At 74.5% G+C, this 56103-nt stretch carries 54 protein-coding genes (2 of these 54 only partly in view); 26 read left to right on the top strand and 28 right to left on the bottom strand.

The features are described 5' to 3' along the window. Window positions 1–2790: the 5' portion of an arabinosyltransferase domain-containing protein gene (locus ACQPYX_RS12095; RefSeq protein WP_433803157.1), read on the bottom strand. Its footprint begins 531 nt before the window's first position; the window shows 2790 of its 3321 coding nt (coding positions 1–2790); its start codon is at window positions 2788–2790; its stop codon lies beyond the left edge, outside the window. A 213-nt stretch (window positions 2791–3003) separates the two neighbouring features. Beyond that, the gene (locus ACQPYX_RS12090) at window positions 3004–3519 is read right to left on the bottom strand and encodes a DUF305 domain-containing protein (protein WP_433803156.1); all 516 of its coding nucleotides are present in this window, start codon (window positions 3517–3519) and stop codon (window positions 3004–3006) included. A gap of 88 nt (window positions 3520–3607) precedes the next feature. Here ACQPYX_RS12090 and ACQPYX_RS12085 point away from each other — a divergent pair, with 88 nt between their 5' ends. Next, window positions 3608–4150 carry an HdeD family acid-resistance protein gene (locus tag ACQPYX_RS12085; protein ID WP_433803155.1) on the top strand — a complete coding sequence of 181 codons (543 nt, stop codon included), beginning with the start codon at window positions 3608–3610 and terminating at the stop codon, window positions 4148–4150. Window positions 4151–4219: 69 nt separating this feature from the next. On the opposite strand, the gene ACQPYX_RS12080 is transcribed toward ACQPYX_RS12085, so the two are convergent. The 4 genes from ACQPYX_RS12080 to ACQPYX_RS12065 form a co-directional block, all read right to left on the bottom strand. Next, window positions 4220–5890, bottom strand: a complete 1671-nt coding sequence (locus ACQPYX_RS12080; RefSeq protein WP_433803154.1) for a class I adenylate-forming enzyme family protein — start codon at window positions 5888–5890, stop codon at window positions 4220–4222. Then, window positions 5887–6849: a cyclase family protein gene (locus ACQPYX_RS12075; protein WP_433803153.1), complete on the bottom strand. Its 963-nt coding sequence runs from the start codon at window positions 6847–6849 to the stop codon at window positions 5887–5889. Before ACQPYX_RS12075 ends, ACQPYX_RS12080 begins: the two co-directional genes overlap by 4 nt. A gap of 38 nt (window positions 6850–6887) precedes the next feature. Beyond that, on the bottom strand, window positions 6888–7655 hold the full coding sequence (locus ACQPYX_RS12070; RefSeq protein WP_433803152.1) for a 5-formyltetrahydrofolate cyclo-ligase: 768 nt from the start codon (window positions 7653–7655) through the stop codon (window positions 6888–6890). A gap of 74 nt (window positions 7656–7729) precedes the next feature. Further along, window positions 7730–8500, bottom strand: coding sequence for a glucose 1-dehydrogenase (locus tag ACQPYX_RS12065; protein ID WP_433803151.1), 771 nt, complete (start codon window positions 8498–8500; stop codon window positions 7730–7732). A 172-nt stretch (window positions 8501–8672) separates the two neighbouring features. On the opposite strand from ACQPYX_RS12065, the gene ACQPYX_RS12060 reads away from it, so the two are divergent. The 5 genes from ACQPYX_RS12060 to ACQPYX_RS12040 all read left to right on the top strand — a co-directional run bounded on the left by ACQPYX_RS12060 (window position 8673) and on the right by ACQPYX_RS12040 (window position 14790). Then, window positions 8673–10289, top strand: a complete 1617-nt coding sequence (locus tag ACQPYX_RS12060) for an acyl-CoA dehydrogenase family protein (protein WP_433803150.1) — start codon at window positions 8673–8675, stop codon at window positions 10287–10289. A gap of 362 nt (window positions 10290–10651) precedes the next feature. After that, complete coding sequence (locus tag ACQPYX_RS12055) at window positions 10652–11698, top strand: alpha/beta fold hydrolase (RefSeq protein WP_433803149.1); 1047 nt, start codon at window positions 10652–10654, stop codon at window positions 11696–11698. Then, on the top strand, window positions 11691–12338 hold the full coding sequence (locus tag ACQPYX_RS12050) for a response regulator (protein WP_433803148.1): 648 nt from the start codon (window positions 11691–11693) through the stop codon (window positions 12336–12338). The genes ACQPYX_RS12055 and ACQPYX_RS12050 overlap by 8 nt, the downstream gene beginning before the upstream one ends. Next, a complete protein-coding gene (locus tag ACQPYX_RS12045; protein WP_433803147.1) occupies window positions 12335–13516 on the top strand; it encodes a sensor histidine kinase in 1182 nt (393 codons plus the stop codon). The genes ACQPYX_RS12050 and ACQPYX_RS12045 overlap by 4 nt, the downstream gene beginning before the upstream one ends. A 65-nt stretch (window positions 13517–13581) precedes the next feature. Continuing rightward, window positions 13582–14790, top strand: coding sequence for an oxygenase MpaB family protein (locus tag ACQPYX_RS12040; protein ID WP_433803146.1), 1209 nt, complete (start codon window positions 13582–13584; stop codon window positions 14788–14790). A 57-nt stretch (window positions 14791–14847) separates the two neighbouring features. Here the strand turns inward: ACQPYX_RS12040 and ACQPYX_RS12035 are convergent, their stop codons facing one another. From ACQPYX_RS12035 to ACQPYX_RS12020, 4 genes are read right to left on the bottom strand one after another with little or no spacing between them, the layout of a single operon-like run. After that, window positions 14848–15663 carry a crotonase/enoyl-CoA hydratase family protein gene (locus ACQPYX_RS12035; protein ID WP_433803145.1) on the bottom strand — a complete coding sequence of 272 codons (816 nt, stop codon included), beginning with the start codon at window positions 15661–15663 and terminating at the stop codon, window positions 14848–14850. A 33-nt stretch (window positions 15664–15696) separates the two neighbouring features. Continuing rightward, window positions 15697–16050, bottom strand: a complete 354-nt coding sequence (locus ACQPYX_RS12030) for an STAS domain-containing protein (RefSeq protein ID WP_433803144.1) — start codon at window positions 16048–16050, stop codon at window positions 15697–15699. After that, complete coding sequence (locus ACQPYX_RS12025; protein ID WP_433803143.1) at window positions 16047–17063, bottom strand: cobalamin B12-binding domain-containing protein; 1017 nt, start codon at window positions 17061–17063, stop codon at window positions 16047–16049. The genes ACQPYX_RS12030 and ACQPYX_RS12025 overlap by 4 nt, the downstream gene beginning before the upstream one ends. Beyond that, entirely contained in the window at window positions 17060–18730 is a 1671-nt protein-coding gene (locus ACQPYX_RS12020; RefSeq protein ID WP_433803142.1) for a PP2C family protein-serine/threonine phosphatase, read from the bottom strand. The genes ACQPYX_RS12025 and ACQPYX_RS12020 overlap by 4 nt, the downstream gene beginning before the upstream one ends. Before the next feature lie 81 nt (window positions 18731–18811). Here ACQPYX_RS12020 and ACQPYX_RS12015 point away from each other — a divergent pair, with 81 nt between their 5' ends. The 3 genes from ACQPYX_RS12015 to ACQPYX_RS12005 all read left to right on the top strand — a co-directional run bounded on the left by ACQPYX_RS12015 (window position 18812) and on the right by ACQPYX_RS12005 (window position 21247). Further along, on the top strand, window positions 18812–19243 hold the full coding sequence (locus ACQPYX_RS12015; protein ID WP_433803141.1) for a GlcG/HbpS family heme-binding protein: 432 nt from the start codon (window positions 18812–18814) through the stop codon (window positions 19241–19243). A gap of 169 nt (window positions 19244–19412) precedes the next feature. After that, entirely contained in the window at window positions 19413–20048 is a 636-nt protein-coding gene (locus tag ACQPYX_RS12010; protein WP_433803140.1) for a GntR family transcriptional regulator, read from the top strand. Beyond that, complete coding sequence (locus ACQPYX_RS12005) at window positions 20045–21247, top strand: MFS transporter (RefSeq protein ID WP_433803139.1); 1203 nt, start codon at window positions 20045–20047, stop codon at window positions 21245–21247. The genes ACQPYX_RS12010 and ACQPYX_RS12005 overlap by 4 nt, the downstream gene beginning before the upstream one ends. Here ACQPYX_RS12005 and ACQPYX_RS12000 read toward each other — a convergent pair. The 3 genes from ACQPYX_RS12000 to ACQPYX_RS11990 are packed head-to-tail and all read right to left on the bottom strand — an operon-like array spanning window position 21216 to window position 23238. Beyond that, entirely contained in the window at window positions 21216–22247 is a 1032-nt protein-coding gene (locus tag ACQPYX_RS12000; protein ID WP_433803138.1) for an NAD(P)-dependent alcohol dehydrogenase, read from the bottom strand. The two genes, ACQPYX_RS12005 and ACQPYX_RS12000, sit on opposite strands and share 32 nt — an antisense overlap. A 19-nt stretch (window positions 22248–22266) precedes the next feature. Continuing rightward, window positions 22267–22644: a hypothetical protein gene (locus tag ACQPYX_RS11995; RefSeq protein WP_433803137.1), complete on the bottom strand. Its 378-nt coding sequence runs from the start codon at window positions 22642–22644 to the stop codon at window positions 22267–22269. A 24-nt stretch (window positions 22645–22668) separates the two neighbouring features. Continuing rightward, window positions 22669–23238 carry a superoxide dismutase gene (locus ACQPYX_RS11990; protein ID WP_433803136.1) on the bottom strand — a complete coding sequence of 190 codons (570 nt, stop codon included), beginning with the start codon at window positions 23236–23238 and terminating at the stop codon, window positions 22669–22671. Window positions 23239–23329: 91 nt separating this feature from the next. Between ACQPYX_RS11990 and dapA the strand changes: the two genes are divergently transcribed. The 3 genes from dapA (at window position 23330) to ACQPYX_RS11975 (ending at window position 26823) form a co-directional block, all read left to right on the top strand. Continuing rightward, the gene (gene dapA / locus ACQPYX_RS11985) at window positions 23330–24241 is read left to right on the top strand and encodes a 4-hydroxy-tetrahydrodipicolinate synthase (RefSeq protein ID WP_433803135.1); all 912 of its coding nucleotides are present in this window, start codon (window positions 23330–23332) and stop codon (window positions 24239–24241) included. Window positions 24242–24454: 213 nt separating this feature from the next. Continuing rightward, window positions 24455–25840, top strand: a complete 1386-nt coding sequence (locus tag ACQPYX_RS11980) for an FAD-binding oxidoreductase (RefSeq protein WP_433803134.1) — start codon at window positions 24455–24457, stop codon at window positions 25838–25840. Next, the gene (locus tag ACQPYX_RS11975) at window positions 25837–26823 is read left to right on the top strand and encodes an alpha/beta hydrolase (protein ID WP_433803133.1); all 987 of its coding nucleotides are present in this window, start codon (window positions 25837–25839) and stop codon (window positions 26821–26823) included. Before ACQPYX_RS11980 ends, ACQPYX_RS11975 begins: the two co-directional genes overlap by 4 nt. On the opposite strand, the gene ACQPYX_RS11970 is transcribed toward ACQPYX_RS11975, so the two are convergent. From ACQPYX_RS11970 to ACQPYX_RS11945, 6 genes are all read right to left on the bottom strand, one after another. Continuing rightward, window positions 26817–27008 carry a DUF397 domain-containing protein gene (locus ACQPYX_RS11970; RefSeq protein WP_433803132.1) on the bottom strand — a complete coding sequence of 64 codons (192 nt, stop codon included), beginning with the start codon at window positions 27006–27008 and terminating at the stop codon, window positions 26817–26819. The genes ACQPYX_RS11975 and ACQPYX_RS11970 overlap by 7 nt on opposite strands. A gap of 251 nt (window positions 27009–27259) precedes the next feature. Further along, window positions 27260–28684 (bottom strand): alpha/beta hydrolase, encoded by a 1425-nt coding sequence (locus tag ACQPYX_RS11965; RefSeq protein WP_433803131.1) that lies wholly within the window; start codon window positions 28682–28684, stop codon window positions 27260–27262. A 63-nt stretch (window positions 28685–28747) separates the two neighbouring features. Further along, window positions 28748–29608, bottom strand: coding sequence for a DMT family transporter (locus ACQPYX_RS11960; RefSeq protein WP_433803130.1), 861 nt, complete (start codon window positions 29606–29608; stop codon window positions 28748–28750). A 42-nt stretch (window positions 29609–29650) separates the two neighbouring features. Further along, on the bottom strand, window positions 29651–30208 hold the full coding sequence (locus ACQPYX_RS11955; protein ID WP_433803129.1) for a thermonuclease family protein: 558 nt from the start codon (window positions 30206–30208) through the stop codon (window positions 29651–29653). 42 nt (window positions 30209–30250) lie between these two features. Next, complete coding sequence (locus ACQPYX_RS11950) at window positions 30251–31438, bottom strand: cytochrome P450 (protein ID WP_433803710.1); 1188 nt, start codon at window positions 31436–31438, stop codon at window positions 30251–30253. A gap of 11 nt (window positions 31439–31449) precedes the next feature. Further along, window positions 31450–32142, bottom strand: a complete 693-nt coding sequence (locus tag ACQPYX_RS11945) for a TetR/AcrR family transcriptional regulator (protein WP_433803128.1) — start codon at window positions 32140–32142, stop codon at window positions 31450–31452. Window positions 32143–32238: 96 nt separating this feature from the next. Between ACQPYX_RS11945 and ACQPYX_RS11940 the strand changes: the two genes are divergently transcribed. Together ACQPYX_RS11940 and ACQPYX_RS11935 are read left to right on the top strand one after the other, a co-directional pair. Next, window positions 32239–33222: a zinc-dependent alcohol dehydrogenase family protein gene (locus tag ACQPYX_RS11940; RefSeq protein WP_433803127.1), complete on the top strand. Its 984-nt coding sequence runs from the start codon at window positions 32239–32241 to the stop codon at window positions 33220–33222. Then, the gene (locus ACQPYX_RS11935) at window positions 33219–34250 is read left to right on the top strand and encodes a phosphotransferase family protein (RefSeq protein WP_433803126.1); all 1032 of its coding nucleotides are present in this window, start codon (window positions 33219–33221) and stop codon (window positions 34248–34250) included. Before ACQPYX_RS11940 ends, ACQPYX_RS11935 begins: the two co-directional genes overlap by 4 nt. A 76-nt stretch (window positions 34251–34326) precedes the next feature. Here ACQPYX_RS11935 and ACQPYX_RS11930 read toward each other — a convergent pair whose 3' ends face one another. Further along, complete coding sequence (locus tag ACQPYX_RS11930; RefSeq protein WP_433803125.1) at window positions 34327–35556, bottom strand: NADH:flavin oxidoreductase; 1230 nt, start codon at window positions 35554–35556, stop codon at window positions 34327–34329. 76 nt (window positions 35557–35632) lie between these two features. On the opposite strand from ACQPYX_RS11930, the gene ACQPYX_RS11925 reads away from it, so the two are divergent. Together ACQPYX_RS11925 and ACQPYX_RS11920 are read left to right on the top strand one after the other, a co-directional pair. Then, window positions 35633–36595 carry an alpha/beta fold hydrolase gene (locus ACQPYX_RS11925; protein ID WP_433803124.1) on the top strand — a complete coding sequence of 321 codons (963 nt, stop codon included), beginning with the start codon at window positions 35633–35635 and terminating at the stop codon, window positions 36593–36595. Continuing rightward, window positions 36592–37143, top strand: coding sequence for a TetR/AcrR family transcriptional regulator (locus ACQPYX_RS11920; protein WP_433803123.1), 552 nt, complete (start codon window positions 36592–36594; stop codon window positions 37141–37143). Before ACQPYX_RS11925 ends, ACQPYX_RS11920 begins: the two co-directional genes overlap by 4 nt. Here the strand turns inward: ACQPYX_RS11920 and ACQPYX_RS11915 are convergent. Beyond that, window positions 37124–39262: a bifunctional lysylphosphatidylglycerol flippase/synthetase MprF gene (locus tag ACQPYX_RS11915; RefSeq protein WP_433803122.1), complete on the bottom strand. Its 2139-nt coding sequence runs from the start codon at window positions 39260–39262 to the stop codon at window positions 37124–37126. The genes ACQPYX_RS11920 and ACQPYX_RS11915 overlap by 20 nt on opposite strands. A 244-nt stretch (window positions 39263–39506) precedes the next feature. Here ACQPYX_RS11915 and ACQPYX_RS11910 point away from each other — a divergent pair, with 244 nt between their 5' ends. Next, window positions 39507–39698, top strand: a complete 192-nt coding sequence (locus tag ACQPYX_RS11910) for a hypothetical protein (RefSeq protein WP_433803121.1) — start codon at window positions 39507–39509, stop codon at window positions 39696–39698. 32 nt (window positions 39699–39730) lie between these two features. On the opposite strand, the gene ACQPYX_RS11905 is transcribed toward ACQPYX_RS11910, so the two are convergent. Genes ACQPYX_RS11905 through boxC form a run of 3 tightly spaced genes read right to left on the bottom strand, consistent with a single transcriptional unit; the run spans window position 39731 to window position 44527 of the window. Then, window positions 39731–41359 carry a benzoate-CoA ligase family protein gene (locus ACQPYX_RS11905; protein ID WP_433803709.1) on the bottom strand — a complete coding sequence of 543 codons (1629 nt, stop codon included), beginning with the start codon at window positions 41357–41359 and terminating at the stop codon, window positions 39731–39733. Between the two features lie 27 nt (window positions 41360–41386). Then, on the bottom strand, window positions 41387–42814 hold the full coding sequence (gene boxB / locus ACQPYX_RS11900) for a benzoyl-CoA 2,3-epoxidase subunit BoxB (protein ID WP_433803120.1): 1428 nt from the start codon (window positions 42812–42814) through the stop codon (window positions 41387–41389). Window positions 42815–42817: 3 nt separating this feature from the next. After that, window positions 42818–44527, bottom strand: coding sequence for a 2,3-epoxybenzoyl-CoA dihydrolase (boxC, locus tag ACQPYX_RS11895; protein WP_433803119.1), 1710 nt, complete (start codon window positions 44525–44527; stop codon window positions 42818–42820). A 90-nt stretch (window positions 44528–44617) separates the two neighbouring features. Between boxC and ACQPYX_RS11890 the strand changes: the two genes are divergently transcribed. Next, complete coding sequence (locus tag ACQPYX_RS11890) at window positions 44618–45067, top strand: GNAT family N-acetyltransferase (RefSeq protein ID WP_433803118.1); 450 nt, start codon at window positions 44618–44620, stop codon at window positions 45065–45067. Between the two features lie 76 nt (window positions 45068–45143). On the opposite strand, the gene ACQPYX_RS11885 is transcribed toward ACQPYX_RS11890, so the two are convergent. Next, complete coding sequence (locus tag ACQPYX_RS11885; RefSeq protein WP_433803117.1) at window positions 45144–45698, bottom strand: DinB family protein; 555 nt, start codon at window positions 45696–45698, stop codon at window positions 45144–45146. 201 nt (window positions 45699–45899) lie between these two features. Between ACQPYX_RS11885 and ACQPYX_RS11880 the strand changes: the two genes are divergently transcribed. Beyond that, on the top strand, window positions 45900–46805 hold the full coding sequence (locus tag ACQPYX_RS11880) for a DUF559 domain-containing protein (protein WP_433803116.1): 906 nt from the start codon (window positions 45900–45902) through the stop codon (window positions 46803–46805). 69 nt (window positions 46806–46874) lie between these two features. Here ACQPYX_RS11880 and ACQPYX_RS11875 read toward each other — a convergent pair whose 3' ends face one another. Further along, window positions 46875–47471: a TetR/AcrR family transcriptional regulator gene (locus ACQPYX_RS11875; RefSeq protein ID WP_433803115.1), complete on the bottom strand. Its 597-nt coding sequence runs from the start codon at window positions 47469–47471 to the stop codon at window positions 46875–46877. A gap of 85 nt (window positions 47472–47556) precedes the next feature. On the opposite strand from ACQPYX_RS11875, the gene ACQPYX_RS11870 reads away from it, so the two are divergent. Genes ACQPYX_RS11870 through ACQPYX_RS11845 form a run of 6 tightly spaced genes read left to right on the top strand, consistent with a single transcriptional unit; the run spans window position 47557 to window position 54293 of the window. Then, window positions 47557–48705 carry an acyl-CoA dehydrogenase family protein gene (locus ACQPYX_RS11870; protein ID WP_433803114.1) on the top strand — a complete coding sequence of 383 codons (1149 nt, stop codon included), beginning with the start codon at window positions 47557–47559 and terminating at the stop codon, window positions 48703–48705. A 35-nt stretch (window positions 48706–48740) separates the two neighbouring features. Beyond that, window positions 48741–50273, top strand: coding sequence for an acyl-CoA carboxylase subunit beta (locus ACQPYX_RS11865; protein ID WP_433803113.1), 1533 nt, complete (start codon window positions 48741–48743; stop codon window positions 50271–50273). A 12-nt stretch (window positions 50274–50285) separates the two neighbouring features. Next, complete coding sequence (locus ACQPYX_RS11860; RefSeq protein WP_433803112.1) at window positions 50286–52199, top strand: AMP-binding protein; 1914 nt, start codon at window positions 50286–50288, stop codon at window positions 52197–52199. After that, window positions 52196–52651, top strand: a complete 456-nt coding sequence (locus ACQPYX_RS11855; protein ID WP_433803111.1) for a MaoC family dehydratase — start codon at window positions 52196–52198, stop codon at window positions 52649–52651. The genes ACQPYX_RS11860 and ACQPYX_RS11855 overlap by 4 nt, the downstream gene beginning before the upstream one ends. Then, complete coding sequence (locus ACQPYX_RS11850; RefSeq protein WP_433803110.1) at window positions 52648–53448, top strand: HpcH/HpaI aldolase/citrate lyase family protein; 801 nt, start codon at window positions 52648–52650, stop codon at window positions 53446–53448. Before ACQPYX_RS11855 ends, ACQPYX_RS11850 begins: the two co-directional genes overlap by 4 nt. Then, window positions 53445–54293 carry an LLM class flavin-dependent oxidoreductase gene (locus ACQPYX_RS11845; protein ID WP_433803109.1) on the top strand — a complete coding sequence of 283 codons (849 nt, stop codon included), beginning with the start codon at window positions 53445–53447 and terminating at the stop codon, window positions 54291–54293. Before ACQPYX_RS11850 ends, ACQPYX_RS11845 begins: the two co-directional genes overlap by 4 nt. Window position 54294: 1 nt before the next feature. On the opposite strand, the gene ACQPYX_RS11840 is transcribed toward ACQPYX_RS11845, so the two are convergent. Further along, a complete protein-coding gene (locus ACQPYX_RS11840) occupies window positions 54295–54591 on the bottom strand; it encodes a hypothetical protein (RefSeq protein WP_433803108.1) in 297 nt (98 codons plus the stop codon). 183 nt (window positions 54592–54774) lie between these two features. Here ACQPYX_RS11840 and ACQPYX_RS11835 point away from each other — a divergent pair, with 183 nt between their 5' ends. Continuing rightward, window positions 54775–55773 (top strand): beta-ketoacyl-ACP synthase 3, encoded by a 999-nt coding sequence (locus ACQPYX_RS11835; protein WP_433803107.1) that lies wholly within the window; start codon window positions 54775–54777, stop codon window positions 55771–55773. A gap of 6 nt (window positions 55774–55779) precedes the next feature. Here ACQPYX_RS11835 and ACQPYX_RS11830 read toward each other — a convergent pair whose 3' ends face one another. Continuing rightward, on the bottom strand, window positions 55780–56103 hold the end of the coding sequence (locus tag ACQPYX_RS11830; protein ID WP_433803106.1) for a glycosyltransferase family 4 protein. The gene runs 792 nt beyond the window's last position; 324 of the gene's 1116 nt are visible here — the last part of the coding sequence; its start codon lies off the right edge, out of view; the stop codon is at window positions 55780–55782.

The following is a 56103-nucleotide window of genomic DNA, read 5'->3' as shown; positions in this document are numbered from 1 at the left end:
CACCCGGTCGGCCTCCGCGGGCACGTCGCCCGCCGGGAGGGTGACGGTCCGCCACCGGTCGCGCCGGGCGGCGTCGTCCTGCCGCCGCTCCTGCTCGGCGCTGCCCGCGTAGCCGCGGTAGCCGCGGTCGGGCTCCGGGTCCTCGACGACCGCCCGTTCTCCGACCACGCGGTCCCCCCGCCCGAACTCCCACGTCAGCGAGGCGCCGTCCGCGGTCCGGCCGGCGACGCCGACGGCCAGCTCCTGGTCGGGGGTGGGGCGGGTCAGCCCGAACCACGCGGTGGTCATCTCCCCGACCGACCCGTCACCGTCGGCGCGACTCCCCCACGTGAAGCGGCCGTCGCGGGTGTCGGTCGTACCGTCGGTCCCGTCCGTCTGGTCCGGGCGCAGCGGAGGCGGATCGACCGCCCCGCCGTCGGCGACGAAGCCCGACATCGTCGCGGTCGACCCGCGGACCGGCGTGAGCGGCCCGGCCGGGACGGTCCGCAGCACCTCGACGCGGTCCTGCAGCCCGCACGCCCCCGGCGCCCCGGCCAGCTCGGCCCGGGTCTGCGCGGCGAGCGACCAGCGGTCCCCGCGGTCGGCGGCCGCGGCGAAGGTCGACCCGAGCAGCAGCACCGACACGGTCACGACGACGACGGCGGTCGCGGCCGGGACCAGCGGGGCGGCGGCGAGGACCGCGGCGAGCAGCGGCGGCCCGTCGTCGGGGACCCGCCGCCGGCGCACCACGACGACGGCCGGCGCCGCAGCCACCGCGGCGACCAGGATCCAGACGGCGACCGCGTCGAACGGGCGCTGCGGTCCCGTCGACCCGGGCATGCCGAAGCCGGAGTAGGCCCACCAGGCGTTCGGCCCGGCGAAGGCGAAGGCGGCGCCGAGCGCGAGCAGCAGGGTCGCGACCCCGGCGGTCGCCGCGACCACGGGGTCGCGCCGCCGGCTCGCCCGCCCGAGGGCGACGACGGCGGCGACGATCCCGATGGCGCCGAACCCGGCGAGCGCGCCGTAGTGGTGCGACCACTTCGAGGGCGTCACGGCGAGCAGCCCGAACCCCGTCGGCAGCAGGCCGAGGAGCAGGACCGACTCCCGCCCGAGGACACCCACGCCGGTTCCGGTCCGCTCGCCGCCGGAGCCGCGCGCCAGCAGCACCAGCCCGGTCCCCGCGAGCACCAGCCCGACCACCACCGGCACCCGCTTGGCCGCGGCGCCCCAGGAGTCCTCGCCGAACAGGTAGCCGTAGCGCAGCCACTCCGCGTACCAGGGCTGGTTCGGGCCGATCTGCCGGTGGATCTCGGTGGCGACCTCGAACCCGTGCCAGGACTGCTGCGCGAACACCACCACGAGGGCGACGGCCGCGAGACCGGCGACCACCGCCACGTGCGCCGCGGGCAGGACGACGCGCGTCACCCGGGCGAGGGTGCCGTCCTCGCGCGGACCGGGGCCGAGCGCGCGCAGCACCCGCGGCAGGCAGAGCAGGACCGGCGCCGCCGTCATCAGCCCGGAGGGGGCGACGGTGACCGTGAGGCCCGCGGCGAGGGCGGCGACGGCGATCAGGACGACGGGTCGGCCGGCGGCCGGGCGGACGGCCCGGAGCACCAGGGCGGTGACGACCACCGTCCCGAGCGCGACCAGCGGCTCCGGACGGGCGCCGAGGTCGTAGGGCAGCCACCACACCGCGAACGCCACGGCGGCGAGCACCCGCACCGCGAGACTGCGTCCAGCGGGGCCGAGCGCGGGCCGCAGGACCCCGCGGGTGAGCACCACCCAGGTCAGCAGCCCGGCGAGCACGCTCGGCGTCCGCAGCGCGAGCGGACCGATCCCGTCGTCGAGGACGGTCGCGAGCAGGCGCTGGTTGGTCGCGAAAGGGACCTCGGAGGCGTTGGACCAGCGGTAGTAGTTGCCGACGTCGCCGTCGCCGATCTGGCGGGCGATGACCGCGGCGAACCCGTCGTCGTCGGTCAGCGGGCCGACGATCGACCACCAGGACAGGCCGAGGGCGACGGCGGCGTCGACCGCGAGCCGGGCGAGCACCCGGGGTCGGGCGAGGGCGCGGCGGGCGGCCGCCCGGACCCGTCGTCGGGACCGGCGCCAGGTGGTGCGGGCGAGCGCGAGGCCGCGGACCGAGGCGAGTTCCCGGAGGGTGCGGGAGGGGCCCGCCGGGGCGAGGGCGCCCGCGACGACGACCAGCAGCAGGCCGACGAGCGCGAGCTGGGGTTGGGCCGTGAGCAGGGCCGACTTGTCCGCGGCGGGCGCGTTGTCGAACCACGCCGGGGTGCGGGCCGTGAGGGCGAGGCCGGTGGCGTCGCGACCCGTGAGGTCGGTCGTGGCGGCGAAGACCTCGGGGACGGGGTCGCCGGGGACCGTCGCCGCGACCCGGTCGCCGACGGTCACGGTCAGGCCGGCGCCGTCGGCGACGATCGTGAGCCCGCAGTCCTCGTCGGGCACCTCCACCGGGACCACCCGCCCGGCGGAGATCACCTGCAGCACGGTCGGGCCGTCCCCGGCGCCGGGCCGGGTGCGCACGGCGAGCGCCTCCCCGGGGGCACCGACCGTGGTCGCGACGACCGTCGTCTCCGCGGTCCGGGCCCGCGCCGCGCGCACGGCGTCGCACGGGACCGTGACCTGCAGTGCCGCCGGGCGGTACGGGACGAGGAAGAGCGTCGTCGGGACGGGGGCCGCTCCCGGCCGCGGCCAGGTCACCGTCGAGGTCGACGACTCGACCGGTGCCCCGGGCACCGCGAGGGCCACGACGACCGCCGCGATCCCGCTGACCAGGGCGACCAGCGCCGCCACGAGCCGCAGGACCGGTCGTCGGGACGCCCGGTCGGGAGCGGACGGCGCCCCGGCCGGGGGCTGCTCCTCGACCAGCGGCGTCCGGATCCGCTCGGTCGGCGACGTGGTCGTCAGCGGGAGGCTCCCCGGGGGTGCGGACGGCGGTGTCTGATCACCCCACCTCCGTACGCAACGACCGGTGCGGTTCGGCGGGTGATGCCGCCGATCAGGTGATCACACGGTCGCGAGGGCCGTCCGCATCCGGTCGATCTCGGCCTGCTGGGACAGCGTCAGGGTGCGGGCGAACTCGGTGAGCGCGCCGCCCGGGTAGGCGCGCGCCATCGCGATCGCGCCCTCGTGGTGGGCGATCATGGTCTGCAGCCAGCGGCGGTCGAAGTCGGCGCCGCTCGTGCTCCGCAGACCCTGGAGCGTCGCGGCGTCGGCCATGCCCGGCATGTCGTGCTGCATCGGCATCGGCGCGGCGCCGCCGCGCAGGTTGAGGAAGCCCTGCATCTGCCCGATCTCCTCGACCTGCTCGCGGTCGATGCGGAACGCGAGGTCGGAGACGGTCGGATCGGTGGTCCGCCCGGCCACCAGCGCCGAGAGTTCGAGGGCCTGCTGGTGGTGCGGGATCATCATCGCCGCGAACTCGACGTCGGGGCTGGTCCCGGCGGCCGGGGCGGGCGCGGCGGGAGCCGCCGCGCACCCCGCCGTCAGGAGGGCGACGAGGACGAGGAGGGCGCGGAGCACGGCTGCCCACCCTGCCCCATCGCGTGTTGGCGCGCCGTACACCCGACGGTGCTGGTCAGCGGGCCGCGGAACGGGTAGGCAACGGGTCGTGACCTCCTCGATCGACATGCGCCAGGTGTCCAAGCGCTGGGGCTGGATCCTCGCCGACGGCATCCTCGGGGTGATCGTCGGCCTGATCGCCCTCGTGTTCCCCATCGCCACCGTGCTGGTGCTGGCGATCTTCCTCGGGATCGGCCTGCTGATCTCCGGGATCATCGAGGCGACCGTCGCGCTCCGCGTGCAGCACGGCGCGCCCGGCCGCTGGTGGGTGGTGATCTTCGGCGTCATCACCGCCCTGGCCGGCATCCTCGTGATCTTCTTCCCGGGCACGGGCGTGACGATCATGGTGGTCGGCCTGCTGCTGTGGTTCCTCTTCGCCGGGATCAACGACCTCTTCGTCGCCGCCCGGTCGAAGGAGCACCGCGGGTGGAACATCGGCATGGGCGTGCTCGCCCTGCTCGCCGCGGTGATCCTGCTCTTCTCCCCCGGTGCGGCCGTGGGCACGATCGCGCTGCTCGCCGGCTTCGGGTTCCTGCTGCGCGGCGCCTCCGAGATCGGGCTCGCGCTGAGCCTGCGCCGCGCGTCGCGCTGAGCCGGCTTCCGGAACGAGCGAACGGCACTCTCGCGCACATAGAAGCTGCGAGAGTGCCGTTCGTTCGGATCAGGTGCCCCGCAGCTCGCGGCGCAGCAGCTTCCCGGTGACCGTCTTCGGCAACTCGTCCCGCAGCTCGATCTGCCGCGGGTACTTGTAGGCCGACATGCGCTCCTTGCAGAACGCGATCAGCTCGTCGGGCTCCACCGACTGGCCCGGCCGCAGCGAGACGAACGCCTTCACCGTCTCGCCCCGGTACTCGTCCGGGACCCCCACGACGGCGGCCTCGCGCACCGCCGGGTGCTCGTAGAGGACGTCCTCCACCTCGCGCGGCCAGACCTTGTAGCCGCCCGCGTTGATCTGGTCCTTCTTGCGGTCGACGACGTAGAAGAAGCCCTCGGCGTCCATGTACCCGACGTCGCCGGTCTTGAGCTCGACGATGCCGCCCGGCCCGCGGAGTGCCTTCTCGGTCTCCTCGGGCTTGCCCCAGTAGGCCGGCACCACCTGCGGGCCGCGGGTCGTGATCTCCCCGACCTCACCGACGTCGGCCTCGGTCCCGTCGTCGCGCACGATGCGGACCACGGTGTCGAAGACCGGCACCCCCACCGACAACGCGCCAGAGGCCTCGTCGACCGGCGCCGTGGCACCGAGCGGCACCCCGTGCGACGGCGAGCTGGTCTCGGTCAGCCCGTAGAAGTTGTGGATGTAGTGCCCGAACTGGTCCTGGAACGCCTTGACCGTCGACGGCGGGATCGGCGCGCCGCCCGAGTACACCTTGACCATCGACGACAGCGCGTCCCGGTCCGCGCCCGGGGCGTTCATCATCGCGATGAAGACGGTGATCGAGCCGATCGAGAACGTCGGCCGGTGCTCCCGGATCGCGTCCACCACGACACCGGGCTCGAAGCGGTAGGCGAGCACCAGCGGGCACGGGAGCAGCAGCGCGATCGCCAGGTGCCCGACGACCCCGGTGATGTGGAACAGCGGCGCCACACCGAACACCGAGTCGTCGCGCCCGAGCTGGATCCAGTCGCGGTAGGTCTGCGCGTTGAACACGACGTTGGTGTGCGTGTTCATCGCGCCCTTGGGCGGCCCCGTCGTCCCGCTCGTGTACCCGAGGAACGCGACGTCGTCGCCGGTCAGCTCCATCGGCCCGGGCTTCTGCCCCCGGAGCGCCCCGAGCACCGTCGTCAGGTCCTCGGCGCCCTCGCAGTCGATCCGCGTCATGCCGGAGAAGAGGCGCTCGTCGTGCCGGGTCTGGAACTCCAGCGCCGAGGTGCTGAACGCGATGCGGACCTTCGTGTTCGGGACGACCTCGCCCACGATCGACCACAGGTCCTCCTGCGCGACGATCGCCGTCGCCTCGCAGTCGGTGAGGATGGTCGTGAGCTCGCGCTGACGCGACATCGGATTGACGCTGACGACGATGCCGCCGGCCTTCCACGTCCCGATGACGACCACGAGCACCTGCGGGATGTTCTGCAGGAAGGTGGCGAGCCGGTCGCCCTTCGCGAAGCCGCGCTCGGTGAGCGCGACGGCGAACGCGTCGGAGAGCTCGTCGAGCTCGCGCATCGTCAGGGTGCCGTCGAAGTAGCGGACGATCTCGCAGTCCGGGTCGCGCTCGAGGGCGGCCAGGAACATCGCGAGCGCGCTCGCGTACTCGATGGTGACGGCACCGTGGTTGTAGTCGTCGCGGTACCGCGCGAGCCAGGGCTTCGACTCGTAGACCGAATCGCTCATCGGATGACCACCGGGTTGACCGGCGAGCCGGTCGCCTCGTGGATCTTCAGCGGGGCGGCGGTGTAGAGGAAGTCCCAGCGCCCGTCCGCGGCGCACGCGTCGGCCAGGTCGTCGAGCCAGATGATCTCGGCGAGGCTGACGCCCAGGTTGCGCAGCAGGGAGGCGTGCAGCGGCAGCAGGACCCCGGTCTCCGGGTTGGCGGTCACCTCGTTGGCGATGGTGTCGGTGACGAGGTTCGGGATCTCCTTGTTCTGGAACCACTCCACGAGCTCGCGGGAGTAGGTCAGACCCGGCTCGACGAAGTTGTCGTAGAACTCCTCGGCGGGCGTCGCGTAGAAGTACTTCAGGAATCCGGTGCGCACGAGCAGGATGTCGCGGTCCTCGATCGAGGTGCCCTGTTTCGCGGCCGCCTCCTCGAGGTCGGCGTGGGTGAAGGTCTCCCCCTTGTCGAGCCACTCCTTGCCGCGGTGGCGCGCCATGTCGATGAGCACGCCGCGGCCGGCGATGCCCCGCTCGGCGATGGGCAGCACCGACGCCCAGCTCATCCCGCCGCCGTTGGTGGTGTCGGCCGAGCGGCCGTTCCACAGCGTGTCGTCGTACCAGGCGTGGCCCAGCGCGTCGTACTGCGACGACCCCTGCAGGAAGATCTCGGCCTTGTCGTCGGTCGCGCGGATGCCGCCGGGGAACGACGGTCCCTGGCCGGACTCGAACAGCTCCTGGTCCCACACCATCTCGCGCTTGATGCCCTCACGGCCCGGGAAGACCGGGTCCCCGTGCGGATGTCCCATCGGGCACTGCAGCGTGAAGACCTGGCCGTTCTTCACGCTCGCGACCCCGCGAAGCACCTGGGCGGCGTCGAGGTAGTTCAGCGACCCGACCTCGTCGTCGTCGCCCCACTTGCCCCAGTTCTTCGGGGGGTTGTCCCCGAGCAGCTCCGCCATCGAGGGTGCGTCGGCCATGGTCTGTCTCCTCGCCGTCGAGTGTCGTGACCTCGGTCTCACCGTGCCATGCGCATGCGGCTCCGGGAAGCCAGGAGCGGGATGGATTCGATCTTCTCGGCGGTGAGCTCGTCCCACACGATCGCGGGCTCGTGACGGGTTTCCCGACGACACGTGTGGGTGCGTTCCGGGGTGACCAGGAGGTCCAGCGCGACGTCGTGGTCGACGGTCGGGATCGTGTCGACGACCTGGATCTCGTGCACGGTCGTCACGACCGGCGTGTCCGCCCGGATCAGCCCGGCCGCGAAGGCGATCGCGTACTCCAGGTCCGAGAACCCACCGCCCTTGCCGAGCCGGGCGCCGTCCTCGGTGACCGCCACGCACCCGGCGACGACGAGGTCGACCGGCTCCAGGTCCTCCACCGCCACGGTGCGCCCCGCGGCACTCGCGCCTTTGATCGACGAGGCCTGCCGCGGGGTGCGTCCGCCGAGGTCGTCGGGGTCGAGGAGGAAGAACGGATGCTCGTCCGCGAGGCGCGGGACGGCCATGTAGACCGTCTTGCCGTCCTCGAGCGCGCGCTGACGCACCGGCCACTGCGCCGAGTCCGGGTTGCACTTGAGCGTCCGCGCGTTCCGCCACGCGTCGGTGTCGCGCAGCCGCTCGGCGGCCTTCTCGGCCCCGACGAAGTTCGGGATGCGGTTGCGGGCCCCCGGGAACCGCGCCTGCTTCTCCTCCGTGAGCCGCGCCCACACGTGCTCACGCAGGTCCTGCTTGGCGGCGAGGGTCGCGGGGTCGCCGCCGGCGTCGTGGTCGTGGGAGGTCGGCACGAGGTGCCTCCGGCCTGTGAGTAGAAATCCGTGTCAGGACACGGATTAGTGCTCACAGGCGCGCAGCGCACCTTCTACAGCAGGGAGCCGACGAACCCGCCGTCGAGGACCAGCTCGCTGCCGGTGCACCAGGCCGACCGCTCCGAGGCGAAGAACAGGACCGCCTCGGCCACCTCGTCGGGAGTGCCGTACCGCCCCTGCTTCTGCGCGATGACCTCGTCGAACCCGCCCGCGGGCAGACCGAGGGCCTGCTCGAACGCGGGACGCGCGGAGGTGACGAGGTCGGTGTCGACGAAGCCCGGCAGCACCGTGTTGACCCGGACGCCGTGCGGTCGCAGCTCGGCCGCGGCGGTCTTGGTCAGGTTGACCACGCCCGCCTTCGCCGCCGCGTAGTGCCCGATGAGCGGGGAGCCCGTGGTCGCGGTGATCGACCCGATCGTGACGATGCTGCCGCCGCCCGCCGCGATGATCGCCGGGGCCGCGTGGCGCACCGACAGGAACACCCCGTCGAGGTTCACCGACGTCACGTCGCGCCACGCCGCGAGGTCCATCGCCACCAGCGGCAGCGGCGCGCCGACCCCGGCGTTCGGCACCATCACGTGCAGCGCCCCGCACTGCTCCACGGTGCGCTCCACGAGCGCCGCGACCTGCTCCTCGGACCGGACGTCGCACGCGATCGCCACCGCACCCGGCAGGCTCTCCGCCACGGCCTGCGCCGCGTCGGCGTCGATGTCCGAGACGACGACGGTCGCCCCCGCGCCGGCGAGACGGGTCGCGATGGCACGGCCCAGCCCCTTCCCCGCCCCGGTGACCACCGCGACCCTGTTCTCGAGCTCCGCGGACATCCAGCACCTCCGATCGGGCGCGACCCCCTCGGCCGCGCGCCGCAGGACGCTAGAGGCCGACCTGTGACCCACGCCATGTCCCGGGAGGACCAACGCGAGGACCCGGGTTGTGCCGGCAGCCCGACCCGCGCCGCCCCTACCGACGGGTAGCCCCGCGTGCTTCGATCGGTCCATGGCGCCCACCCACGTCGTGACGAACCAGGCCCCCGACCTCGTCGGGTTCGACGCGGCCGCCGACCCGCCCCTGCTCGAGGCGCTCGAGCGCGAGGGCGCGGGCTGGGCGCTCGACGAGGTGCACGAGGCCGGCCGCCGGGTCGGGAGCGCCGAGGTCCGGGCGTGGGCCGACGCCGCGCACCGCAACGAGCCCGTCCTGCGCACGCACGACCGCGTCGGGAACCGGATCGACGAGGTCGACTACGACCCGGGCTACCACGCCCTGCTCGGCGAGGCCGTCTCCCGCGGGTTCGCCGGCGCGGTGTGGGAGGGCCGGCCCGGTCAGCACGTCGCCCGGGCCGCCGGGTTCCTCGTGTGGTCGCAGGCCGAGGCCGGGCACGGGTGCCCGGTGTCGATGACGCACGCCGTGGTCCCGGCGCTGCGGGCCGCCCCCGAGCTGTTCGCGCAGTACGGGCCGGGGCTCATGTCCCGTGGCTACCAGCCCGGGCTGACCGACCCGTCGTCGAAGTCGGGACTGCTGGCGGGCATGGGGATGACCGAGAAGCAGGGCGGCTCGGACGTCCGCACCAACACGACGACGGCCACCCCGAACGCGGACGGCACCTGGTCGCTCACCGGGCACAAGTGGTTCACCAGCGCCCCGATGTGCGACGTCTTCCTGGTGCTCGCGCAGACCGCCGCGGGGGTCACCTGCTTCCTCGTGCCGCGGATCCTCCCCGACGGCACGCGGAACCCGTTCGCGATCCAGCGGCTCAAGGACAAGCTCGGCAACCGCTCGAACGCCTCCAGCGAGCCTGAGTTCGACGGGACGGTCGGGTTCCGCGTCGGCGACGAGGGCCGCGGGGTCCGCACGATCATCGAGATGGTCGCCTGCACCCGCCTCGACAACGCCCTCGGCTCGGCGGCCGGGATGCGCGACGCCGTGCGCCGCGCGGTGTGGCACGCCCGGCACCGGTCCGCGTTCGGCTCGACGCTCATCGACAAGCCGCTGATGCGCGCGGTGCTCGCGGACCTCACGGTGGAGTCCGAGGCCGCGGTCGCGCTGGCCATGCGCCTGGCGGGTGCCCAGGACCGCGCCGCGGACGACGAGCACGAGGCCGCGTTCCGGCGGATCGGCGTCACCCTCGGGAAGTACTGGATCTGCAAGCGGCAGACCGCCGTGGTCGGCGAGGCGCTGGAGTGCCTGGGCGGGAACGGGTTCGTCGAGGAGTCAGGGATGCCGCGGCTGTTCCGCGAGTCGCCGCTGAACTCGATCTGGGAGGGCTCCGGCAACGTCAACGCCCTCGACCTGCTCCGCGTCCTCGCCCGCGAGCCGGCCGCGGTGGAGTCCTACCGCGCGGAGGTGGAGCTCGCCGCGGGCGCCGACCACCGGCTCGACGCGGCGTGGAAGGCCGTCCAGGACGACCTGCGCGACGTCGCCGAGGACCGCGCCCGCTGGCTCGCCGAGCGCCTCGCGATCGTGCTCCAGGGCTCGCTGCTCGTGCGCCACGCCCCCACGGCCGTCGCGGACGCGTTCGTCGGCTCCCGGGTCGCCGGCGAGCACGGCGCCGCCTTCGGCACGCTCCCCCGCGGCGTCGACGTCGACGGGATCCTCGCCCGGGTGCCCCTCGGCTGACCCTTCCCGACGACCGGTCGGTGCGGGTCCCCGGTGCGCCCCGCACACGGCCGGCCCGGTCGGTGCTCCCCGCACGCCGCGTTGCGCCCCGCACACGGCCGGCCCGGTCGGTGCTTCCCGCACGCCGCGTTGCGCCCCGCACACGGCCGGCCCGGTCGGTGCTTCCCGCACGCCGCGTTGCGCCCCGCAACACCCCGCCCGCTGCACGTGACCCCTCCCGACCGTGTGCGCACCGCAACACCCCGCCCGCTGCGCATGACCCCTCCCGACCGTGTGCGCCCCGCAACGACCGGGCCATGTCCGTCCCACGTCACCAGAGGTCGTTCCGCCGACGGCCGCGCGGCACTAGCGTTCCGCGCACCATGAGTGACCTGCTGCCCGGTGTCGAGGCCGGGACCGTCGACGCCCGCATCCGCATCCACCACCTCACCTCGGGGCCGGCCGACGGGGAACCGGTCGTGCTGGTGCACGGGAACCTGTCGACCGGCCGGTTCTTCGAGCACCTGATGAGCCCGGCGAGCGACCGGTGGCGCTTCCTCGCCCCGGACATGCGCGGCTTCGGGCGCACCGAACCGGCCCCGATCGACGCGACGCGCGGGCTCGGCGACTGGGCCGACGACCTCGTCTCCTACCTCGACGTCCTCGGGATCGAGCGGCCGCACCTCGTCGGCTGGTCGACGGCGGGCGCGGCGATCGCCCTGGTCGCACGGCAGCGCCCGGTGGCGAGCCTGCTCTTCCTCGACCCCGTGAGCCCGCACGGCTACGGCGGCACGCACCCGGACGGACGGCCCTGCTTCGACGACTTCGCGGGGTCCGGCGCGGGTGTGGCCAACCCGCAGTTCGTCGCGAAGCTGCGCGAGGGCGACCGCTCCGGCGACGACGCGCTGAGCCCGCGGAACGTCATGGCCGGCACCTACTGGTCCCCCGACTTCCGCCTCACGCGCGAGCGCGAGGACCTGCTCGTCGACGAGATCCTGCTGTCGCAGATCAGCGACGACGGCTACCCCGGGGACGCCACGACCTCGGCGAACTGGCCGGGCGCCGCCCCCGGGACCCGCGGGCTGCTGAACGCGCTGTCGCCGAAGTACTGCGACTGGTCGTGGCTGCCCGAGCTCGACCCGAAGCCACCCGTGCTCTGGACGCACGGCACGCGGGACGTGGTGGTGGCCGACGGCTCGATGCTGGAGCTCGGCACCCTCGGACAGGCCGGGATCGTGCCGGGCTGGCCGGGGGCGGACGTCTTCCCGCCGCAGCCGATGATCAGCCAGATCCGGGCCGTGCTGGAGCGCTACGAGCAGGCCGGCGGGCGGGCGCGGACCGAGATGTTCGCCGAGTCCGGGCACGGGCCGCACGTCGACGCGGCGGAGCGCTGGCTGGCGATCGCGACGGAGTTCTGGGCGAGTGCGTGACTCCCGGGAGAAGGTGACCGTGGTCGTCGCCGACGACCACGAGATGTACCGCGACGGCGTCGTCCGGGCGCTGGTGAACAGCGGCTGGATCGACGTCGTGGGCGAGGCCGACGACGGCGACGCGGCACTGGCGGCGATCGTCGAGCACCGGCCCGACGTGGCCCTCGTCGACCACCGCATGCCCGGGCTCGACGGCACCGAGATCGTGCGGCGTGCCGCCCGCGACGGCCTCGCCACGCGCATCGTCGTGCTCTCGGCGTTCACCGACCCGAACCTCGTCTACGGCGCGCTCGAGGAGGGGGCGGCGGGCTACCTGCCGAAGGAGACGCGTCGTCGGGAACTGGTGGAGGCGGTGCGGACGGCGGCCGACGGCGGCACCGTGCTGCCGGCCGACCTCGCGGCGGGCCTGGCCGGGGAGATCCGGCACCGGCGGGCCGACCGCGGGCCGGCGCTGTCCGAGCGCGAGACGGAGATCCTCCGGCTGATGGCGCAGGGCCTGACGACGCCGGCGATCGCGAAGCAGCTCTACGTCGCGCCGAGCACCGTGAAGACCCACGTGCAGCGGATGTACGAGAAGCTCGAGGTCACCGAGCGGGCGGCGGCGGTCGCGGAGGCGATGCGGCGCGGGCTGCTGGAGTGAGCACCCCGGCCGAGCGGGCGCTCGCGCAGTTCCAGGCCGAGGCGTCGCGGACGACGAGCCTGCTGCGGTGGGGGCTCGTCGGGCTCCTCGGTCTGGCCGGCGGCCTGGACCAGAACCGCGTCGAGGGCCTCGGCTTCTGGCTCGTGCTCGCCGCCTACGGGGTCTTCGCGGTCAGCTGGTTCGCGAAGGTGACGCGACGCCCGGTGTCGCCGACGACGGGCCTGGTGGCCACGACGATCGACCTCGTCGCCGTCACCGTCCTGTCGCTGCTCGCCGGGGGCGGCGGGACGCTGCCGACGCTGGCCTACGTGGTCATCCCGGTCATGGCGGCGTTCCGGTACCGGCCCGCGTTGTCGGCGGGGGTCGGGATCGCGACGATCCTGTCGTTCGCGCTGACGGCCGCGATCGAACGGCCGCCGGTCGACACGACGACGCTCGTGGCCGAGGCCGCCGTGCTGACGGTGGTGGCGGTCGCGACGTTCCTGCTGTCGGTGGTCCTCGCGCGGCGCGCGACCCGCATCCGCGCCCTGCTCGCCGACGCCGACGCGCTCACCGCACAGGTGCTCGACGCCGAGGCCCGCGAGCGCCGGCGCCTCGCCGAGGACCTGCACGACCACGCCCTGCAGACCCTCCTGGTCGCCGGGCAGGAACTCGACGAGCTGGACGGCGCCGAGGCCGCCGACGAGGCGCTGCGGGCCGGCATCCGCGAGATCCGCGAGGTGGTGTTCGCGCTGCACCCGTACGTGCTCGACGAGGCCGGGCTCGCGGTGGCGGTGCGCCGGGTCGCGGAGCGGGCGGCCGGGCAGGCCGGGTTCGCGGTGACCGTGGAGGGCGGCCAGCTCCCGTCCGGGCCGCACGACCGGCTGCTGTTCGGCGTGGCCCGGGAACTGCTGACGAACGTCGCGAAGCACGCGAGGGCGGAGCACGTGACGGTGGCCCTGCACGACGATGCCGACGGCCGGCGGCTGGAGATCGCCGACGACGGCGTCGGCCTCGACCGCTCCGTCCTCGCGGCGCGCCTGGCCGACGGGCACATCGGCCTGGCCTCGACCCGCGCGCGCGTCGAGGGCGTCGGCGGTTCCTTCACGCTCGACACCACGGCGCCCGGGACCCGCACCGTGGTCCGGGTCCCGGCCGGGGAGCCGGACGGGAGCACCGGCGTCCGCGTCGACGCCTGACCGGCCACGACCGTCGTCGGGAACGCGAGTTGAAGCCGACCCGCGCGGCGTGTGAGCGTCGTGGCATGACCGCCGAGGCCACCCCCGTCCCGGAGTTCCCGTCGCGGTTCCGCGGGGCGCCGACCCGCAACGCCCGGATCGCCCGCCCACTGGCGGTACTCGGGCGCGTGCGGGAGGTCGACGAGGAGCTCGTCGACGAGATCGGGCGGCGGATGACGGTCCACGACGAGGTCGGGGCGGCCCTGGCGCGCGCGATGCGCCCGGACGCGCCGCAGCGGGTGACGATGGCCGGGGTCGAGCGGGCCCTCGGGCACGGCACCGCCGAGACCGACCCGCCGGCCCTGCGGGCGTTCGTCGCGGACCTGGAGCGCGAGCCCGCGTGGCTCGACCGGGACCTGCTGGAACGCGGCGCCGCGGTCTACCGCCGGATGGGCCGGACCCGCGACGACGTCCTGCTCGCCCTCGCCCTGATCGGCGGGTACCGCTACGAGGGGCCGGCCGACCTGCTCGTCGCCACCGGCGGGCTCACCGGCCGGGCGGCGATGCGGCGGCTCGGCGAGACGCTGGTGTGGGGTCGGGCGGTGAGCGCTCCCGGCGCGATGCTCCGCGGCGGGGAGGGCTTCCGGCTGACCGCGCACGTGCGGGCGATGCACGCGGTGGTGGACGACCGGTTCGCGCGCTCGCCGGAGTGGGACACCGCGCGCTACGGGCGCCCGGTCAACCGCAGCGACCTGGCCGGGACGCTCGCCCTGTTCAGTGCCACCGCGATGCTCGGCGCCCGGGTCCTCGGGCGGCGCATCCCCCGCGCGGACTCCGACGCGGTGATGCACCTGTGGCGCTACGTCGGGTTCCTCCTGGGCGTCGACGAGGACTGGCTGTTCACCACCGAGCGCGCCCAGCACGCGTTCGACCACCACCTGCTGCTCGCGCAGGGCGGCCCCACGCCGGCCGGGGTGGAACTGACGACCGCGCTCGTCGAGGGGCAGCGCACCAAGCACGGTGGCGGGTGGCGGGGGTGGTACGCCCGACGACGGGTCCTGGGCCACCTCCGGCTCTTCCTCGGCCGGGAGGGGCTGGCCGACCTGGGCCAACCCGTCGTCGTGCCGTGGACGCTGGTGCCGCAGGTGGCGCGCAACCTCGTGGAGTCGTGGGTGGTGGCCCGCTCCGCCGCCGGGCGACGGTGGCTGGAGCGCCGCTCCGACGCCGGGGTGGACGCCGAGCTCGCGCTGCTGCTGGGGTCGCGGCGGTCGTTGGCGAGGGTCACCCCAACGTGAGCGAACGGCACTCTCGCAGCATCTGTGTGCGCCAGAGTGCCGCTCGTTCGGCGGTGGCTACGAGAACCGCGGCGGCCGCTTCTCGGCGAACGCGGTGAACGCCTCCTGCAGGTCGGCGCTGGGCAGGAACGCCGCGTTCCAGGCCGCGACGTAGCGCAGGCCGGCCTCGACCCGGGGCGCGCGCTCGGCGTCGAGGACGTCCTTGATGCCGCGGGTGACCAGCGGCGAGTTGGCGGCGATCCGACCGGCCAGCGCGAGGGCGGCGGCGTCCAGCTCCTCGACGGTCGCGTAAGTGCGGTTGACCAGGCCGATGCGGTCGGCCTCGGCGGCGGACACGTCGTCGCCGGTGAGGGCCAGCTCGCGCAGGAACCCGTCGCCGACGATCCCGACGAGCCGCTGCAGCGACCCGATGTCGGCGACCATCGCCATGCGCACCTCGCGCACCGAGATCAGGGCGTCGGCGCTCGCGAGGCGCACGTCGCAGGCGGTCACGAGGTCGACCCCGCCGCCGACGCACCAGCCCTGGATCGCGGCGACCGTGGGCGTGCGGCAGTCGGCCACCGAGGTGATCGAGGCCTGCAGCTCGCGGACGTGGCGCAGGAACCACTCGCGGTTCTTCGCGCTCGGGTCGCCCAGCACCCCGCCGAGGTTGCCGGCGGCGGCCTGCAGGTCGAGGCCGTAGGAGAACCGCCCGTCGGCGCCGGTGATCACGATGGCGCGGGTGTCGGGGTCGGCGTCGAGCGCGGCCATCACCTGCGGCAGCTCGGCGAAGAAGGTCGGCGACATCGCGCGCGCCACCAGCGAGACCCGGGCGACGTGCTCGGCGGGCCGGTCGACGGCGAGGGTCTCCAGGGACTCCGGCAGCGTGGTCATGCTCCGGACTAGATCACCCGTCGTCCGGAACGCTCAACCCGGCCCATCGGAGCCGAGCGCCCGGTCGAGGCCGGTGAGCCGCAGCGCGCGCGAGGGCTGGCCGTGGACGCCGCGCAGCCCGAACCGGCCGCCGGTCGCGCCGACACGCTGCGCGGCGCCGAGCAGCACGCGCATACCGGCGGAGTCGCAGTAGGGCACGCCGCCGAGGTCGACGACCAGGTCCAGCGGCCCGGTGGCGCGGGCGACCTCCTGCTCGAGCGCGGCCTCGAGGTCGCCGACGTGGGTGTAGTCGAGGTCGCCGCCCACGACGACGACCACGCGCGCCCCGCCGTCGGCGGTCTGCTCCTTCTCGACGCGCACGCCGACCTCGGGCTCCCGGCCGGTCACGCCGCCCCCGTCCCGGACGCCTCCTGCACGGGCTCGGACCGCAGCAGCGCGACGGTGCGCGGCGAGTCGGCGAGGCGTTCGACGAGGTCCTCGACGGCGTCCCGCAGCTCCTCGCGGGTGAGCCCGCCGGGCACCGCGACGGTGCCGACCCAGCGCAGGAAGCGGGCGAGCAGCCCGGGGTCGTCGACGTAGACCGCGGCGGCGAGGAAGTCGACGAGGTGGCCGAGGTCGTCGGCGAGCTGCTCGTCCGGCCCGGCCCCGGGGCGGAGCCGCGCCGCCAGCCCGGCCACGAGTTCCGGACGACGGGTGTGCAGCAGCGCCTGCTCCTCGCGCGAGGCGTCGTCGACGCGGCCGTCCTCGGGCCGGGGCAACGGGCCCTCGAGCAGGGCCGCGGCGGCCCGGGCGTCGGGCGCCCAGCCGTCCGCGCCGACCGCGGTGGCCCACTCGCCGCACGGCCCGAACGCGGCGCCGCCCGCGAGGATCGGGATCCCCGACGCACGGCAGGCCTCGACCATCCGCCGCGCCGCGGGCAGGCGGGACGGCAGCGAGCTGGAGACGGCGACGACGTCGGGTCCGGTCTCGTGCAGGTGCACCGCGAGCTGGGCCGCGGGGACGCTCGAGCCGAGGAACGTCACGTCCCAGCCGTGCCGGGCGAGCACCTCGGCGAGCAGGCGGGCGGGCAGCGCGTGCCACTCGCCGTCGAGGCAGGCCACCGCGATCCGCCCGACGCCGCTCGGCCGCCCGGCGGGCCGATGCCGGGACACCGCGGCGACGACGCGCTCGGAGATGTGCGTGGCGATGTGCTCCTGGACCACCGTCCACGCCCCGGCGGCCCACCGCTCTCCCACCTCGCGCTGGGCCTCGGCGACCACGTCGAGCAGGACGGTCTCCACGTCGAGGCCGGCGTCGAGCGCACCGAGCGCGAGCGCCACGGCGCCCTGCTCGTCGGAGGCGGCGAGCCGGTCGAGGTAGTCCGCGCGCAGGGCGGCGGGCGCGACGGCCGCGGCGGTCATCGGGCTCCCCCTCCCGAGCGGGGTGCGGCCTGCAGGGCGAGCAGGGCGACGTCGTCGTGGTCGCGTCCGCCCAGCCAGTCCGAGAGCAGCAGGAGGAGCCGCTCGCAGATCACCTGCGGCGGCGCCCCGACGCACCCGGCCAGGGCGGCCTCGAGCCGCTCCTCGCCGTAGAAGTCGCGGCCGCTCGGGCCCCCGCGGGCCTCGGTGACGCCGTCGCTGTAGAGCAGGCAGGTGTCGCCGGGGGCGAGCACGACCTCGGCGTGGCCGACCTCGGCGTCGCGCAGGGCCCCGACGAGCGAGCCGACGACGTCGACCTCCTCGACCCGACCGTCGGCGCGCAGCACGTAGGGCGGCGGGTGCCCGCCGGTCGCCAACCGCAGCCGCGACCCGCCGTCAGGAAGAGCCTCCGCGTCCCCGAGGACCATCGTGGCGAAGCGCGGCATGGTGACCGAGGCGCCCGCGGCGTCGAGGTCGGCGGCGTCGAGCAGCGCGACGTTGAGCAGGGCCAGCAGCGTCGCCGGGTCCTGCTCGACGAGGCGCAGGGCGTGCAGCGACTGGCGCACCCGCCCGGAGAGCACGGCCGCCTCGATGCCCTTGCCGCAGACGTCGCCCAGCAGGAACGGCGTGCGACCCGCCGCCGTGCGCGGCAGCACCTCGTAGAAGTCGCCGCCGACGCGCAGGCTCTCCCGGGCGGGCCGGTAGGCGCTGCCCACGAGCAGGTCGCCCGCCGTGTCGGTGGGCAGGGGCGGCGGTTCGAGGCTCGCCTGCAGCACGTGGCCGAGGTGGGCCTGCTCGCGGTAGAGCGCCGCCGCGGAGAGCGCGGTGCCGACGCGGACCGCGTACTCCTCGCCCAGCGGGAGGACGTCGGCATCGGCATCCGGCCCCACGAGGACGAGCACGCCCTGCACCAGCGTGCCGGGCACCGGGACGACCAGCACCTGGCCACCGGGGCGCTCGTGCCACACCGGGAGCTCGGCGAGCTCGACGCTCACCCAGGGGTCGAGCGGGGCGCCGCCGCCGGTCAGCGCCTCGTGCAGTCGGGGGGCGGCGCGCAGGTCGGCGCGGGCCATCTCCCCGGTGTGCGGGCGGGGGGCACCCGCGTCGGCGCGGGCCCAGCGGACGGTGTCCGAACCGTCGGCCAGCATCACCAGCACGGTCGGTGCGAGGAACCCGGCGGCGAGCGACGCGGCGGTGCGGAGGGTGCGCTCGAGGTTCAGCACGCCGTGCAGCGCCCGGCCGGCCTCGGCGAGGAACTGGGCCCGGGCCTGGGCCCGCGAGAGCGACGCCGATCCCCGCCGGTGTTCGGTGACGTCGGTGAGGTACCAGCAGGTCAGGGCGTCGACGGCGGCGCCGTCGTCGTCGAGCCGCACCGCCCGCGCGGCCAGCAGGCGCCCGGCGACCTCGGCCTCGAAGGCCGGCCGGGCCCCGATGACCGCGTCGGTGAACGCGTCGTGGCCCGCCGCCGCGACGCCGACCCCGACGACGAGGCCCGGCAGCAGCCGCCCGGCCGCCGGGTTCGCCGCGTGCACGATCTCCTCGCCGCCCGGGTGGGCGGGGCCGGTGACGACCACCGCCTCGGACAGCCCGGCGAGCATGCGGGCGTGCAGGCTGCGCAGTCCCCTCGGCGGAGTCGGCGAGGGAGCCCCCGCCGGCAACGTCGAGTCCATGCGATCCACGGTATCTCCCGGACGGGGCCCGGCTCACGGGCACGGTGGGTGACGGACGGCGCGGCGGGGAAAGGGAGGGCCATGACCCTGACCTACGAGCACGCCCGCACCATCGTCGCCGAGGCCCTGCGCCATGGCGAGTCGGCGGGCTACAAGCCCCTGACCGTGGCGGTCCTGGACACCGGCGGGCACCTCGTGGCCCTCGGCCGGGCCGACGGGTCGGGCTTCCTGCGCCCCGACGTCGCGATCGCGAAGGCGCACGGCGTGATCGGCCTGATGATGGACAGCCGTGCGATCGCCCAGCGCGCGTCGGACTCCCCCGAGTTCTTCACCTCGGTCGCCGCGCTCGCCGGCGGCAAGGTGTTCTCGGTGCCCGGCGGGGTGTTCATCGTCGACGCGGACGGCACGGTGATCGGGGCGGCCGGGGCGTCCGGGGACGCGTCGACCGCCGACGAGGAGGCCGTCGTCGCCGGGATCGAGGCGGCGGGGCTGGTGGCGCGCACGGGGGCGTAGCGCGCCCGCCCCAGGACCTGCCGTTCCGAGCGAACGGCACTCTCGCGCACATAGATGCTGCGAACGGGCCGTTCGCTCGGAACGCGCTGTGCACCGGACCACGTCCGGGTGTCCACCACGAACATGCACAGCTAGTGTTGTATCTATGTTGTCCACCAGTGGTGCTCCAGTGGTCTCCGCTGCCGACCTCGTCTACCGCCACGTGAAGGAGCAGGTGCTCACCGGCGAGCTCGAGGGCGGGCGGATGGTCAGCGAGGGCGAGATCGCGGCCACGCTCACGGTGTCGCGCACCCCGGTCCGCGAGGCGTTCCTGCGCCTCGAGGTCGAGGGGTGGCTGCGGCTGTTCCCGAAGCGCGGTGCGCTCGTCGTGCCCGTCGCGCCCCGCGAGATCGACGAGGTGCTCGACGCCCGCGCGGTGCTCGAGACGCACGCGCTCGCCGACGTCGTCGGGCGGCCGGACGACCTCGCGACGCTGGTGGACGCCCTGGACGGGGCGATGCGGGTCCAGCAGCAGGCGCACGACGCCGGGGACCTGCCCGCGTTCGCCGAGGCCGACGCCGAGTTCCACCGGCTCGTCGCCGACGCGGGCCGGAACTCGCTGCTCGCCGGCTTCTACCGCGGGCTGCGGGAGCGCCAGCAGCGGATGACCGCCGAGTCGGTCCGCGGCCGCGGTGCCGCCGCCGCGGGCGTGCTCGCCGAGCACCGCGCGCTGCGCGACCTGGTCGCCGCGGGCGACGTCGAGGGTTTCCGCCGGGCACTGGTGACCCACCTCGACAACACGCATCGGGGCGGACGCACCCGATGACGCCGACACTGGAGGCGCGACGCGTCGTCGGGAAGGTCGGGGCCGGCTGGCTGCCGGTCGGCCTGGCCCTGTTCACGGTCGCCTGGGGCGGCAACCAGTTCACGCCGCTGATGGTGATGTACCGCGAGCTCGGCGGGTTCTCGATCGCCACGGTCGACGTGCTGCTCGGGGCGTACGTGCTCGGCATCGTGCCGGGCATGCTCGTCGGCGGCCCGCTCTCCGACCGCCTCGGGCGTCGGCCGCTGATGCTGGTCGCGCCGCCGCTGGCGATCGCCGGCAGCGTCGTGCTCGCGCTCGGCGGGGACACGGTGCCGCTGCTGTTCGCCGGCCGGGTGCTCGCGGGCCTGGCGCTCGGCGTCGCGATGGCCGTCGGCTCGACGTGGATCCAGGAGCTCTCCGGCACCGGCGGCGCCTCCCGCGCGGCCCTGTCGTTGACGCTCGGCTTCCTCCTCGGCCCGGCGGCGGCCGGGGTGCTCGCCCAGTGGGCGCCCGCACCCGAGGTCCTCTCCTACGCGGTGCACGTGCTCGTCGGGGTGCCCCTCGGGCTGCTGGCGCTGCGCACCCCCGAGACCCTCACCGCGCGCTCGTCGGGACGGCTGCGCGACGACCTGCGGATCCCCGTCCGTGGGCACCGCGAGTTCTGGACCGTGGTCGCCCCGGTCGCGCCATGGGTCTTCACGTGCGCGGGCGTCGCCTACGCCGTGCTCCCCTCGCTCGTCGCCTCCGCGGTGCCGGGGCACGCGATCGCCTTCGCGGCCCTGATGACGGCCGTGACCCTCGTGGCCGGGGTCGCCGCGCAGTCGGCCGCCCGGCGGCTCGGGCTGACCGACGCGCGGGGCGGGGCGGTCGCGGCGGGCGTCGCGGTCGTCGGGATGGCCCTCGCCGCCTGGACCGCCGCCACCCCGGGCGTGGTGCTCGCGATCGTCTCCGCCGCGGTGCTCGGCGTCGGGTACGGCTTCGCGCTGGTCAGCGGCCTCGCCGAGGTCCAGCGGATCGCCGCGCCGCGCCACCTCGCCGGACTGACGGCCGTCTTCTACGCCCTGGCCTACGTCGGCTTCCTGGTCCCCGCAGTGCTCGCCCTGGCTTCGCTCGCCGTCTCCTACAGCGTGCTGTTCGGCGTGCTCGGGGTGCTCGCGCTGGTCAGCCTGGGCGTCGTCGTGCGGTCCCTCACGACGACGACGGGTGCACCACGGCCTTGAGCGCCATCGGGTCCCGGCGGGCGGCGAGCAGCGCCCCCACGGCGTCCTCGAGCGGGTGGTGCGAGGTGACCATGTCGTCGAGCCGGATCCGGCCGGAGGCCGCGAGGTCGATCGCGGCGGGGTAGACGTGGGCGTACCGGAACGTGCCCTTGATCGTCAGCTCGCGCGCCTGCACGACGTCGAGCGGCAGCGTCACCTGCGCGCCGGTCCCGACGAGCACCACCGTCGCCGCCGGCGCGGTGGCCGCCACGGCGAGGTCGATCGCGGGCTGCACCCCCGTGCACTCCAGCACGACGTCGGCCTGCCCGAGCACGTCCCCGATCGCGGCGAGGCCGGTGTCGTGATCGTTGGCGTCGACGACGGCCGTGGCGCCGTACTCGGTCGCGGCCTCCCGGCGCAGGGCCATCACGTCGGTGACGACGACGGCCGACGCCCCGCGGGCGAGCGCCACCTGCAGGCACAGCAGCCCGACCGGCCCCGCGCCGCTGACCAGCACCCGCGAGCCCGGTCCGATGTCTGCCTTGGCCGCCGCGTGCAGCGCCACCGACAGCGGCTCGATCAGGGCGGCCGCCTCGTCGGAGAGGGAGTCGGGCACCGGGTGGGCGCGGTGCGCGGGGACCACGACGTACTCGGCGAAGGACCCGTCGATCGGCGGCGTCGCGAAGAACGCGATGTCCGGGCACAGGTGGTACCGGCCCTGCCGGCACTGGTCGCAGCGCCCGCACTCGGCCTGCGGCTCCACGGCCACACGGGTCCCGACGACGGGTCCGGTCACCCCGGGCCCGACCGCGCTGACCACGCCGGACGTCTCGTGCCCCAGCACGAGCGGGGCGTGCATGACGAAGCCGCCGATGCGCCCGTGGTCGTAGTAGTGGACGTCGGAGCCGCAGACGCTGACCGCGCGCACGTGCACCTGGACCTGCCCGGCCCCGGGTTCGGGGACCTCCCGGTCCTCGAGGACGACGTGGTCCGGCTCGGTCAGGACGGCGACGCGCTGCATGCCGCCCAGTGTGCGCGCCTCAGGGCACCTGCGTGCGGATGCGGCGGGCGGGGGTGAACACCCGCAGGTCGAGCATCCCGGGCGGGTCGGCCACGCCCGGTCCGCCCGCCTGCACCCAGGCGACGATCTCGTCCTCGGTGTCGCGGTCGAGCACGCCGAGCAGCCAGACCGGCCGTCCGCCGGCCGCCCGTCCCTCGCGCGACGGCGAGACGACGGCGACCGTGGAGTGCGCGCACGCGTCCAGGCAGTCGGACAGGGTCACGCGGCCCACGCCCGCGGTGCCCTCGCGCAGCCGCTGGACCTGGCCGGCGTGGTCGACGCCCGGGTGCTTGCGGGTGGTGCCGCAGCAGCAGCCCCGGCAGAGGGTGACGGTGGGGCCGTTCGCGGGACGCTTCATCGGTCCCCACCGTAACGATCTCCGCTACGAGGTCAGCGTCACGCAGGCCAGGCGACCGCCGGCCATCCCGGCCTGCCCGGGCCCGGTCGCGGTCATCTGCTGCTCGTGGATGATCATCGACGCGGGCAGCCGGTCGGTGAGCGCGAACGGCACGGTGGTGCCGGAGGTCCCGGCTCCCTCGGCGTCGGTGCGCAGGTCGAGCCAGAACTCGTTCTCCGGGTTCGCGTAGGCAGGGTCCGACGACGGCTTCTCCGGGGTCGCGGCCGGGTCCACGCGGTTCTGGAAGTGCGGCCCCGCGTCGGCGCCGCTCGGCCCGCAGGGGCGCGTGTGCAGGTGCACGGCGTAGCCGCGGTTCGGCTGCAGGCCGCTCACGGTCAGCGTGGCGGAGGTGCTGTCGCCCGCCCGGACCGTCTCCACGGCGACGTCCGCACCGACCGGCGCGGCCGCCGGGTCGTAGGTCAGGGCCGTGGCGTTGGGGGTGCCGGGCGTCGCGAGCGCTCCGCCGCTGGCGCGCCGGGTCTCGGAGGTGCTGCTGCATCCGGCGAGGACGAGCGCGGCACTCAGCGCACAGAACAGGACGATTCGGGCGATCACCCCGGGAATGATGCCAGCCTGCAGGTGGGCTTCACGCTCCCCCTCGGAACCGTCGCTTCTCCGTCGCGCACCGCCGGGCCAGGGTCCGACCATGGTCGATCTCGACGGACTCTGGGTCCCGCTCGTCACCCCGTTCACCGACCGCGACGAGGTGGATCTCGAGAGGCTGCGCCGCCTCGCGACGGAGGTTCTCGACGACGGGGCGCGCGGCCTGGTCGCACTCGGCACCACGGGCGAGCCGACCGCGCTGACGCCCGAGGAGCGGGGCGGCGTGATCGCGGTGTGCGCGGAGGTGGCGGCCGACCGCGGCGCGGGTCTGATCGTGGCCGCGGGCACGAACGACACCCGCAGCACGCTCGCGCGGCACGCCGCCCTGGCCGACGTCCCCGGGGTGACCGCCGCCCTCACCGTCGTGCCCTACTACGTGCGCCCGACCGAGGCGGCGGTGGTCGCGCACCTGACCCACGTCGCCGACCGCTCCCCCGTGCCGCTGGTGGTCTACAACGTCCCCGTGCGGACCGGGCGGGGGCTGGGCGCGCCGGCCCTGCTCGACCTCGCCGCGCACCCGCGGATCGTCGGGCTCAAGCAGGCGGTGGGCGCGCTCGACCTCGACACGACCACGCTGCTCGCCGCCACCGTCCCGGACCTCGCCGTCCTCGCGGGCGACGACGCGTTCATCGCCCCCACCGTGCTCCTCGGCGGGCGCGGGGCGATCGCGGCGTCCGCGCACGTGGCCACCGACCGGTTCGCGACGCTCGTCGCGGACGGGCTCGCGGGACACGCGGAGGCGGTGCGGGAGCACCACGCGGCGCTCCTGCCGCTGGTGACCGCCCTGTTCGCCGAGCCCAACCCCGTCGTCGTGAAGGCCCTGCTGCACGCGACCGGGCGCATCGCGTCGCCCGACGTGCGCATGCCGTTGCTCCCGGCCTCGCCGGCGGCCCTCGCGCGCGCACGGTCCGCCGCCGGCCTGGCCGTCCCGGTCGCGCCGCGTCACCACCCGTGACCGACCCCCACGCGGCGTCACCTGCCTCCCCGGACCACGTCGCAGATCCGATGCCGCCGGCATCGGTCCTGCGACACGCCTCGAGACCTCGGGACACCGCGCGTCGTCGACGCCCACGGAGCGTGAACCGGGCGGTCGCGAGCGAGCGTGATCGTCGGGGGCCGGGGTTACGGTGAGGACCGATCCCCTCACCGACCGCGGAGGTCTCCCGTCATGACGACCGTCGCCCCGGCTCCCGTCGTCGCCGCCCTGCGCGCGTCGTTGCCCGCGGACCGCGTGGTGGACGACCCGGACGTGCTGGCGTCCTACGCCCACGACGACGCGGAGTGGGCGCCGTGGGAGCTGCCCGCGGCGGTCGTGCGCCCGCTCGACGCGGAGCAGTGCCGGGCGGTGGTGCGGGCGTGCCTGGAGTACCGGGTGCCGGTGGTCCCGCGGGGCGCCGGCACCGGGCTCTCCGGCGGGGCGAACGCGACGGCGGGCAGCGTCGTCGTCTCCACCGAGCAGATGACGCGCATCCACGAGATCGACCCGGCCGAGCGGCTCGCCGTCGTCGAACCGGGCATCGTGAACGACGACCTGCGGGCCGAGTGCGCGAAGCGGGGCCTCTGGTACCCGCCGGACCCGGCGTCGAGCCCGTGGTCGACGATCGGCGGCAACGTCGCCACCAACGCCGGCGGCATGTGCTGTGTCAAGTACGGCGTCACCCGGGACTACGTGCTCGGGGTGCAGGTGGTCAACGGCCTGGGCGAGCTCGTGCGGCTCGGCCGCCGCACGGCGAAGGGCGTCGCGGGGCTGGACCTCGCGGGGCTCATGGTCGGCTCCGAGGGCACGCTCGGGCTGATCACCGAGATCACCGTGAAGCTGCGGCCGGCCCGCGCCCCGGAGCAGACGGTGGCGGGCTACTTCGCGAACCTCGTCGACGCCGGGCGGGCGGTCGCCTCGATCACCGCGGCCGGCCTGACCCCGAGCGCGCTGGAGCTCGTCGACCGGACCTGTCTGGAGGCCGTCGACGCCTGGAAGAACCTCGGCATCTCCGCGGAGGCCGACGTGCTGCTGCTCGGGCGCGCCGACGCCCCGGGGGCGGCCGGGCAGGCGGAGGCCGAGGAGATGATCCGGCACTTCGACGCCGCGGGCGCCTCGTTCTCCGCGCGCGCCTCCGACGCCGAGGAGGCCGACGCCCTGTTCGCGGCCCGGCGCCTGGCCTACCCCGCGCTGGAGCGGCTCGGTCCGGTGCTCACCGAGGACGTGTGCGTGCCGCGCGCCGCGGTCCCGGAGATGCTCGGCCGCATCCAGGCGATCGGCGTGGAGCACGACGTCACCATCGCCAACATCGCCCACGCCGGCGACGGGAACCTCCACCCGCTGCTGGTCACCCCGGTCGGTGACGAGCCCGCCCGCGAGCGCGCGCAGGCCGCGTTCCACCGGATCATCGCCGACGCCATCGACCTCGGCGGCACCGTCACCGGCGAGCACGGCGTCGGGCTGCTCAAGCGCGACGGCCTGGTCGCCGAGCAGTCGCCGGAGAACCTCGCCATGCAGCGCGCGGTCAAGGCCGCCCTCGACCCGCACGGCATCCTCAACCCCGGGAAGGTCCTGTGAAGCGGGCGCTCGCCGGCGCCCTCGCCGGGCTCGTCGGGTGGTGGGCCGTCGGGACGACGCGCGCTCTGCGGCGCGTCCCGCCCGAGCTGCGGACCCCGCGGCTGCTGGTCTCGTCCGCCTGGATGCCGCTCGCCGTGCTCCCGCGGCTGCGGGCCGGCATGCGGCAGGACACGCCGGTGCCGCCCGGCGTCGCGGTCACCGAGCGCGACGCCGACGGGGTCCCGGTGCTCCTGTACGAGGGCGGGTCGCGGCCCGTGCCCTCGGGCGCGCTGCTGTGGATCCACGGGGGCGGACACCTCGTGGGGCACCCCGGGATGGACCACGCCCTCGCCGGTCGGATCGCCGCCGAGACCGGGGTGCTGGTGGTCAGCGTGGACTACCGGCTCGCGCCGGAGGACCCGTTCCCCGCCGACCTCGACGACTGCTCCGGAGCGCTCCGCTGGCTGCAGGACCACGCCGACGACCTCGGCGTCGACCCCGCGCGCATCGCCGTCGGCGGGGCCAGCGCGGGCGGCGGGCTCGCGGCGGCCACGGTGAACCGGGCCCACGACGAGGGGCGCCCGGTCGCGTTCGCGCTGCTCGAGTACCCGATGCTCGACGACCGCACGGCGCTCGCCCGCGTCCCCGGTGGTCGTGGCCGGTTCGTGTGGAACGCGCGGATGAACCGTCGGGCCTGGACGGCCTACGTCGGGAGCCCGGCCGGGGCGCCCGGGGTGCCCGAGGGCGCCGCGCCGGCCCGCCGTCGGGACCTGGCGGGCCTGCCGCCCACCTGGATCGGGGTCGGCGACCAGGACCTCTTCCACGACGAGGACGTCTCGTACGCCGGACGCCTGCGCGCGGCGGGCGTCCCCGTGGAGCTGCACGTCGAGCCCGGGATGTACCACGGGGCCGACGCGCTCGTGCCGGACGCGCCGTCCGTGCAGGCCTTCCGCGGGCGGATGGTGGCGGCGGTGCGGGCGGCCGTGGGCGAGGCCGGTCAGTAGGCGACCGACCCGGCCTGGCCCGACCTGGCCGCGGCCAGGAACGCCTGCCACTCCGCGCGGGAGAGCACGAGCGTCCCCTGCTCGGCGTGGCCACCGTGGCGCAGCTCCACCCGGCCCGCCTCGACGCGCCACTCGACGCGGTCCGTCCCCGTCGCGAAGCTGCTGGACCGCCAGGTCGTCTCCACGTCCACTCCTCCGTCGATGATCGGTGGACCCGACGGTAGGGCCTGCCTCGTGGCCCGTCCGCGCCCTTGACGCGGCGTTGACGTCGGGCGCGGTGGCCCTTGTCGCGAGGGGTACGTCAGGCAGGTCCGGACGCCGGGAACGCTGCCTCATGTGCACCTCGCGGAGGGGTGGCCGGCGCCGCCACCCCACGATGTGGTTCTCCTGGCGTCCAGTGACAGCAGTGACGCTTTGCTGTCATGGGAGCCCAACGTCAGACCGCCGCCGGCACCCCCGGGTGCTCGACCCGGTTCGCCATCCACGGCAGGACGAGCTGGAACGCGGTCGTCGCGAACTGCCAGGAGTGCCGCCCGGGCTGCGTCGCCACCGTGCACGCGATGGCGCGCGTCTGCGCCTGCGCACACAACTGCCGCGCCGCCGGGAGTTCCTGCCCGGTCGCTCCCCCGCCGCCCCGGCCGCCGATGCCCGAGTTCGCCCCGTTCCCACCGCCGGGCGGGTGGAACGAGCCGGGCGGCCGCGTCCCGGGCGGGCGGTGACCGGCTCCCCCGCCGAAGCCGCCGCCGGTGTCGGACGAGTCGTCGAACCAGCCGGCCGTGTCGGCGTAGGGGGCGTGCGCGGCGAGCACGGTCGCCGGGTCGTAGGTCGCCCAGGCTGCCGCGTTCCCGCCGTAGAGCCGGTCGATCGTCTGCTGCTTCGTGCCGACCTCGGGGCCGGCGTCGCCGGCGATGTCGTCGAAGGAGTCGAACAGCTCCGGGTGCATCACGGCGAGGTCCACCGCGCACGTCCCGCCCATCGACCATCCGACCACGCCCCACGCCCGCGGGTCGTGCGAGACCCCGAAGGTCTGCTCGACGTACGGGACCACGTCGCCCGTCAGGTGCGAGGCCGCGTTCCCGCGGGGGCCGTCGACGCACTCGGTGTCGTTGTTGAACGTCCCGCCGGCGTCGGCGAACACGAGCACGGGGGCCAGTCCGCCGTGGGCGGCCGCGTAGGCGTCGGCGGTCTGCACGGCGTTCCCGACGCGGACCCAGTCGGCCGGCGTGTTGAACTCCCCGCCGATCATCATGATCGCCGGCAGGGTCGGGCGCGGGCCGGGCGCGAACCACGCGGGCGGGAGCCACACGTCCTCGTCGCGGTGCGCGAAGCCGCTCGCCGTCGACGGGATCGACACCTCGACCACCGCGCCCGTCGTCCGCGGGTGCCCGATCAGCGAGGGCAGCGTGGCGGCGTCCACCTGGTCGGGCAGCGGGCCGGCGTCGAGCTCGGACCAGCCCTCCTGCACCGTCGTCACGTAGCCGACCCACTGGTTCGCCACGAGCGCCACGCACACCACCGCGAGCGGCACCACGAGCACCGACAGGCCGCGCCGCCACCACGGTGCCGGGCCCCAGGCGACGACGACCGCCACCACCGCGGCGACCGTGATCCCGACCCACACCCACAGCAGCGCGGGCGCCGGATCCGACGCCAGGCCGCTCCCGGAGAACGCCCACAGCGCCGCGAACGCCCCGACGACGCCGAGCACCACGACCGCACCGAGCCGCACCCACCGGCCCCGCACCCGTCGTCGGGACACCACCACCGGCACGAGCACGACCAGGAAGGCGACGAGCACCACCGCCTGCACGGTCCACGGCAGCCAGCCGTCGAGCAGGGACAGGCCACGCTGGTATCCCACGACGCCGAGCCTGCGGCCCGAGCGCGTGATCACGTCCTGAGCCGGCTGTGCGCGGGCTGTGAGTCATCGCCGGCCGCGGCCCGCGATCTGGTCCCGGACGAGGGTGAGGCCCACGGTGCCGCCCGCGATGGCCAGCACGCCCGCCGCGAGGCCGATCAGCCGGAGGTCGACCGCGACCTGCTCGCCGAACACGGTGAGACCCCACGTCACGGCCACGATGGGGTTGGCGAGCGTGATGCCGGGCTGGGCCCAGATCAGGTCGTGCGCCTGCAGCGCCTGCTGCAGGTAGAGGAACGAGACGACGCCCCCGACGAGCACGCCGTAGGTCTGCCAGGCGGTCAGGACGCCGCCGAGGCCCTGCGCGTAGGCCGGTCCGAGGCCCGCGAGCAGGGCCGCGTCGAACCCGTACATCACCCCGGCCGCGATCCCGAACCACAGGGCCCGGCGTCGGCCGCGCCCGGCGCGCCCGAGCACCGTCAGGACGGTGAGCACCACGACGATCACCGCGGTCCCGACGATCCACCCGGCGGCGGTGGCGGCCTGCGGCCCGCCCCGGTCGGTCTCCAGGCACGCCAGGAACAGCGCGACGCCGCCCGCCATCACGGCGACCGACAGCCACGCCCGCCGGCCGAGCGGCGTGCCCAGTGCCAGGGCGCCGAGCAGCAGCGTGAACGGCAGTTCGGCCACGAGCACCGGCTGCACCACGGTGATCGGCGCGAGGGTGAGCGCGAACGCCTGGAGTGCGAACGCGACCACGTGCGCGGCGATGCCCCCGAGCCACGCCGGACGGCGGGCGAGGCTCAGCAGCCCCTGCCACCACCGGTCGGCCGGGTCGTGGTGGCGGGAGGCCGACCGCTGCAGGGCGGAGCCCACCGCGTTGCCCGCCGCCGCGGCCACGGCCACCAGGACCCCGGCGAGCACCATGGACCCACGGTAGGTGAGCAGTCAGGGTCGCGAGAGCGACCCTCACTGCTCACATGGCGACAGCCACAACCCCCGGCGCGCCTGCTCGGCGCGGTCCTCGGCGGCCCGGACGGCGGGCATCCGCTCGGGCGGGGCGTCGGCGGAGTAGGCGCGGACGGTGCCCGCCTCGGCGGCGAGCACCGCGTAGTCGTCCTGCGGCAGCGACACCCACGCGAGGGCGCGCGAGAACTTGTCGGAGCGCCCGTCGCCGGTGAGGGTGACGGCCTTGCCCGCGAGCGTCTTGCGGGCGAACTGGAGCGCCTGATCGGCGTAGCAGCGCTCCGGCGGCTGCACCCCGAGCGCCCGCACCCGCAGCGTGCGGCCGCCCTCGAGGCGGACGTCGATCGTCACCGGGTCGGCCACGGCGAGGACCGTGGCCGGTTCCCCCGCGGCGAGCAGTTCGGGGGCGGCGGCCACCGACACCGCGGGCGGAGCGGGGGCGGCCACGGGTGGCGCCACCGAGGTCACCGGCACCGCCCCGGACAGCACCCCGACCCCGCCGAGCAGCGCGGCGAGGCACGCCGTCGCGAGGAGCACGCGCGGAGCGGTCCCGGTCGTCACGCGCGCCAGTGTGACGCACCGTGAAAATCGACCCGCAACCGGTCACCCCGAGTAGCTTCGGACACCATTCACGGGCAGTCGCCGCACCCCGAGCACCCCACGCGGGTAGGGCTGCAGGTCCCCCATCGCGTCACTCGCCGGCGACAGCGCGTCGTACCGGGCCGTCAGCTCCTCCAGGGCGACGCGGCCTTCCAACCGGGCCAACGGGGCCCCGAGGCAGAAGTGCACCCCGTGACCGAACGCGGTCTGCGCGCCCCCACCGATCCCCCGGTCCAGGACGAACGCCTCGGGGTCGGCGAAGGCCTGCTCGTCGTGGTTCGCCGAGAGCATCCAGACGAGGACGAAGCGGTCGGCCGGGATCGTGACCCCCGCGATCTCCACCGGCTCCGTGGTCACGCGGCCGGCCATCGCGAACGGGCTCCGGAGGCGCAGCACCTCCTCGATCGCCGCCGGGATCGTCGTCGGGACGGCCCGCAGGCCGGCCCACACGCCGGGGTGCTCGGCGAAGGTGCGGACGGCGTTGCCCAGCAGCACCGTCGTCGTGATGTGCCCGGCGAGCAGGAGCAGCAGCGAGAAGTTGGCCGCCTCCTCGTCGTCGAGCCCGGCGGCGACGAGCGCCGAGATCAGGTCGTCGGTCGGCGCGCTCCGGCGCTCCTGCACCCGCGCGGTCAGGTACGCGTTGATGTCGGCCATCGCGGCGCCGACCCGCTCGCCCAGCGCCGGGTCCGACGGGTCGTCCACCTGCATCGAGAAGAGGCGGTCGGCCCACGTCCGGAAGAGCGGGTGGTCGGACTCCGGCAGGCCGAGCATCTCGGCGATGACGGTCACCGGCAGCGGGAAGGCGAGGGTGTCGACCAGGTCGAACCGTCCGTCGTCGGGAACGGAGTCCAGCAGGCGCCGCGTGATCTCCCGGATCCGCGGCTCGAGGTCGGCGACGCGCTTGGGCGTGAAGGCGGTGGAGACGATCGACCGCAGCCGGCGGTGCTCGGGCGGGTCGATCTGGGTGAGCATCCCCCGCGAGACCTGCTTCGCCGAGGGCGCGAGCCGCGAGGTCTCCGACGAGAACCGGGCCGGGTCGCGCAGGACGGTCTGCACGTCGACCTGGCGGAAGACGTGGTACATGCCGTAGCGGTCGCGCCAGACGGGGTGCTCGCGGCGCATGTCCGCGAGCCAGGCGAGCAGGGCGGGTTCGTCGGTGGTGTCGGGGGCGACGGCGTCGGCCGGGGCCATCTCCGTGGTGGTCATGGTTCCTCCGGGTCGGGAAGAGCCCGGCTCAGGGTGTCGAGCTGGGCGTCGTAGAGGTCGGCGATCTCGGCGGCCGCGACGGCGAGCGCGTCGGGGCCGGGCAGGTCCGCGGGCTCGAAGGCGCGGCGGACGGTGGTGGCGAGGGCGTCCGCGCGACCGCCGAGGTCGAGCGGGACGTCGGTGATGGCGTCGAGGGCGAAGAAGCCCCACACCGTGGCGTCCAGGCGGTAACCGAGCTCGGGGTCGTCGACCGGGTCGTCGGCGAGCAGGCCGTGGCGGTGCATGAGAGCCAGGTGGCGCCCGTCGTAGCCGGCCTGACCCCGGCGCATCGCGAGACCGGTCTTCGTGTCGGTGATCAGCGTGCCGAGCAGCGCGGTGTCCCCGGTGTAGAGCGCCTTGGCCAACGGCCGGCGCATCACCAGCAGGAACGACGACCGCATGCTCCGGTGCAGCAGCACCTCCCCGGGATCGCGGCGCAGGCTCGCCACGAACTCCCGCCCGAGCTCCAGGCCCTCGCGGACCAGGACCGACGCGAACAGCTCGGCCTTGCTCGGCCAGTGCAGGTAGACCGTCCCCTTCCCGACGCCGGCCCGCTCGGCCACGTCGGCGACGGTCACCTTCCGGTAGCCGTGGGCGAGCAGCAGCTCGCCGGCCGCGTCGAGGACGCGTCGTCCGCGCTCCTCGGTCACGGTCGTGACCAACTTTCGAATCTGGTCATGCGGTCACGCTAGACCCTCCGACCGCAGGGTGGAAGGGCCCGCCCGCGCCCGGAAGGATCACCGGGCATGACGAGGACGGTGCGGTTCTCCGAGCTGGGCGACCCTTCGGTCCTGCGGGTGGAGGAGGTGCCCGACCCGGACCCCGCGCCCGGCGAGCTCGTCGTCGACGTCGCGGCGATCGGCCTCAACCGCGCGGAGTCGATGTTCCGGCGCGGCACCTACATCGAGGAGACCCGCCTGCCCGCGGGGCTGGGCTACGAGTGCAGCGGGACGGTGTCGGCGGTCGGGGCGCCGGGGCGGTTCGCCGTGGGCGACCGGGTCAGCGTGGTGCCCGGCTTCTCGATGAACGACTACTCCGTCTACGCCGAGAAAGCCCTCGTCCCGGCCCGGGCGGTGGTGCCGCTGCCCGAGCGGACCTCGTGGGTCGACGGCGCCGCGGTGTGGATGCCGTTCCTCGTGGGCTACGGCGGGCTCGTCGAGACGGGTGGGCTGAAGGCCGGCGACCACGTCCTGATCACCGCGGCGACCTCGAGCGTCGGGCTGGCCGCGATGGCCGTCGCCCGCCGGGTCGGCGCGATCCCGATCGCGACCTCGCGGTCGTCGTCGAAGGCGCAGCAGCTGCTCGACGCCGGGGCCGCGCACGTCGTCGCGACCGGCGAGGAGGACCTGGTGGAGCGGGTCCTTCAGATCACCGGCGGCCGCGGCGTGGAGCACGTCTTCGACGCCGTCGCCGGACCCGGGGTGGCCGACCTGTGCCGGGCGACCGCGAAGGGCGGGATCGTCACGATCCACGGCCTGCTCTCCGGACAGCCGACGATCTTTCCGGCCGAGACGTTGCCGGATCTCTGGATGCGCAGCTATACCCTCTTCGCGATGACGCACGACGAGGAGCGACTGCGCCGCGCGGGCGAGTTCGTGGGCGCGGGTCTGCGCTCCGGGGACTTCGCGCCGCAGGTCGACCGGGTGTTCGCCGGGCTGGGCTCGATCGTGGAGGCGCACGAGTACCTGGAGTCGAACGCCCAGGTCGGGAAGATCGTGGTGACCCCTTGAGCCGTTCCGGAGACTCCGGCGTTCCCGACGAGGCCGTGGCCTGGTTCCTCGACCACGTCCCGGACGTGGCGGGTGAGCCGGTGTTCCAGCGCATCACCGGTGGGCGGTCCAACCTGACCTACCGCGTGGTCGACGACGCCGGGCGGACGTGGGCGCTGCGCCGACCGCCGCTCGGCGGTGTGTTGGAGACCGCGCACGACATGGGCCGGGAGTGGCGGTTCCTGTCCGCCCTCGCGCCGACCGAGGTCCCGGTGCCGCCGCCGGTGGCGTTCTGCGACGACCGCGACGTCGCGGGCGTCGACTTCTACGTCATGGACTTCGCCCCCGGCCGCGTCCTGAACAGCGTCGACGACGCGGGCTGGGTGACCTCCCCCGAGGTCAAGCAGCGCATCGGCGACTCGACGATGGACGTGCTGGCCGCGCTGCACGCCGTCGAGCCGGCGGAGGTCGGCCTCGACGACCTCGCCCGGCCCGGCAACTTCGTCGAGCGCCAGCTCAAGCGGTGGCACCGGCAGGCGCACCAGTCGGCCATGGAGGACCTCTCCGCGATCGACCGGGCCCACCAGGCGCTGTCCGAGCGTGTGCCCGAGCCGCCGGCGAACAAGATCGCCCACGGCGACTTCCGCACCGGCAACATCGCCTACCTCGACGACGGGTCCGCCGCGGCGGTCTTCGACTGGGAGCTCGCCACGATCGGCGACCCCTACTGCGACCTCGGGCACATCCTCGTGTCGTGGTCCCAGGAGGGCGACACCGTCCCGGCCGCGCTGCCGAACCCGACGCAGCTCGGCGGCTTCCCGACCCGCGAGGACCTGATCGCCCGCTACGAGCAGGCGTCGGGCACGAAACTGCCGGACATCGACTTCTACATCGCGTTCGCCCGGTGGCGCGCCGCCTGCATCCACGCCGGGGTGTGGACCCGCTACCAGGCCGGCGACATGGGCGACGCCGCGGACGCCGACGAGGTCACCGGCCCCGAGGCGATCGTGGCGCAGGCCGAGTCGGCGCTGTGGCAGCTGGGGCTGTAGGTCACCTCCGGTGACAGCAATGCGTCACTGCTGGCACTCGGTGCAAGCAGTGACGCTTTGCTGCCACTAGGGGGGCTCAGAACCGGCGCGCCCGCCGCATCCGGGCCGGCCGCTCGACGAGGCTGCGCACCCAGTCGCCCACGCTGTAGTCGATCCCCGCGAGCAGGGCCGGCAGCCGCAGCGCCGGTCCGCGGCCCCGGCTGGTGCGCACCAGCTGGATGCGGTGCCACCCCGCCCCGACGGCCGCCCCGAGCAGCGCCCGCACCGGGGCCGGACCGCCGAGGCGCGGGGCGGGCCGGTCCAGGGTGTCGACCTCGCCGCGCACGAACCGGCCGGCGAGGTCGGGCCGCACCGCCAGCGGCCGACCCACGCCCACCGCGGCGCACACGCCCGACGCCAGTGCCTCGTCCACCTCCGCGCGGGACCGGAACCCGCCGGTGAGCACCACCGGGACGTCGACCTCCTTCGACAGCGCGGCCGCCGAGTTCCAGAACGGCGACTCGTGCTCCCCCGCGAGCTCGCCCCCGGACGCGTCGAGCCCGACCATCGCCGGGCGCTCGTAGTTCCCGCCCGAGACCTCGAGCAGGTCCACGCCCTCGTCGTCGAGCCAGCCCCCGAGCTCGACGAGTTCGTCGTCGTCCCGGGCGTCGAGCTTCACCGCGACGATCGCCGATTCCGGCAGCGCCCGCCGCAGCCCGGCGACGATCCCGAGCAGGAACCGCGCCCGGTTGACCAGGGAGCCGCCGTGGGGGTCGCTGCGCCGATTGGTCGCCGGGTCGAGGAAGCTGGAGAGCAGGTAGCCGTGCGCCGCGTGCACCTCGACCCCGGCGAACCCGGCGTCGACCACCCGCTGCCCCACCTCGACGAACCGTTCCTGCAGCTCCGCGATCTCGACGACGGACAGGGCCCGCGGTCGCGCGTACGCCCCGCCGAGCGCCACCGCCGGGCCGGACGAGGGCCCGACCGGGTGCGGGTTCACGAAGCGCGTGGTCTGGCGGCCGGGGTGGGAGAGCTGCACGATCGTCGGCACGCCCTCCGCCGCCCGCGCCCACCGGCGCAGGGCCGCGTCGTCGGTCCAGGAGTCCACGACGACGTTGCGGGCCCGCTCGAGGTGCGCCCGGTCCACCATGACGTTCCCGGTGATCACCAGGCCCGGCCCGCCCGCCGCCGCGGCGCGGTAGAGCCGCTCGTGGCGGGGCGAGGCGTCGCCGTGGCGGTCGGCGATGCTCTCAGTCATCGCCGCCCGCACCAGGCGGTTCGGCAGCACCGCACCGCACGCCAGCACGAGGGGCTCGGAGAGGCTCACACCAGTCCCTAACCGTCCGTCGACGGAAAACGGTGCGGGTTGCCCCGGCACTGACCGATCGGTCAGACTCCTGATCGTGTGGAGATTCGTCGTCCCGGTCGCTGTCCTCGCCCTCGTCGGCGTGCTGTTCCTGACGACGGGTGGGGCGCCGGTCGGGCACTTCACCTCCGCCGCCGGGAAGGACCGGTTCGACGCGGCGTACCGGTCGGCGATGGCCCGGATGCCCCCACCGGACGCGACGCTCGACGTGCGGACGACCTTCGGCGTCGTCCGGATGTACCGCTACGAGCGAGCACCCTCGGCGCCCACCCCGAATCCTGGGGCACCGACGGTGCTCGATGATCACGCCCCGCTGGTCCTGCTCCCCGGCCGGGCCTCCCCGTCGCCGTTGTGGGCCGACAACCTGGCGACGCTGCGTGCGGTGCGCACCGTGTACCTGGTCGACCTCCTCGGCGAGCCGGGCGCGTCCGTCCAGTCCCGGCCGATCGTCGACGACGCCGACCAGGCCACCTGGCTCGCCGAGGCGCTCGCGGCCCTCCCGGCACCGCGCGTGCACCTGGTCGGGTACTCGATCGGCGGGTGGACCGCGGCGAACCTCGCGACGCGTCGTCCGGAACGGCTCGCGAGCGTGACCCTGCTCGACCCCGCCATGACCTACGCGACCATCCCGCTCGGCACCGTGGTGCGCTCGGTGCCCGCGTCCGTGCGCTGGCTGCCCCGCAGCTGGCGCGACGCGTTCGCCTCGTACACCGCGAACGGCGCGCCGGTCGAGGACGAGCCGGTGGCCGCGATGATCGAGGCCGGGATGCAGACCTACGCCCTCGCGCTCCCCCGGCCCGGACTGCTCGAGCCGCGGATCCCGGTGCCGACCCTGGTGATCCTCGCCGGCCGCTCGGTGATGCACGACAGCGCGGCGGCCGCGGCGACGGCGCAGCGGCTCGGCGCGCGGGTGCTGACCTACCCCGACGCGTCGCACGCCCTCGTCGGCGAGCACCCCGACCGCGTGGCCGCCGACCTCGCTGCTTTCCTGCCCTCGTGACGTTCACCGAGGAGGCCCGGCGGCGCCAGCTCGTGGACGTGACCATCGGGATGCTCGCCGAGCACGGCTACGGCCGCTGCTCGCTCGCCCGCATCGCCGAGGCCGCCGGCGTCACGAAGGGCGCGGTGCTCTACCACTTCCGCTCGAAGGACGCGGTGGTCCGCGCGGCCTACGAGCACGTGCTGGGCGAGCTCGTCACAGCGGTCGGAACGGCCGTCGACGCTGCCCCGACGCCGGGCGCGGCCGTCGACGCCTACGTCACGACGATGCTCTCCCACCTCGGCGCCCGCCGCGACCACGCCCGGGTGCTCGCCGACTCGCTCGACGCGGCGGTCGTCCGCGACCGCGACGACCGGCCCGCCCGCTGGCGCCCGGTCGCCGCCCTGATCGAGGCCGCCCAGGCCGCCGGGCAGTACCGCGCGGGCGACCCGCGCGTGCTGGCGGTCGCGCTCGGCGGCGCGATCGACGGGCTGGTGGCCGAGAAGCTCGCGGACCCGTCGTTCGACCTGGACGAGGCCGCGGCGACGCTCAACGGGCGAGCGCGATGAGCTCGCGGAACCCGGCGTCGGGGAGGTAGGCCCGCCCGATGCCGATCCCGACCCGCGGCAGGTCCGCCTCGTCCCGGTACACCAGGAACATCGGCTCGTGCCGCGGCCGGAACTTGGCCTTGAACTGGTGCAGCGAGCGGAACCCGTAGTACGGCTCGAGCATGGCGCCGAGCTGGTCGAGCGCCCGGTCGAGCACGGGCTCGGCGTCCGCCCGCTCGGAGCGCGCCAGCGGCGCCCCGGACAGCGACACGAACCGCGCGCCCTCGGCCTGGAACGCCAGGCACGCCGAGGCGATCAGGTACTCGACGACCGCCCGGAAGCCCTCGGAGCGCCGTCGCATCACGTCGAGCGTCCACCCGACGACGACGCCGTCCGGCCCGTACACCGGCAGCCACGAGGTCACCCCGTGCACGGTGCCCTCGGCGTCGACGGCGAGCCCGGTCCGCACCTCCGGGTCGAGCGCCTCCTCCACCCCGCCCAGCGTGAAGCCCATCTCCGGCAGGCCCTTGTCGCCCACCCACTCCTCGGAGATCGCCCGCACCTGCGCCAGCACCGACCGCGGCTCCTGGTCGAGGTGGACCAGCCGGTGTTCGATGCCCGCCTTGCCGGCCCGGTTGAACGCGGAGCGCACCGCCTGCCACGGCTTGCCGGTGAACGCGAGCCCCTCGAGGTCGACGACCGTGTCCTCGGCGACCTGCAGCGCCCGCCACCCGCGCGCCTGCGCGACCTCGGCGAGGGCACCCGTCGTCGAGAACAGACACGGGATCCGCCCCGAGCGCTCGGCGAGGGCGCGGAAGTCGTCGAGCGCGGTCGGGACGTCGTCGGTGATCGGGTCCCCGAGCGCGACCGCCACCCCCGCGTGCACGCGGTAGGCGACGACGCCGCCGTCGCCCGTGGGCAGGTACCGGTTCTCCGGCCAGGTCGTCATCCAGGAGATGGTCGGGCCGCCGTGATTGTGCAGCGCCGCTTGAGCCAGCTCCGGCCCATCGGTTGACGAGCTCGAGCCTGACGACGGATCCGTCCGCCGCCGCCGTCGCGACGGCACCCCGAAGGCGCGCCGCCCGGCCACCAGCCACACCGTGAGCGCCGACCAGAGCACCGCGTTGGGCACGAACACCGCGAGCCCGACCAGCTCGACCTGGTCCATCTGCCCGGTCGCGTGCGCGTAGGCGACGACGCCAATCACGAGCAGGCCGAGCAGCAGGTAGAAGACGCCGACGACGAGCCCGAGCACCCAGGCGAGCCGCCGGCCGCGGCGCAGCCCGTCGGCGAGCAGCAACGCGATCACCACCGACACCGCCGTCTCCGCGACCGTCGAGTCCGAGGCGGTGTTCCCGAGCGGGCCGACGACGGGCACCACGAGCGTGATCACCCGGATCGCGGCGATCACCACGAGCCCGCTCGCGGCCACCAGCCGCCACTCGCGGCGGCCGAGCGTCGGACCCGACGACTCCGCGGTCGGGACCGCGCGCGACCCGGCCAGGCGGTGCGCGATCGGGAGCGACAGGGCGACGGCCAGGGCGTGTTCCAGGTCGGCGAGCCCGCCGAGGAACAGCAGCCCGACGACGCCGACCGCGACGAGCAGCAGCCGCAGGCGCAACCGCCACGGCGCGCGGACGGTCGCCGACGCCATGGCGAGGGCGGCCATCATGCCGCCCGAGAAGCCGGTGTCGACGTCCGTCGCGAGCGCCTGCGCCCACGGCCAGTCGGTGGCCGCGACGGCGAGCACCAGACCCGCCGTCAGCAGGACCGCGCCGAGCTGGAAGCCGATCGTGACGACGGCCGTCCGGAGCGTCCCGCAGCGGAACTCGACCCAGCCGGTCGCGACGGCGAACAGTCCGAGCGTGAGGACGTAGAGCGCGGGGTGCCCGGCGACCAGCGCGCCGGTGACGACGGTCCACCACTTCCCGTCCGCGAACGACGGGACGCCGTACGCGAGATCGGCGCCGAGCGGGCGCCCGGCGAGCGGGTTCCAGAACGCGCCCGTGACGAACCCGCCGACGACCATGAGCACCACGACGACCGCGGTGAACGGGACGCGCCGGGCCACGGCGAGGACCGCGTGACCGCGGTGGGCGCTGGTGGCGGGCGCCGGAGCCGAGGGGGCCGTGACGGTCATGCGATCACCCGGTGCAGTCGATCGATTAGCGAACGAGTGAAGTGTCAGTCGTCACACCGGCTCCTGGCAACCGTCGGTCAGCGAACGGCCGTGTCCACGCTCACCTGGTGCCGGGCGTCACGAAGTCGCTACGCGGTGCGGTCGACCGGGCAGCCTGGGCGGTCAGCCGGGCCCGTGGTCGTGCCCGGACCGTCTCCCCGCAGTCGTCGTCCACCACCGGCGGCCCGATTGCCGGAGGTGGCCGATGTTCGGCACCTGTTCGTTCTGCTCCGCCGCCCGACCGGGGCGTCTCTCCCCGGTCCCGCACCGGATCGACTGCCCCACCAAGTCGCGTCCGCCCCGTCGCCTCGATCGCGACGAGACGCTGTTCTGGCGGCACCCCGACCTGGTCGACCTCGACCTGGCCTGCGCCTTCTGGTGGCCTGCGGCCTCGTGAGCAGGAATGGTCGCTCCAGCGACCATGGGTGCTCACCGGGCGGCAGCCACCTCCGACAGTCGCGCCGCCGCGAGTTCGCGCACCAGGAAGCGCTGCACCTTCCCGGTCGCGGTGCGCGGGACCGCGTCGATCTCCAGGACGTGGCGGGGCTTCTTGAACGACGCCAGACCCTCGCGGCACCACGCGATCAGGGCCTCGGGGTCGATCACGGCACCCTCCGCAGGGACGACGCAGGCGACGGTCCGGTCGAGCCCGTCGTTGTCGGGAACACCCACGACGACCACCTCGGCCACCGCCGGGTGCAGCACCAGGCGCTCCTCGACCTCCATCGGCGTCACCCAGATGCCGCCGACCTTGAGGACGTCGTCGGTGCGCCCGAGGCACTGGTACGTGCCGTCGGGGTTGCGGACGTAGGTGTCGCCGGTGCGCATCCACTCGCCCTCGAACACGCGCCGGTTGACGTCGGTGCGGCACCAGTAGCCGGTGCACAGCGAGTCGGCGCGCAGGTAGAGCATGCCCTTCTCGCCGTCCGCGACCACCGTGCCGTCGTCGTCCCGGATCTCCACCTCGTAGCCCGGCACGGGGACGCCCGACGTGCCCGGCGCGACCTCACCGGGTCGGTTCGACAGATAGATGTGCAGCGCCTCGGTGGAGCCGATGCCGTCGAGCACCTCGAGGCCGAACCGGTCGCGCATCCCGAGCACCATGCGCGCGGGCAGGGCCTCCCCCGCGCTGACGCCCCGGCGGACCCGGGCGAACGTCGAGTCGGGCAGGTCCGACGCGAGCAGCGGACCGTACACGCTCGGGCTGCCGTAGAACAGGGTGACCGGGTGCTCCGTGACGATCTCCGCGATCGCGGCCGGCGAGGGCCTCCCCGGGGAGAGCACGGACGAGGCGCCCACCGCCATCGGGAAGAACATCGAGTTCCCGATGCCGTAGGCGAAGAACAGCTTGGCCACCGAGAAGCACACGTCGTCGGGGCGGATGCCCAGCACCTGGGCGCCGTACGTCTCGCACACCGTGCGGATGTCGGCGTGCCGGTGCATCGCGGCCTTGGGCGTGCCGGTGGTGCCCGAGGTGTAGAGCCACAGCGCGGGTGACTCGTCCCAGGTGGCGTAGAGCCCGTCGTCGAACCCGAAGCCGGACGCCGCGAGGTCGGTCCAGTCCCGGGTGCGCACGGGGTAGCCGTCCAACGGCGCCTCGTCGTCGATCGGCACGGCGGCCGACGTGACGACGACGTCCGCGAGGTCCGGCGCACCGCTCTCCACGGCGAGCTTCGTCGCGATCCGCGTGACCCCGCCGAACTCGGGCGAGCAGATCAGGACCGCGGCGCGCGAGTCGATGACGAGCTTCGCGAGCTCGGGGCCGCGCAGCATCGTCGAGACCGGGACCGCGACCGCCCCGATCCGCATCGCCGCGAGGATCGCAGTGAACAGCTCGACGCCGTCCGAGCAGCACATCACCACCCGCTGCTCGGGGCGCACGCCGAGACCGCGCAGGCCGGCCGCGACGGTGCGCACCTCGGCCGCGACCTCGGCGTACGTCAGCTCCCGCACGCCGCCGGGCGTCAGCGCCCGGACGGCCACCCGGCCCCCGCCCTCGGGGAGGTGCCGGTCGAGGAGGTAGTGCGATGCGTTGAACTGCTGGTGGTGGGACAGCACATCGACCACCTTGCGGGTCGTGGGGACTCAGTGGAAGTGCACGTACTCGAAGTCGACGGGCTTGTCGTTGATCCCCGTCGACGGCGGGGCGATCCAGCTCGCGATCTTCCCGGGCTTCAGGACGGGGTGCATGAGGCTGCGCACGTGGGTCTTGTCGAGCTCGGTGGGCAGCCACGCGTCCTTGCGGGCGTTCCAGTCGGACTCGCTGACGACCTTGCCATCGGGCGTGATGTGCGCACCCGCGAAGGCGCCGACCTGCCGGTTGAACCCGACGTGGGGCAGGTAGAGCTCCGCGTCGATGCCCGCCTTCTGCAGGATCCGGTTCCACCGCTTGAGCCCGGTCTTGCAGTCGTTGATGTACTCATGGCGCAGGTCCTGGTTGAGCGCCAGCAGCGCGGGGACCTCGTTGCGGGTGATCTGCCCGTCGCGGAAGGCGTCGACGTGGCCGGCGTCGTCGGTGAGCCGGTGGTCGTCGTCGCGCCGCTCCTCCTGCCAGCGGCCCTTGATGCCGGCGGTGAAGTAGTTCGCGGCGTTGGTCGAGGACTCGTTGCCGAACAGGTCCAGCGAGACCGTGTAGTGGAAGTTGATGTACTTCTGGATCATCGACAGCGGGATGCCGCCGGCACCGGCGACCTCCTCGGTGTCGTGGGTCTGCATGAGCTCCGCGGTGCGGCGGACCACGCGGTCGATGCCGGTGGTGCCCACGAACATGTGGTGGGCCTCCTCCTTGAGCATGAACTCGCAGGTCCGGCTCAGGGGGTCGAAGCCCGACTCCTTCAGCGTGCCGAGCTGGTACTTGCCGTCCCGGTCGGTGAAGTAGGTGAACATGTAGAACGACAGCCAGTCCGGGGTCTCCTCGTTGAAGGCCCCGAGGATGCGCGGCGAGTCGTCCGAGCCGGAGTTGCGCGCCAGGAGCTGGTCGGCCTCCTCGCGACCGGCGCGGCCGAAGTAGGCGTGCAGCAGGTAGACCATCGCCCAGAGGTGACGGCCCTCCTCGACGTTGACCTGGAACAGGTTGCGCATGTCGTAGAGCGACGGCGCGGTCGCCCCGAGGAAGCGCTGCTGCTCGACCGACGCGGGCTCGGTGTCGCCCTGGATGACGATGAGGCGCTGCAGGTCGGCGCGGTACTCGCCGGGGACCTCCTGCCACACCGGCTCGCCCTTGTGCTCGCCGAAGGCGATGGTGCGGTCCGGGTCGTGCTCGGAGAGGAAGACGCCCCAGCGGTACTCGTTCATCGGGACGTGGTCGAAGTGCGCCCAGCCGTCGCGCCCGACGTCGACCGCAGTGCGCAGGTAGACGTCCTTGGTGTCGACGGCGGGGCCCATGTCGCCCCACCAGTCGAGGAAGTTCGGCTGCCACCGCTCGAGGGCGCGCTGCAGCTTGCGGTCGCCGGCGAGGTCGACGTTGTTCGGGATCTTGGCGTCGAAGTCGATCTTCGGTCGCGCTGAGGTCATCGCTTACACCCGCTTCTGGTCGAAGTCGGCCTTGCGGCCGGTGCCGTACTTGCGCAGGGCGCCCTCGGGGCCGCTCGCGTTGGGCCGGACGAAGATCCAGTTCTGCCAGGCCGTGAGGCGGCCGAAGATCCGGGTCTCCATGGTCTCGGGGCCGACGAACCGGTGGTTCGCCTCCATGCCGGTCAGGGCGTCGGGGCTCAGCGAGGCCCGCTCCTCGAGCAGGATGCGGATCTCGTCGGTCCAGTCGATGTCGTCGGGGGCGTCGGTGACGAGGCCCGCGTCGTCGGCGTCGGCGCCGGTCAGGGGCTCGTTCACCGGGACCTGGATGTCCTCGCCGTAGAACCGGGACTCCAGCCGGGAGAGCCCGTTGCCCATCGGGAACGTGCCGAACTGGGCGTTCGTGACGACGAGCGTGGCCGGCTCGGTCGCCTCGGCGCCGCTCGGGAGCGTGGCGTCCTCGGCGTCCTCGAAGGTGCCCTCGAGCATGTACTGGCGGTCGGAGGCCAGCGCGAGCTCGAGGAACGGCCCGGCGAAGCAGCTGCCCGGCTCGATCAGCGCGATCAGGCTGCGGCTGGTCACGTCGAGGCGCTTGAGCGTCCGCTTGAGGTAGCGGGTGGTCTCGGCGACGAGCCAGTCGTCCTGGTGGTCCGCGATGAGCCGGTCGGCGGCGAGGGCGGCGTCGGTGGTCCCCTCGGTGAGGATCAGCCACGTCCCGATCTCGAGCTCGTTGGTGCGCAGCCGCAGGATCGCGTCGTCGAGCTCGCGGGTCACGGCGAGCAGGGGGTGGTCGGCGCCCTGCTCGTGCAGGTCGGCCGGCCGGTCGCTCATCTCCGGCACGGCGACGACGAGCGTGGCGGTCCGGGCGTCGCGGTCGATCGTGACGCGGACGTGGTCGTAGGTGATCGCGTCGTCGGTCTCGGTGCGCCGCAGCGGCGTGAGCGTGATGCCCTGCGCGTCCTGGGGCCGGGTGCTGTTCCCGGCGGCCTCGGCGGCCCGCTCGGCCACGACGCGGTCCCACTCCCGGCGCGCGACGGCCTCGTCGACCAGCTTCCACTCGACGGCCTTGCGCCCGCCGAAGCCCTCGGACTTCGTCGCGAAGACGTCGGCCCGGTCCTTGCGGACCTTGCGCTTGTCGATCACCCGGGTGAGGCCACCGGTGCCGGGCAGCACGCCGAGCAGCGGGACCTCGGGCAGGCTGACCGCGGACGAGCGGTCGTCGACCAGCAGGATGCGCTCGCACGCCAGCGCCATCTCGTAGCCGCCACCCGCCGCGGTGCCGTTGAGCGCCGCGATCCAGGTCTGGCCGGCCGCGGACATGTCCTCGATGCCGTTGCGCGTCTCGTTGGTGAACTTGCAGAAGTTCACCTTCCACGGGTGGCTCGACGCGGCCAGCATGCGGATGTTCGCCCCGGCGCAGAAGTTCGAGTCCTTGCCGCTGGTCAGCACGATGCTGCGCACTTGCGGGTACTCGAAGCGCAGCCGCTGCGTGAGGTCGTAGAGCTCGATGTCGACCCCGAGGTCGTACGAGTTCAGCTTCAGCTCGTAGCCCGGGACCAGTCCGCCGGCCTCATCGACGTCCAGGTACACCGTCGCGGTCTCGCCGTCGACGGTGAACCGCCAGTGCCGGTAGCGGTCCGGGCTCGTGTCGAAGTCGACGTGCGGGATCCGCTCGGGAGCCACGGTCTCGTTGACCGGCTCGTCCAGGACCGTCACCGTGGGCCTCCCCCTTGTCGTCCGGCCCACATTCTACGACGCTGTGACGCAGTGGGGAAGACCCGTAGACAGTCGTGGAGGTGCTCGACGGTGACCGAGTGGACGTGGACGGCCGAGCCGACCCCGCAGTGGGACGCCGCGAAGGCCGACGCCTTCTCCCCCGGCGGCCCGGGGTTGCACGGCCTCGGCGCCCCGGCCGTCGGGGACGCGCTGGGCGACGCGTGGTGGCGGGTCTGCGACGCCGACGGCTCGGTCGCGGCGTTCGGTCGCCTGGACGACACATGGGGCGACGCCGAGGTGCTGGTCGCCGTGGTGCCGGCGTTCCGCGGGCGGGGCGTGGGCTCCTGGGCGATGAACCGGCTCGCCGAGGAGGCCGCCGCCCGCTCCCTGAACTACGTCTACAACGTCGTGCCGGAGAACCACCCCGACCGTGAGGGCGTCCAGGCCTGGCTCGCCGCCCAGGGGTTCGACGCCCGCGACACCGGCGAGCTGCGGCGCCGCGTGCGCGTCACCGACCGGGCGGTCACGCCGTCGTCGTGATCGTTGTGCCTCGTCCCGGCGCGGACGAACGACCCGTTCGTGCAGGTAGAAGCCACGAACGACTCGTTCGTCCGGATCACATCGTGCGCGCCCCGTCGATCGCCTCGCGCAGGAAGTCGGCGTGTCCGGCGTGCTGCGCGGTCTCGGCGACGATGTGGATCGCCACGCGCCGCACCGAGCGGGTCGCCCCCGGGGTGAACCACGGCGCCTCGGGCAGCGGCCACGAGACGTCGAGGTCGGCCTCGGCGAGGTAGGCGTCGGTCTCGTCGGCGACCTTCGCGTAGTACGCCAGCATCCCGTCCAGCGTCTCGTCGCCGAGCAGGTTGAACTCGTCGTGGCGCATGTCCCCGGTCGCGATGCGCTCCTGGATCACCGGGTCGTCCATGTCGACCTCCGGCCACTCCATCGGCATCGAGGCCGGCCCCTCCTTCGCGAACGCCAGCCACCCCGCCTCGGTCTGCGCCACGTGCTTGACGAGGCCCGCGAGGTTGAGCAGCGAGAACGTCGTCCGCGTGCGCGCCTGCTCCTCGGTGAGCCCCTGGAGCGTCTGCAGGAACAGCCCCCGGTGCATCTGCAGGGCCTCGACGAGGTCGCGCCGCTCGCCGGACAGGGTGCTCGGGTCGGTGCTCATGGGTGGTGCCTCCCTGATCGCTGCTGGTGAGAGAAACGGTATCGGCGGAGGGGGACAACTTCGGTCCTGTTTGACCGACGACCGGCTCGAGGCTTTTCTCGAGTGCGGCGATCTGCGTCAGCGGTGGCGCATTCCGCCGCAGTCGACCCGGCCGTGGAGATCCGATGGATCCGTGGCCGCCAGTGCGCCGTCAGAACCCGTGTGAGCGTCGACGAGAAACGACTCCAGCGGACGGTGCGCGACCAGGACGGCGCCATCACGTTGGGCCAGGCACTGGAGTGCGGATACAGCCACACGACCGTGCGCCGCAAGGTGGCCGCCGGCGAGTGGACCCGCCTCGCCTTCCGCGTCTACCTGGTCGGGTCGCACCGGCGGACGTCGACCGTCCTCGTCCGGGCGGCCCTGCTCTCCCTGGGCGACGACGCCGTCCTGGTCGGCCCCGCCGCTGCCTGGTGGCTCGGGCTGATCGACCGCTGCCCCGAGGTCGTCGACGTCGCGGTCCCCCCTCGTCGCCAGCACCGCGCACGCTCCGGCGTCCGCATCGTGCGCAGGCACGTCCCGCCGGCCGGGAGCGACCGACACCGTGGGCTCCGGGTGACCACCGTGCCGCACACCGTGCTCGACGCCGCCGCGCAGCTGGGACTGGAGGAAGGCGCCCGTCTGATGGACCGGGCGCTGCAGCAGGGGCGGGTGGCGCTGCCGATCCTGGAGCGTCTCCAGGAGGGTCGGTCGCGACGACGGGGCACGCCGGTGGTCGTCCGGCTCCTCGCTCTCGCGGCAGGCGGAGCGGTGTCCGAGGCCGAGCGACGCACCCATGCCGCCATGACCGGCGCGGACCTGGTCGGCTGGGTCGCGAACCTCGACCTGGACCTGCCCGGCTACGGGCGTGCGATCGCCGACGTGGCGTTCCGGCGGGAGAAGGTCATCGTCGAGATCGACGGGTGGGCCTACCACCGCGACGTCCGCGCCTTCCTCCGCGATGCGCGCCGGCAGAACGCCCTCACCGCCGCCGGCTGGATCGTCGTCCGGACGAACTGGCATCAGATCGTCGGGTCCCCGGAGGAGTTCCTGGACGTCCTGCGGGCCGTCCTCGCCGCCCGCGCCTGACCGCGAGTGCGGCGATCTGCGTCAGCGGTGGCGCATTCCGCCGCACTCGCGTCGCGCCGACGCCGCCGATCAGCCGCCGAGCACCGCCAGCTGCACCGCGGCGACCTGCTCCCCCAGCTCCCGCGGGGTGAGCGCACCGTCGGCGTGGAACCACTTGTAGACCCAGTTCGCGGCGCCGAGACAGGTGTTGACGTAGACCTTGGGCGGCATCGGCAGCTGGGCGCCGCTCTCCGCCAGGTGCGCCTCGACCGCTCCCAGCACCACCGCCTCGAAGGCCCGCCGACGCTCCAGGATCGGCCGCGCGAGCTCCGGCGGGAGCTCCGACTCCTCCTCGAAACAGATCTTCAGCAGGTCCCGGTGCGCACAGGTGTAGGCGACCCGCTCGACGATCAGCCCGCGCACCGCCTCGAGCGGGCTCGGCGCCGCCGCGACGATCGCGCGGGCCGAGGTGAGGCTCTCGTCGAGGACCTGCTCGTAGATCTGCACGAGCAGGTCCTGCTTGGTGCGGACGTAGTGGTAGAGCGTCGGTTTGGAGAGTCCGACCCCGGCGGCGACGTCGTTCATCGAGGTCGCGCGGTATCCCTGCCGGCTGAACACCCCGACCGCCGCCGCGAGGATGCGCTGCCGCTGCTCCTCCGCACGGCTGCCGTTCGCTCGCGGGGTCACGACGGCCGACCCTAGACGGTTGACCGCGCACTGTGATGCGGCCTACCTTCGCCCGACCGGTCGGTCGACAGTCGGGAGACGAGGCGTGACGTTCGAGCTCGACGAGGTGCACGAGGACTTCCGGGCGGCGGTCCGGCGCTTCACCGACGAGCGGGTGCGTCCGGTCGTCGAGGAGTCCGAGCGCCAGGGCCACCCCCCGGAGCGGCTGTGGAAGGAGATGGGCGCGGCCGGTCTGCTCGGGCTGCTCACCCCGGCCGAGTTCGGCGGGTCCGCGGGCGACGGCGGCGAGAACACGGCCGTGACCGTCCTCGCCGAGGAGCTCTCCCGGGCCTGCGGCGGGATCGCGGTCGGCGCCCTGGTCAGCGCGTACATGGCCGGGCCGCACCTGGTCCGGTACGGCACCCCGCAGCAGCGCCAGGACTGGGTGGAGCGGATCGCCGCGGGTACCGCCATCGCCTCGATCGCCGTCACCGAGCCCGGCGCCGGGTCGGACGTCGCGGGCATCGTCACGAAGGCGACCCGGACCGACGATGGCTGGCGCATCGACGGCCGCAAGATGTACATCACCAACGCCGGCCTGGCCGACGTGCTCGTGATCGGGGCCCGCACCGACGACACCGGTCACCGCGGGATCACCACGTTCGTCGTCCCCGCCGACACGCCCGGCCTGTCGGTCGGGCGGCCGCTGCGCAAGCTCGGCTGGCACTCCTCGGACACCCGAGAAGTGGTCCTCGACGGCGTCGAGGTGCCGGCGGACGCCGTGCTCGGCGCCGAGAACCGCGGCTTCTACCAGATCATGGCGGCCTTCCAGCTCGAGCGCGTGGTGCTCGCGGCGATGGGCCTGGGCCACGCCGCCGAGGCCCTGACGATGGTCACCGAGTACGTGCGGGGCCGCGAGGTCGCCGGCGCCCCGCTGACGAACCTGCAGACGATCCGCCACCGCATCGCCGCGGCGGAGGTCGAGCTGGAGGCCGCGCGCGCCCTGACCTACCAGGCCGCCGACCGGCTCGACCGCGACCACCCGGAGGCCGCCCGCTCGGTGGCCGCCGCGAAGTACTTCGCCGCGAAGGTCGCCGACCACGTCGTCGACGAGGCGCTGCAGCTCTTCGGCGGCGCGGGCTACCTGGAGGAGACGCCGATCGTGCGGCACGAGCGCGACGTGCGGATCCTGCGCATCGGCGGCGGCACCGACGAGATCCAGCTCGAGATCCTGTCGAAGCGGCTGATCCCGTGACGGGGACGACGAACGGCCTGCGTCCGGGGAGGGAGGTGTCGGCGCCCGTCCCCCCTGGGGCGCCGGCACCTCCCTCCGCGGACGACGTCCTCGCCGCCGCCGACCGCGCGCGCCAGGGCGGCGACACCAGCCGCCACCCCGGCACCCTCACCGCCCGCGAGCGGCTCGCCGTGCTGCTCGACGAGGGCTCCTTCGTCGAGGACGGCCTGCTCGCCGGGCAGCTCCCGGCCGACGGCGTGGTGACCGGCGTCGGCACCGTCGAGGGCCGTCCGGTGGCCGTGATCGCCCACGACTTCGGCGTCAAGGCCGGCTCGTGGGGCGCGTTGACCTGCGAGAAGCAGATCCGCATCCTCGAACGCGCCGACCGCGACCTGCTGCCGGTCTTCTACCTCGTCGACTCCGCGGGCGGGCGCCTCACCGAGCAGATGGGGTTCTTCCCCGGCCGTCGGGGCGCGAGCGCGATCTTCCGGCTGCAGGTCGCGCTGTCGGGCCGGGTCCCTCAGATCTGCTGCCTGCACGGCCCGTCGGCCGCGGGCGGCGCCTACATGCCGGCGTTCACGGACTGGGTCGGCATGGTCGAGGGGCGCGCCTCGATGTTCCTCGCGAGCCCGCGGGTGGCCGAGAAGGTCACCGGCGAGCGCACGACCGAGGAGGAGATGGGCGGCGCGCGGATGCACGCCGAGGTCTCCGGCTGCGGCGACGCCGTGTTCGACGAGGACTGGCAGGCGGTCGCCGCCGCCCGCCTGCTCTTCTCCTACCTGCCGAGCGACTGGACCGCGCGACCCGCCGTCGGGGACGCCCGCGCCCCGGAACGCGACGACTGGGACGGCGTGATCCCGGCCGACCCGGTCACCGGCTACGACGTGACCGAGGTGATCGACCGCGTCGTCGACGAGGGCTCGTTCTTCGAGGTCAAGCCGGACTGGGCGCCCGAGATCGTGGTGGGGCTCGCGCGTCTGGAGGGCCGGGTGGTCGGCATCATCGCGAACCAGCCCAGCGTGCGCTCGGGCGCGATCCACGTGGACTCCGCCGACAAGGCCGCCCGCTTCATCTCCTGGTGCGACGCCTTCAACGTGCCGCTCGTGTTCCTCCAGGACGTACCCGGCTTCATGGTCGGCGTCCAGGTCGAGCGGCAGGGGATCATCCGGCACGGCGCCAAGATGATTGCCGCGATGAGCTCGGCCGAGGTGCCGATCGTCTCGGTGATCCTGCGCAAGGCCTACGCGGCGGGCTTCTACGCCATGTGCGCCCCCGGCTTCGAACCGCGCGCCACGATCGCCCTGCCCAGCGCGTTCATCGGCGCGATGGGCCCGGAGGCGTCGGTCAACGCCGTGTACGCCCGCAAGGTCGCCGACATCGCCGACGAGGCCGAGCGCGCCGCCTTCGTCGCCGCCCGGGTGGACGAGCACCGGGCCGAGATCAACCTGCTGCGGATGGCCTCCGACCTCGTCGTCGACACCGTCGTCCCGCCCGAGGAGCTCCGCACGGAGCTCGCCGTCCGCCTGCGCCACGCCGACGGGTGGACCCGGTCCGCGCCCCGCCGGCACCACATCGTCAGCCCCGTCTAGGAGGAGCCGGTCATGGACGACGCGCTCGCCACCCTGATCTCCGCCCCGCTCATCCCGCTCCGCCCCGACCAGCGCTCGGCGCTATACGCGGAGGAGATCGCGCACGCCCGCGCGCTGCACGACGCCGACCCCGACGACTACTGGGCCTGGGTGGCCGGGCAGCACCGGTGGCTGCGGCCGTACGACACCGTGCGCACCGGCGAGCTCGGCGACTTCCGCTACTTCGACGGCGGCCTGATCAACGTGGCCGACAACTGCGTGGACCGGTGGGCCGAGACCGTGCCCGACCGGCCTGCCGTGGTGTGGGAGGGCGAGCCCGGCGACTCCCGGACCCTGACCTACGCCGAGCTCGCCGACGAGGTCTCCCGGCTCGGCGCCGGGCTGACCGCGCTCGGGGTGGGCCGCGGCGACGTCGTCGCGATCTACATGCCGAACCTCGTCGAGGCGTTCACCGCCATCCACGCCTGCAACCGGATCGGCGCGATCTACACCGTGCTGTTCTCCGGCTTCGGCCGTGACGCGGTCGCGTCCCGCCTGGCGTCCGCCCGCGCGAAGGTCGTGGTGGTGGCCGACGCGATCTACCGCCGCGGCAAGCCGGTCCCCCTGCTCGACACGTTGCGCGCCGCCCGGCCGGACGCCCCGACCCTCGAGCACGTCGTCGTGGTCGACCGCACCGGGAACGGGGTGCCGCTGCAGGACGGGGAGACCGGCTACCGCGGCCTGGTCGACGCGCACCCCGAGGGCAGCGAGCTCGTCCCCCTCGACCCCAACGAGCCCGCGTTCCTCATCTTCACCTCCGGCACCGAGTCGCGGCCGAAGGGCGTGGTGCACTCCGTCGGCGGCTTCCTGCTCGGCACCTGGGCCAACGCGCACTGGCAGACCGCGATCACCGACGACGACGTCTACTGGGTGGCCGCGGACGTCGGCTGGCTGACGTTCCCGATCCAGGCGGTGATCGGCGGCCTCGCCAACGGCGCCACGATCGCCTGCTACGAGGGCGCGCTGGACACCCCGTCGACCGCGCGCTTCTACGAGGTCTGCGAGCGCCACGGCGTCACCAAGGTGCTGTGCGCCCCGACGGTGCTGCGGATGCTGCGGAAGTTCGGCGACACGCTGGCCCACGACCATCCCCTCCCCCGGCTCGCCCTGATCACGGTGCAGGGCGAACCCCTCGACGGCGAGACGTTCGCATGGACCACCGACACTCTCGGGGTCCCCGTGGTCAACGCGTACGGCCAGACCGAGACCGGCTCGACGTGGACCTATCCCGTCGCGGGCGTCGACGACCTCAAGGCGGGCTCGGCCGGGACCGTCCTGCCGGGCCACGCCTGCGAGGTGGTCGACGACGAGGGCCGGCCCGTCCCTGCGGGCACGAAGGGCAACCTCGTCCTGACGCGGCCCTTCCCGACGCTGGCCCGCACGGTCTGGGACGACCACGACCGCTACCTGCAGACCTACTTCGCGCGCTTCCCCGGCCGCTACGCCACCAACGACGAGGCGGTGGTCGACCACGACGGGCACCTCTGGGTGCTCGGCCGCGCCGACGACGTCATCAACGTCGCCGCCCACCGGCTCTCGACCATGGAGATCGAGGCGGTCGTCGGCTCGCACCCGCGGGTGGTCGAGGCCGCGGTCGTCGGGATCCCCGACGACACGAAGGGCACGGTGCCGGTCGCCTTCGTGACGACGACCGGGCCGGCCGGCGACATCGTCCGCGAGGTCACGGCGCTCGTCGGCGACACCATCGGCGGCCTCGCCCGGCCCGACCGGGTCGTCGTCACCGCGGCCATGCCGAAGACCCGCACCGGCAAGATCATGCGGCGGCTGATGCGCGAGGTGCTGCTCTACGGTGAGGCCCGCAGCGACACGTCCGCGCTCGAGGACCCCTCGAGCCTCGAGACCCTTCGGGAGGCCGTCCGCGCATGAGTGGACTCTGGTTCGAGCAGCTCACCCCGGGCCTCGTCGTGGAGCACGCGACCCGGCGGACGGTCACCGAGACCGACAACGTCCTGTTCACCACGATGACGATGAACCCGGCGCCGCTGCACCTCGACCACGACTACGCGTCGCGCACGGAGTTCGGCCGCCCCCTGGTGAACAGCATGTTCACCCTCGCCCTCGTCGTCGGGCTGAGCGTCCCGGAGCTGACGCTGGGGACCATCGTCGCCCAGCTCGGACTCACCGACGCCGTGTTCCCGAAGCCGGTCTTCCACGGCGACACGGTGCGGGTGGAGACCGAGGTCGTCGAGGCGCGCGAGTCGCGGTCGCGGACCGACGCGGGCATCGTCGTCTTCGCCCACCGCGCCCTCAACCAGCGCGACGAGACCGTCTGCACCGTGCGGCGGACGGGCCTGATGCACCGGAGGCCCTCGTCGTGACCGTCCCGCGCTCGCTGCTGTTCGTTCCCGGCGGTCGCGCGGACATGATCGCGAAGGCACCGCGGTCGTCCCCGGACGCGATCGCGGTCGACCTCGAGGACGCCGTGGCCGCCGACGGCAAGGACGCCGCGCGCCGCACCGCCACGACCGGCCTCCCCGACACGGCGTCGCTCGTCCTGGTGCGGGTGAACCCGCCCGCCACCCCGTGGCACGACGACGACGTCGAGGCCGTCGCCGCGACGGCGGCCGGGGTCGTGCTGCCCAAGTACGAGGAGCGGGCGCAGCTGGCGGACCTCCGCGCCCGCGTCGGCGACCGCCCGGTGATCGTCGGGATCGAGACGGCGCGCGGCGTCGCGCGGGCCCGGGACCTGCTCGACGATGCGGGCGTCGTCGCGGCCTACTTCGGCGCCGAGGACTACATCGCCTCCGTCGGCGGCCGCCGCACCGCGTCGAGCCAGGAGGTGCTGTTCGCCCGCTCCGAGGTGCTCCTCGCCGCCCGGCTGGGCGGGGTGGGGGCGCTGGACCAGGCGGTCGTCTCCGTCCGCGACGACGAGTTCTTCCGCCGCGACGCCGGCGAGGGCCGCGACCTCGGCTACGACGGCAAGATCTGTATCCACCCGACCCAGGTGTCGCTCGCGCACGAGGTGTTCACGCCCTCCGACGAGGAGGTGGCGCACGCCCGCGACGTCGTCGAGGCCGGCCGCGCCGGGGTCGGCGTGGTGAACGGCGAGATGGTCGACGACGTGCACCTGCGGATGGCGGCGGCGATCCTGCAGCGGGCGGGGGTCGAGGCGTGAGGCTGGGGCTGATGCTGGCCGCCGACGCGGGCGACGTCCCCGAGGTCGCGCGGTGGGCCGAGGACGTCGGGTTCGACCTGGTCGCGAGCGGCGAGCACGTGCTGTTCGGGAGCCCGACGTCGAACGCGTTCGTCTCCCTCGCCGCCGCCGCCGCGGTGACCTCCCGGGTCCGGCTGCTGTCCGCCGTGACGCTGCTGCCGCTCTACCCCGCGGCGCTCGCGGCGAAGATGGCGGTCTCGCTGGACCGGGTGTCGCACGGCCGGTTCGAGCTCGGCGTCGGGGTCGGCGGCGAGTTCCCCGCCGAGTTCGAGGCGGTCGGCGTGCCGGTGAGCTCCCGGGGCCGGCGCACCGACGAGGCGCTGCCGACCGTGCGCTCCCACCTGCGGGGCGAGGCCGTCGCGGGACACGCGATGGACCCGCCCCCGGTGCGGCCGGTCCCGATCTGGATCGGTGGCCGGTCCGAGGCGTCGATGCGCCGCGCGGGGCGGGCCGGCGACGTGTGGATGCCCTACCTGTGCTCCCCGGACCGGGTCGCGCGGGGTCTGCGCGTGGTGAACGACGTGGCCGCCGAGCAGGGCCGCGGACCGGTCGGCGGTGGACTGCTGGCGTGGTCGGCGGTCGCGGACACGCGCGTGGAGGCACGCGAGCTCGCCGTCGGGCGGCTGCAGGAGATCTACGGACAGGACATGGATCGCATCGTCGACGCCTGCGTGCCGTACGGGACGCCCGACGACGTCGCCGCGCGCCTGCGGGAGTACGCGGACGCGGGCGCGGAGCAGGTGCTCTACGCGCCGCTGAACCCGGACCGCGAGCTGGGCGCGGCGGTGGCGGCGGCGCTGGCGTAGGTCAGGCGTGCTCGAGGGCGTCGCCGAACGCCGCGAGACTGCGCCAGCGGTGGACGTGGCTCAGCAGCCGGCCGACCCCGAGCACGGCGACCAGCGGCCATTCGAGGGCGCCGACGACCCCGAGCGCCACCAGCCCGCCGACGAAGGCGAGCTCGTCGACCGAGGGCAGCGGCACCTCGCCGATCCCGGGGACCTCGACGCGCAGCGTGTGCACCTCCTGGGCCGCGCGCACGGCGGCCGACACGTCGGTCGTCGGGCCCGACGGCAGGGTGGTGGGGTCGGCGGTGTCGGTGCTCACGTGGCGGACGGTAGCGCCGTCACGGGTGTCCCGCGGCGCCGTCGCCCGGGGCCACAGCAGAGCCACAGGAACCGCCTGTGACCGGTTGCACCCGCGTACCAGATAGTAGGACTTCCGAGTAACCGAGGGGCCGGGTGACCGTGGAGGGGACGTCCGCCCCCGACCGTCTCGCGAGGCACCCCCTTGGGCTCGATCAGCTCGATCAGCACCGGCCATCCCGCCGCTCTCCTCGGGCTCGGCGCCTACCGCCCGCGTCGCGTGGTCACCAACGAGGAGGTGTGCGAGCACCTCGAGGTCGACGCGGCCTGGGTGCACGCCCGCTCCGGGATCTCGACCCGGCGGATGGCCGGTCCCGACGAGACCGTGGTGGCGATGGCGGCCGCCGCGGCCCGCGACGCGCTCGCAGCTGCCGACGTCGACGCGGCCGACGTGGCGGTGACCCTGGTGGCGACGATGTCGTCGGACACCGCGTGCCCGCAGGTCGGCACCCGGGTGGCCGCCGAGATCGGCGCCGTGAACGGGGCGGCGATGGACCTCGGCGCGGCCTGTGCAGGCTTCTGCTACGCCCTCGAGGTGGCCGCCTCGCTGGTCGGGGCCGGGCACGGGGCGGTGCTCGTCGTCGGGGTCGAGCGGATGAGCGACATCGTCGAGCCCACCGACCGGTCCACGGCGTTCCTGTTCGGCGACGGCGCGGGCGCGGTGGTGCTGGGCCCGTCGGCGGGGCCCGGCATCGGTCCGTCGGCCTGGGGCGCGGACGGGACGCAGGCCGACCTCATCGTGCAGTCGCCGACGTGGGCGCAGGCCCGGGAGTCCGACGAGCGTCCCGCGCTGCGCATGCAGGGGCCCGCGGTGTTCCGCTGGGCGACCTCGCGGATGGTGCCGCTGGTGTTCGAGGCGTTGGAGAAGGCCGGCTGCAAACCCGAGCAGCTGGACGCGTTCGTGCCGCACCAGGCGAACGCCCGGATCACCGACGGCCTGGTCAAGGCACTGGCCCTGCCCGACCACGTCGCCGTGGCCCGCGACGTCGCGGTCACCGGCAACACCTCGGCGGCCTCGGTGCCGCTGGCGATGCACGAGCTCCTGACGACGGGTCGGGCCCGCCCCGGCGACCTCGCGCTGCTGTGCGGGTTCGGGGCGGGCCTGACGTTCGCCTCGCAGGTCTGCGTGCTGCCGAACGTCTGAGGGCGACTACCCCTCGACCAGCTCCTCGACCGGGCGCGGCGCCCGCTGCGCGGGGACGGCGACCGGGGCGACGGGGACGGTCCTCTCCAGGACCAGCGCCACCGGATCCACGTCGGCGCGCCGGGCCTCGAACAGTGCCCGGGCCCGGGCGGCCGCGTCGGCCCGCCAGGTGGGCGAGCTGCCCAGGGCCTCGACCCGGGCCGCGATCGCCTCGGGGTCCGGGCCGTCGAGGAGCCAGTCCGCGGGCAGCAGCTCGGGCAGGGCACCTCGCCGTGTGGCGATGACCGGCACACCCCGCGACAGGGCCTCGAGCACGACGAGGGGCTCCGC

It is taken from the genome of Actinomycetospora sp. CA-084318, assembly GCF_050955885.1.
Lineage (GTDB): Bacteria > Actinomycetota > Actinomycetes > Mycobacteriales > Pseudonocardiaceae > Actinomycetospora.
Note: the sequence above shows the minus strand (reverse complement) of the source record. Positions and strands in the feature narration are given on the sequence as shown.

Bases quoted from the DNA above. Each gene is read 5' to 3' on its own strand.
- ACQPYX_RS12080 (WP_433803154.1), bottom strand. From the start codon at position 5,890: ATGAGCGATTCGGTCTACGAGTCGAAGCCCTGGCTCGCGCGGTACCGC.
- ACQPYX_RS12075 (WP_433803153.1), bottom strand. From the start codon at position 6,849: ATGGCCGACGCACCCTCGATGGCGGAGCTGCTCGGGGACAACCCCCCG.
- ACQPYX_RS12065 (WP_433803151.1), bottom strand. From the start codon at position 8,500: ATGTCCGCGGAGCTCGAGAACAGGGTCGCGGTGGTCACCGGGGCGGGG.
- ACQPYX_RS12060 (WP_433803150.1), top strand. From the start codon at position 8,673: ATGGCGCCCACCCACGTCGTGACGAACCAGGCCCCCGACCTCGTCGGG.
- ACQPYX_RS12055 (WP_433803149.1), top strand. From the start codon at position 10,652: ATGAGTGACCTGCTGCCCGGTGTCGAGGCCGGGACCGTCGACGCCCGC.
- ACQPYX_RS12040 (WP_433803146.1), top strand. From the start codon at position 13,582: ATGACCGCCGAGGCCACCCCCGTCCCGGAGTTCCCGTCGCGGTTCCGC.
- ACQPYX_RS12035 (WP_433803145.1), bottom strand. From the start codon at position 15,663: ATGACCACGCTGCCGGAGTCCCTGGAGACCCTCGCCGTCGACCGGCCC.
- ACQPYX_RS12025 (WP_433803143.1), bottom strand. From the start codon at position 17,063: ATGACCGCCGCGGCCGTCGCGCCCGCCGCCCTGCGCGCGGACTACCTC.
- ACQPYX_RS12020 (WP_433803142.1), bottom strand. From the start codon at position 18,730: ATGGACTCGACGTTGCCGGCGGGGGCTCCCTCGCCGACTCCGCCGAGG.
- ACQPYX_RS12015 (WP_433803141.1), top strand. From the start codon at position 18,812: ATGACCCTGACCTACGAGCACGCCCGCACCATCGTCGCCGAGGCCCTG.
- ACQPYX_RS12005 (WP_433803139.1), top strand. From the start codon at position 20,045: ATGACGCCGACACTGGAGGCGCGACGCGTCGTCGGGAAGGTCGGGGCC.
- ACQPYX_RS12000 (WP_433803138.1), bottom strand. From the start codon at position 22,247: ATGCAGCGCGTCGCCGTCCTGACCGAGCCGGACCACGTCGTCCTCGAG.
- ACQPYX_RS11995 (WP_433803137.1), bottom strand. From the start codon at position 22,644: ATGAAGCGTCCCGCGAACGGCCCCACCGTCACCCTCTGCCGGGGCTGC.
- dapA (WP_433803135.1), top strand. From the start codon at position 23,330: ATGGTCGATCTCGACGGACTCTGGGTCCCGCTCGTCACCCCGTTCACC.
- ACQPYX_RS11980 (WP_433803134.1), top strand. From the start codon at position 24,455: ATGACGACCGTCGCCCCGGCTCCCGTCGTCGCCGCCCTGCGCGCGTCG.
- ACQPYX_RS11960 (WP_433803130.1), bottom strand. From the start codon at position 29,608: ATGGTGCTCGCCGGGGTCCTGGTGGCCGTGGCCGCGGCGGCGGGCAAC.
- ACQPYX_RS11950 (WP_433803710.1), bottom strand. From the start codon at position 31,438: ATGGCCCCGGCCGACGCCGTCGCCCCCGACACCACCGACGAACCCGCC.
- ACQPYX_RS11940 (WP_433803127.1), top strand. From the start codon at position 32,239: ATGACGAGGACGGTGCGGTTCTCCGAGCTGGGCGACCCTTCGGTCCTG.
- ACQPYX_RS11915 (WP_433803122.1), bottom strand. From the start codon at position 39,262: ATGACCGTCACGGCCCCCTCGGCTCCGGCGCCCGCCACCAGCGCCCAC.
- ACQPYX_RS11910 (WP_433803121.1), top strand. From the start codon at position 39,507: ATGTTCGGCACCTGTTCGTTCTGCTCCGCCGCCCGACCGGGGCGTCTC.
- boxB (WP_433803120.1), bottom strand. From the start codon at position 42,814: ATGACCTCAGCGCGACCGAAGATCGACTTCGACGCCAAGATCCCGAAC.
- ACQPYX_RS11885 (WP_433803117.1), bottom strand. From the start codon at position 45,698: ATGAGCACCGACCCGAGCACCCTGTCCGGCGAGCGGCGCGACCTCGTC.
- ACQPYX_RS11860 (WP_433803112.1), top strand. From the start codon at position 50,286: ATGGACGACGCGCTCGCCACCCTGATCTCCGCCCCGCTCATCCCGCTC.
- ACQPYX_RS11855 (WP_433803111.1), top strand. From the start codon at position 52,196: ATGAGTGGACTCTGGTTCGAGCAGCTCACCCCGGGCCTCGTCGTGGAG.